Source organism: Acinetobacter sp. PFS20 (genome assembly GCF_052261015.1).
Classification (GTDB): Bacteria; Pseudomonadota; Gammaproteobacteria; order Pseudomonadales; family Moraxellaceae; genus Acinetobacter.
In genome coordinates, this window is sequence record NZ_JBPVZE010000001.1 from 173,014 (window position 1) to 230,684 (window position 57,671).

A 57,671-nucleotide genomic window follows, 5' to 3' on the forward strand; every position below is an offset into this window, starting at 1 on the left:
CCTATTCGCTTATTGGTATTATGATTTACTTCTTAATGACCAGTTTAGGTGAACTTGCAACCCATAATCCAACTTCTGGGGCTTTTTTTACATATGGTAGTCGTTATGTCGAAGAAGGCTTTGGCTTCGCTTTAGGTTGGAACTATTGGTATAACTGGGCAATCACAGTTGCATTCGAACTTGTAGCAGTTCAGTTTATTATGAAGTTCTGGTTCCCTGATATTCCAGGGTTTTACTGGAGTGCCCTGTTCCTCATCGTAATTTTTGCAATCAATGCCATGACAGTAAAAGGATTCGGCGAAAGCGAATTCTGGTTCTCAATGGTAAAAGTGATTGCGATTGTAGCGTTTATTATCATTGGCTTAGCCATGATCATTAAGATTATGCTAACTCCAGGTGTCGCAGCTTTTGGAAACTGGACCTATAAAGAAGCACCTTTTGTTGGTGGTTTACAAGCCATGATCGGTGTAGCAATGATTGCCGGATTCTCTTTCCAAGGCACTGAAATGGTAGGGGTTGCTGCTGGTGAATCTAAAGATCCAAAGAAAACGATTCCACTTGCAATCAAACAGATTTTCTGGCGAATCTTATTATTTTATATCTTATGTATCTTCATTATCGGCACGCTAATTGCCTATGATGACCCAAATTTATTGCAAGCTGCTACCACTGAAAATGTTGCACTTTCTCCATTTACATTGCTCTATGAGAGAGTTGGCTTTGCTTTTGCAGCTGGTTTAATGAATGCTGTCATTCTTACTGCTATTTTGTCTGCAGGTAACTCAGGCATGTATTCATCAACTCGTATGTTATTTAAAATGGCTCAGGAAGGTCGTGCACCAAAGTGGTTTGCAAAACTTGATGGTCGTGGCGTTCCGATGAATGCACTATATGCCACCACATTTATCGCCGCTTTTTGTTTCTTGACAACGTTTATTGGTGAAAAACAAGTCTTTAACTGGCTACTGAATATGTCAGGGATGTGTGGTTTTATTGTCTGGCTGGGCATTGCGATTTCACACTATCGTTTCCGTAAAGGCTATATTGCTCAAGGGTATAAATTAGAAGATTTAGCTTACCGTGCCAAATTTTTCCCATTTGCCCCTTGGTTTGCCTTTATTCTCTGTTCAATCATCATCTTAGGGCAGAACTATCAAGCCATTTTAGGTGGAAAAATTGACTGGTTAGGCCTACTTTCAACTTATATTAGTTTGCCATTATTCTTAATTATTTGGTTAGGCTATAAGTGGAAAAATAAAACTAAACTGATCGCTTATGATCAAATGAATGTGAAGCCAGAGCAAGACTAAGAATCGGTAATTAAAAGTAAATCAAAGATCAAAAGCTTGATCTTTGATTAAAAAAGCGTAAAATGCCGTTCAGATTTTCAACGGCGCTTTTAAATAAGGAGGACATCATGCCAATACTACAAGGTAAAACAGATTAAATAATTTGGCACGATGTCAGCTCACGGACAAGTGTACAAATTCACTTCACTTGTCCGAATGCTCAAATTTAAGACCTAGCATTCGCTAGGTTTTTTTATGCCTGCTCGGACAAAAATAAGAGAAAAATTATGGGCATACAAAAAATATTAAATGAGGAAGCACTTTACGGTGTTCCCGTTAAAATTTTCACTCAAGATATAGATAGTGAAAGTATCGAACAACTCAAGAAAATGGCTCAACTGCAATTTATATACTCACATATTGCTGTTATGCCAGATGTTCACGTAGGAAAAGGCGCGACTGTAGGCAGTGTTATTCCAACCAAACATGCCATTATTCCAGCTGCTGTAGGAGTTGACATTGGCTGTGGAATGAATGCAATTCGCTTGAGTTTAAAGGCTTCACAATTACCTGATAACTTAAGTCGTTTGCGTGATGCGATCGAACGTAAAGTACCAGTTGGCTTTGCTTTGCATAAACAAGTTAAAGCAAAAGCTTCTAGCATTATTCCACTTGAAAAACGCTTAGAACCCATTATCAAAAAGCATCCTGGACTTGTTCGAATGCTTCGACAGTTTGATGCAACATGGCAAAAGCAACTTGGTACTTTAGGCGGTGGCAATCACTTTATAGAATTATGTATTGATGAAAATCAAGACGTATGGGTGATGCTACATTCAGGTAGCAGAGGGCTGGGTAATGTCATTGGTACTTATTTTATTGAGTTAGCCAAGAAAGAAGCTCAGCATCGCTTTGGCCACGTACCTGATAAAGACTTAAGCTATTTTGCCGAAGGATCAACCAGTTTTGATGATTATGTAGAAGCTGTAGAGTGGGCTCAAGAATATGCTTTTGAAAATCGCAAAGAAATGATGCGATTAATATTAGAAGCAATTCGCCCTCTTCTACCCTCTTTTCAAATGACAAAAGAAGCAATTAATTGTCACCATAACTATGTAAGCCGTGAAACACATTTCGGTGAAAGTTTATTGATCACCCGAAAAGGTGCAATTCGAGCAGGCTTAGATGAATTAGGCATTATTCCAGGTTCAATGGGAGCACGCTCTTATATCGTCAGAGGTAAAGCAAACCCTGAGTCATTTTGTTCTTGTTCTCACGGTGCAGGTCGTAAAATGAGTCGAAGCAAGGCAAAAACTCTTTTTAACCAGCAAGATCTTATTGAACAAACCCAAGGTATTGAATGCCGCAAAGACAGTGGTGTTGTTGATGAAATCCCAAGTGCTTATAAAGATATTGATGAAGTCATGGCAAATCAGGCTGACCTCATTGAAGTTGTTCACACACTTAAACAAGTTTTATGTATTAAAGGTTAAAACATGAAAATTAAAGAAATGCCAAAAATCAAAGTCCGTAATCAAGTGGCTCTTTCCCCTTTACTTCACAAAGGTGGAATTCATGAAACAGAGAAACCTCGTGCTCAACATCGTAGAGATAGACAAGATGCTAAACAGCAATTGAGAAAAGGTGAATGGTAAATAATTTAAACCAAGATCGAAAGTAATTATTTATTAAGGAGACATAGAAATGACTAAATATTTTAAAAATCGCAATAAAAAAAGCGACTCTAACGAGTCGCTTTTTTACTGTTCAAGAACTCAAATTATTGAGCTGCTGCAGGAGCTGCCGCTTCTTGACCAGGTTGAACAACTACAGTACGGCTACCAGTGATTGTCGCGAATACACGACGGTTCATAGCACGACCTTCTTTAGTTTTGTTGTCAGCAATCGGTTGATCCCAAGCGAAACCTTGAGTAGACAAACGAGATGCATCAACGTTGTATTCGTTTACAAGAGCTGATTTAACAGAGTTAGCACGAGCTAAAGATAAACGTTCGTTTAACTTACGTGGACCAGTGTTATCTGTGTGACCTTCGATACGTGCAGTAGCGTTAGGGTATTCAGTTAACTTCTCAGCAACTTTAGCGATTTCTGGCTTGTATTGGTCTTTGATGTTTGATTTGTTAGTATCAAAGAAAACACGAAGTTCCATGTTAAGGTCTTCAGTTAACTCTTGTGGTTGTGGAGCAACTGGAGTTGGTTCAACTGGAGCAACTTCTACTACAGGAGCAGCAGGCTTCAAGTGACCACCAAGAACTACGTTTAAACCAGCAAGAGCTGTATAGTTCCAGAATTTTTCGTCAAAGTTATAAGTACCACGAGCTTCTGTACGAAGAGATAAAGCATCGTTTAAGCGCCAGAAAGCACCAAAACCAGCATTACCTAAAGTACCTTCTTCATCGTTATGATAAGAAAGGTCAGGAATTTCGTATTTGTAGTGACCAGCACCTAACAATACGTATGGCTTGATTTTGCTGTCATAGTTTTTAGTGATTAAATCAGAAGTAACATAGAAGTTACCATTGATTTGTTTTTGTTTGTATTCAGCGCCAGCAGCAAGACCGTCTACATCACCTTTAACTTGGTTATATTCAGCTTCGAAACCTAACCATGGAGTTAACTCAATACCAAGAGCTGCACCAACGAATAAATCGTCTTGTAGTTCAGGTCCGTTAGTTAATTCACCTTTGTCACCGCCATTGTTGTGTTGGCTGTCTTGGAAAGTGTAACCAAGCAATAATGGTGTAACAGTTACGCCAGCATTAGCAGCAGCTAATGGAGCAGCAACAAGCATAGCAAGTGCAATACGACTCAATTTCATGGATATCCTCCAGAGATAACAATTGTTGTTCAAGCTCAGCCTAAATTTATTGGCCCCTGAGATATTTTCACCCCAGTATTATTTTTAAGCTATTCACATTTGAATCATACAAACACTTGATAGACTTTCCAAGTGCTTGATAATTTTAATCAAGTAAATTATTGACAAAATTACTTACAATTTCCGTTGTAATTCGGTAATTTTTTACTCAACTAGCAAATATGAACAACTTCTTTGTTTCGCTTAGGGTGATTTTACCAGTATTCTAGCGTCCTGATAACCTTTATTTAATTTTGTGTTTCCTCATTATAAAAAGTCATATAAATCATTGATAGAACGCATAAAATCAAAATATTTCTTTATATATTAAGGAATTTTAATGTTTAAATCTCCCGGTTTCACATTGATGGAACTCATTATAACGCTCGCAATTCTTATGATTATGTTCACCCTAGCCCTTCCTTTATACCACCAATTTATGGCTTCAATGGAATTGAAAAACACGCCTCAACTACTCACAATTCATATACAAAAAGCCAAATACGACGCAATTCTACGACATAATAGTGTCGTACTTTGCCCAAGTGTTGATTTGTCTATATGTAATAGTAATTGGGATACAAGGCTCATAAGCTTTGTAGACACAAATCATAACCTACAAAGAGAAAGCGATGAAGAAATATTAACCAATATTGAACTTAATCATCGTTATGGCTCTTTGAAATTTCAAAAATTCGGCAAAAAATTAAATAGTATCGTATTTCAGGGAGATACCGGACTTCCGCGTGAGTCTAACGGCAGTTTTACTTATTGTTCTTATAATCAGCTTAAAAATTTTAAATTAGTTCTTAGCAAAATGGGGCATGTACGCTTAGAAGAACTTCAAAATTGTTAGAACTCTACAGTCTAATACAGAATCCAAGCCCTCCCCCATTTTGCAATATACTGCTTAAGTTTTAATGTTTTCTTAATTTGAGATAAAGAACAATCGGAGATTACAACAATGACTGATATCGTAATTGTTAATGGTGCTCGTACTGCTATGGGTGGTTTTCAAGGATCACTATCAGGACTTACAGCGCCTGAATTAGGTGCTGTAACGATTAAAGAAGCAATCGCACGAGCAGGTTTACAACCTACTGATGTCGAAGAAGTCATTATGGGTTGTGTTCTTCCTGCTGGTTTAAAACAAGGTCCTGCTCGTCAAGCAATGCGCAAAGCTGGCTTACCTGATTCTACAGGTGCTGTGACGATTAATAAGCTTTGTGGCTCTGGTATGAAAGCCGTGATGCAAGCAACCGACATGATTAAAGCAGGCAGTGCTGAAATTGTTGTTGCCGGCGGCATGGAATCTATGACAAATGCACCTTATGTATTACCAAAAGCACGTGCTGGCTATCGTATGGGCCATGGTGAAATTAAGGATCATATGTTTCTTGACGGACTTGAAGATGCTGAAACTGGTCGTCTAATGGGTTCTTTTGCTCAAGATATGGCAAATACTCGTGGCTATACGCGCGAACAAATGGATGACTTTGCGATTCGCTCTTTGAAACGTGCTCAAACAGCAATTACCGAAGGGTATTTCAAAGATGAAATTGTTTCGGTTACCGTACCTAGTCGCAAAGGTGATGTCGTTGTTGATCAAGATGAACAACCTCTAAATGCAAAAATCGACAAAATTCCTTCGCTTAAACCAGCTTTTGCAAAAGACGGTACAATTACCGCAGCAAACGCAAGCTCTATTTCGGATGGTGCATCTGCCTTAGTATTAACTTCAAGTGAAGTTGCAGCACAGCGCGGTTTACAACCACTTGCGAAAATTATCGCGACAGCGTCAAACTCTCAGCATCCTTCAGAATTTACGATCGCTCCTGTCGGTGCTATCGAAAAAGTTCTTAAAAAAGCGGGATGGAATGCTCAAGACGTTGATCTTTGGGAAATTAACGAAGCTTTTGCTATGGTTACTATGTGTCCAATTGATGATTTCAAACTTGATGCTGAAAAAGTCAATATCAATGGTGGTGCTTGTGCCCTAGGTCATCCAGTAGGTTCTACAGGTTCTCGTATTATTCTTACGTTGATTCATGCACTGAAACGTACTGGCGGTAAAAAAGGTATTGCAGCACTTTGTATTGGCGGTGGTGAAGCAACAGCCGTTGCGATTGAACTTATTTAATTAAAATTAACTATTTTAAAATCCCACTTCGGTGGGATTTTTTTATGAAAAAACTACAAAAAAAGACCCACAAAATCACTTTTAAGTTTTAACTTATTCTTTTAAACGAAAACAACAATGGACAATAACAATGCAACTCAATCACTATCTCAATTTCCAAGGTCAAGCAGAACAAGCCTTTAACTTTTATAAATCAGTATTTGGTGGTGAATTCGGTATGTTAAGCCGTTATGGTGATATGCCAGCGCCTGAAGGTGTGACGTTATCGGAAGCCGATAAAAATCTGGTTCTTCATGTTTCTCTACCGATTAATGAATACACTGTACTTATGGCCTCAGATACAAATGATCAGTTCTGTGCGCCTAACAGTGTTTTTACCCAAGGAAATAATCACTATATCTCGATCAATCTTGAAAAAGATGAGCAAGAAAAAGCAAAACAGCTTTTTGATGCCTTATCTGTTAATGGTCAAATTGAAATGCCTCTAGAAAAAACATTCTGGGGTGCACTATACGGTGCTTTTACCGACCAATTCGGTATAAAGTGGATGGTTAACTGCCAGCTTGATACTTAATATTTTTAATTTTTAGCCCTTATAGAGATGCCTATTATTTCTATAAGGGTTTTAAACATCGATATTGGAATATTGCGCAATAATCGTTAAACCAACCGTAATAAAACCAATTCCCACCCATCCTGCCACATCAATATTCTGACCAAGAAAAATCTTTGCCAAAAAAGCTGTTGCTAATACACCTATTCCAGACCAAAGCACATATAAGATTCCAGCTTGCATATATTTCAATGCAATAGCAGCACATGCAAAAGAAATAATATATAAAACCAGAGCAATACCCTGAGCTGTTTTATTAACTAAGCCATTCCCCTTAGCAGAATAAAATGTTGAAAGAACATCTGTTGCTATTGCAAACAGTAACCACCAAGCACCGGGATTTATTTTTGAAATTAAACCTAACATTATTGTTCTTCAGTTGAGTCATATAAAAATTATTTATAAAAAAAGCTGAACCAGAGTTCAGCCTTTATATTTTAAAGCTATTTAAGCACCAGTTTGATAACTCGCTTCTGGCACACCAGTTGAAGCTTGATACGGATTGGTAAAGTCTTGCAAACCTGCCGCAGCTTCTTGTACGTCTTTACCTTCTTTTACGACAAAGCTATCAAAACCAGAACGCTTTAAGTAGTTTAAAACATCCTTAAACACATCACCTGTTGCACGTAACTCACCTTGGAAACCTTGACGACGCAATAGTGCCGCGAATGAATAACCACGACCATCACCGAAACCTGCAAATTCAATGAAAATTGCATCAAGTTCATTTAATGGGAAAGTATGATTTTCAGGCGAGTCATTTACCGTCACATACAAAGCTTTTTTGCCTTGAATGTTTGCCAATTGATCGAGTTGAGCTGTTGTTACAACAACATCACCTTGAGGAACTACACCATCTTCAGCAATGATTTGATAAGTATTATCTGCAATCGTGCCATCTTTATAAAGCACTGGTAGAGCTGTATTAAGCATATGCACGCTCCTTAAATGGTTGAATTCCTACACGGCGATATGTATCAACAAAACGCTCACCTTCCGTACGCAAATCAAGATAAGTATTTAATACTTCCTCAATTACATCAGGCACAGCATCTGCTGCAAATGATGGCCCTAAGATGTCACCGATTGATGCATCATGGTCAGAATTACCACCTAGTGTAATTTGGTAGAATTCAGCGCCTTTTTTATCTACACCTAAAATACCGATGTTACCTACATGGTGGTGACCACAAGCATTCATACAACCAGAAATATTGAGATCTAAATGACCAAGATCATAAACTTTGTCTAAGTCATCGAAACGGCGTGTAATTGCTTCAGCAATTGGAATTGATTTCGCATTTGCAAGTGAACAGAAATCTCCGCCCGGGCAACTAATGATATCGGTAATAAAACCAATATGTGCACGCGCCATATTTTGTTGTTCAAGCGCTTGCCATACATCAAACAAATCTTTTTGAGGTACGTCAGCCAAAGCAATGTTTTGTTCGTGAGTGGTACGAAGTTCACCGAAAGTGTATTTATCAGCAAGATCTGCAATAAAATTCATTTCTTCAGTGGTCATATCACCTGGTGCGATACCTGCACGTTTTAGAGAAATCGTAACAATTCGATAGCCCTTTACTTTATGTGCATGCGTGTTGATGTTGAACCACTGTTTGAATTTTGGATACTCAGCAAATAAAGTTGTAAAGTCTTCATCGGCTAAATCTTGATAATCAAACGGGGTGAATTCTTCATCCAGTTTTTTCAAGATTTCTGGCTGAATTTTCAATGCTTCACGTGTATGTTCGAATTCAGCTTCCACTTTCTGGGCAAACACTTCAGGAGTTAATGCTTTAACTAGAATTTTGATACGCGCTTTATATTTGTTATCACGACGTCCATGCAAGTTATAAACACGTAAAACCGCTTCTAAGTAAGCAATTAAATCTTCACGTGGTAAAAACTCACGAATGACGCTACCAATAATTGGAGTACGGCCTAAACCACCACCAGCCATAATTTTATAGCCGATTTCGCCCGCTTCATTACGCACGATGTAAACACCAATATCGTGGAATGCAGTTGCCGCACGATCTTTTTCTTCAAGTGCAGAAACAGCAATTTTGAACTTACGTGGCAAGAATGCAAATTCTGGGTGGAATGTACTCCACTGACGAATCAACTCACATGTTGGACGTGGGTCTGCAATTTCACCAGCAACTACACCTGCATATTGGTCAGTTGTTGTGTTACGAATACAGTTACCACTGGTTTGAATGGCATGCATTTGTACAGTTGCAAGTTCTGCCAAAATATCTGGCACATCTTCAAGCGCAGGCCAGTTCAACTGAATGTTTTGACGTGTAGATACATGTGCATAACCACGGTCATAAGCAGTTGAAACTTCGGCAATTTTACGTAATTGCTTAGAATTCATTAAGCCATACGGCACAGCAATACGCAGCATAGGCGCATAGCGTTGCACATATAAACCATTTTGCAAACGTAACGGACGATATTCATCTTCAGAAAGTTTGCCAGCTAAATAGCGTTCAGTCTGATCACGGAACTGAGCAACTCGTTCATTAACCAGCTGCTGGTCGAAATCGGTATATAAATACATGGCGTATGGCTAGTAGATTCATTATTAAGGCGGATAGCATAGCGAGCTTTCATTCATCAATAAAATGCTTTTTTTGCATATTTAATAACGGTTTTATTGATAAGCTTTAATATAAATCGACATAAAAAAGCCCGGATAAATCCAGGCCCTTTCTATAAAAGCTTTTTATTTGTTATCTGGTAAGGCATAGGCCACTAAATAGTCGCCCATTTTTGTACCAAATGAACCATGACCACCAGCCATGATCACAACATATTGCTTACCATTGATTTCATAAGTCATTGGTGTTGCTTGTCCACCTGCTGGCAAACGCGCTTCCCAAAGTTTCTTACCATTAGTAACGTTAAACGCACGTAAGTAGTTATCTTGAGTTGCACCAACAAACATGACATTACCGGCAGTAGAAATTGAACCACCTAAACCAGGCACACCAATTTTCACAGCTGGTAACTGGAACAAGTTCGGTAAGCTGTCACGAATTGTACCAATACGTTTTTTCCATACCACTTCATGGGTTTTCAAATCAACGCCAGCTACATAGCCCCAAGCTGGTTGTTTACAAGGTAAACCAAGCGGAGATAAGAATGCGCTAATTTCAACACCATAAGGTACGCCGTACATCGGTTGTACGCCCTGCTCAGTTCCCGCACCTTTTGCAGTTTGTGCACGGTTTGGATCAGCAGGAATTAAACGACTGACGAATGGCAAACCAATCGGGTTCATCACAGCAACTTGACGGTCAGGGTTAACTGACATGCCGCCCCATTCAAACACACCTAAGTTACCAGGGAAAACTAAAGTACCGTTTTCAGATGGTGGAGTATAAATACCATCGTAATTTAGACGCTTGAAAGATACACGACACATGAGCTGATCAAGCATAGTGGCACCCCACATGTCTTTATCAGTCAATTTATCTTGTGGAGCTAGGTTCAAGTCAGAGAATGGCTGAGTTTTTGAATAATGCTCGCCTTTAGTTTGTGGTCCACGTTTAACTGTTTGTGGAACTGGTTTTTCAGTTACAGGAACAATTGGTTGACCATTACGACGATCAAGAACAAAGGCATTACCTGTTTTCGTCAATACATAGATTGCAGGAACAGTTTGGCCAGCTTTGTTTTTGATATCAGCTAAAGATGGTTGTGATGGTACGTCCATATCCCATAAGTCATGATGGGTTGTCTGGAAGTTCCACACTAATTTACCAGTTGAAGCATTAATCGCTAACATCGAGTTCGCATAACGCTCTTTCAACTCGGTACGGTCGCCACCCCAGATGTCTGGAGTACCTACACCTGTTGGAACATAAACGATATCAAGTTTGGCATCGTATGCTAAAGGAGCCCACGCATTTGGTGAGTTATGAACGAAATTCGTACCTTCGCCCGGCATTGCATTTGGATCTGCTGCACCAGTATCAAATACCCAAAGGAGTTTACCAGTGTTAACGTCGTATCCACGAATTACACCAGATGGCTCTTTATTTGAGTAGTTATCGGTTACAGAGCCAGCAATAACAACTGTTGAACCAGTCACGATACCAGGAGATGTTGGGTTGTAACCACCTGGATAAGCATATGGCATAAACTCTTGCAAGTTCACTTCACCATTTTTACCAAAGTCAGTACATGCTTTACCAGTGTCAGCATTCACCGCAACTAAACGACCGTCATTCACAGGAACAAAGACTTTACGCGGACATTGTGTAGAGTCAGATTTCTTGCTTTGAAGACTCGTTGCAAACTCAGTTGTGTTGTTTGCATCGTAATACATCACACCACGGCAAGTTAAATGCTGGAACGATTTATCCGTTTTAAGCTTCGGATCAAAACGCCATTTTTCTTTACCTGTCGCAGGATCAATTGAAATTAATTGCTGGTGAGCAGTACAGATAAACATGTTATTACCGATTTTAATCGGTGTAACCTGATTGGTCGTTTCGCCAGAATCATTACCTGTTTTAAGATCACCAGTACGTAAAGTCCAAGCAACTTTCAAATCTTTTACGTTTTGATCATTAATCTGCTTTAACGGAGAATAACGTACACCTGCCTGAGTACGACCATACGCTGGCCAGTCACTCTCGGCTACACCCGGAACTGCTTGAGCAGTTTCTGGTTGAGGTGTCTTGATTTCACCATTAATTTCTTGCGGATCGTTGAAAATCGAATAGACCATCAACAAAATTGCAATTGCTAGAGTTGAAGATAAGGCAACTTTACTTGATCCAAGGTTGCTGATTCCACGAGTTACGGCTGGAACCAATAACCATAAACCAAGAATACCTAAAATATCTAAACGAGGTGCAAGCGCCCAGAAGTCTGTTCCAACTTCCCAGACACCCCAAATAATGGTACCCAGCATTAAAGCAGCGTACACCCACAATGCTGTAGATGCGCGCTTATAGAGTTGCCATGCAACAATCAGGAGTAATACACCAGTAATAATATAGTAAATTGAACCGCCTAATGTAGCGAGCCAAATACCTCCAATTAACAGGAATAACGCTAATAACCCAATAATAATTACGGTAAAAGTCGTTAACCCTGATCTTGAAGTAGGTTGAGTCATAAACCACCTCTTATCAATCATCATTTTTATCGGAAAGATAGGCCAAGCTTTGAATCAAAAATCGGCCTATCGATACATCTAAAACAAAACTCAGGCATAAAGAAAAAACGGAAGGTCAGGATCATTCAATCAATGATTTAGCCCTCGACAATCCGTTTTCAGAGTAATTACGCTTAGAATGCAGTTGAGAATTTAATACCGCCTACCCAAGTGTTATCACCATTTTTTAATGCACCAACATGACGAACATATTGCACATTTGGACGGATAGTTAGCCAGTTTGTCGCATGAATACCGTAGTAAAGCTCGGTATTGTATTCAGTGTCGTATTCTTTATTTTGAACATCGTTCCAATCATCGTTGATATGGATACGCGCAACACCTAATGCCAATTCATCTTGAGGACGTTGATTGAGCAAACCTTTATAGACTAAGCCTACATTTTGCATATTATCAATTTTGTTGGTATCAGAGTCGTGGAACGTCAGGTTCACAAATCCAGTCAAACCACGGTCTGTTTGATCAGCAGGCTGGAATAATTTTTGTTTTGCAGTTACCCATACACCTTGTTTATGAGAGTTTTTGGTTTCATCTGCAATTTCTTTGGCATCAGCAGTGCTGTAGTAATACCCTAAACGGTATTCACCAGCCATACTTTGAGCGCCTAATTTAGGTGACCAAACTACTTCAGCAGGAATAATTGCCCCATGTGAACCATCAGTACTTAGGTTAAAACCTTTGCCTCGGTCCAAATTTTCTGGGTTATATTCATATACACCAACTTGGGTATATAAATCAGGTTGCAAGTTATATTTAACACGCATTGCCCATTGGCTGACTGGCCAGTTATACCACTGATCACCAACCCAGTTACCAACCTGCGAACCACAAAGCGCCAAGTTCTGGAAATCACAGTCAAAACTATTAAAGTCTTCACCTTCACCAAAACGACCGACTTTCACATCTAACTTCTGATCAAGAAATTTTTTCTTGATCCACAAATCGGTTAAACGCCAAGTTTGCTCACGCCCCCACACTTCTTGTACCGAGCTTAAGTGCCCCGCTAAAGCTGATGAATGTTCAGAAAGTGATTGCCCATCACGATAAGTTAATGTGATTTGAGCTTCAGTATCTTGCCACCCTAAAATTTTGTTTAAATCAAAATGAGTTCCTAAAGCAAGTTGCCCCGTATAAGCACTACCATGCGTTGATGTATTTTTTGAATCTAAAATACCGGCGTATTCGCCGGTATATCCAAAAGAAAAATCATAACCTTGTGCTTGTAACGCGGTGCGTTGACCGTTCCAATCACCCAACATCCACGGACTATTTGGGTCGAATGCAGCAGCAGCTTGTGCGTGCTGTATGAAAAGAGTAATTGATAAAACGGATAAACAGGAAGCCATCAAGGATTTATGTGTTTTCATGTTTACATACCTTTTATGTCTTTGTTTATAAAGGGTACGCTAATTTTATGTAAAGAAATTATTCAAAATGTTAATCAATTGATTAATCTAATAATAATCTTAATACACAGTGTCTAAGAAATAACCTCAGCTCTTTACCATTGTCCTTCACCAAGTTTTTGACCTATAAAGGAATATCTCATTTTTGATCTTGAAAACTTAATTGGGCAAGCCAACTGTGGTTCTGTATCTGCTGTATTATTCTGCAAAGGAACATCCACAATCCATCCACGTTGTTGTGCTAAGGGCGAGTTTAATGACTCAGTGAGACTTAAAACAGGTTCTACACACACATCAAGGTTTGCAAAAATTTCATGCCACTCTTTAAATGTTTTGCTTTTAATTTTTTCTTGAATCGCTTGTTTAACTTCCTTTCTATCTTCAACATCCAAAGAAGCGCCTTTTTGTAATAATAAAGGCAAATCAAGAGCTACGGACAAACCAGACATAAACTGTGGCTCAAGACTACCTATTGAAAGATAACGACCATCTTGAGTCATATAATAGTCATAGAAAATACCACCATTGAGCATTCCATGCTCTGGAGCCTGTTCGACTTGTGCAGCAAGTGTGGCCGATGCAGCCATACTATTTAAACTAGCAACACAATCGGTCATAGAAATATCAATATATTGCCCCATACCACTACGCCCGCGTTCAACCACCGCCGCTAAAATAGCAATCACTGCATGAAGTGAACCACCTGCAATATCTGCAACTTGAATACCGAGTGGCGGCGGACCACTGTCTTGTCGGCCGCTATACCCAGCAATACCCGCTAAAGCTAAATAGTTAATGTCATGCCCTGCTCTATCTTTATAGCTTCCTGTTTGTCCATAACCTGTAATTGAGCAATAAATTAAGCGCGGATTAATTTCGGCAAGTGTTGAATAATCTAATCCTAGACGGCGCATAACATCAGGTCGAAACTGCTCTATGACAATATCAAACTCGGAAATTTTGGCTTTAATTAATTCGATACTTGCCGGATCTTTTAAATCAAGAACAATTGACTGTTTATTTCGGTTTAAATAACTATGTGCCGTTGCTTGCCCATTTGCATAGGGTGGCATGATCCGAATTAAATCTGGACGCGATGGAGATTCGATATGGATGACTTCTGCTCCCATATCGGCTAAGTACATTGTGGCAAAAGGTCCGGGTAAGAGTGTCGAGAAATCGAGAACTTTAAGTCCATTTAATGCTGTAGTCATCGTTTTTTTAACCACTATTATTCATATTTTCTTTTATATTAGTTAAGCAAATATTCTAAAACAATGTCATGTTCAGCCATTTACCTTGATCATTTCGGCAATTTAACATGTAAAAAGTGCTTTTACTCTGTTGTAAATCGCCAATTTATTTTTTTAGACGGTCATTTAGGTCAATTTAAAGTGAACATCAAAGAGACTGAAGGATTCAATATGAGTCGCGATACGATTAGCATCCACTTCGTGAATGCGGCTTTGACAGGCGTAAAGCGCCTTGGCATGGATGTTGAAATGCTCCTTTCACATGTGGGCATTGAAGCGGAATTATTACGTCAACCTAAAGCTCGAATCTCACCAGAACAATACACTCGTTTTATAAAAATGTTGTGGATGGTCACACAGGATGAACACGTTGGATTTGACGTACAACCACGTCGTCTGGGCACTTTTGCCATTATGTGTCAGTTGATTATTCACGCAAAAACATTGGGCCAAGCCCTTGAACTGTCATCTCAATTTTACAAATTATTTGGCGATGAATGGTCTGTCAGCCTAGAGCGTGATAAGCATGAAGCACGTCTAGTTCCACTCATTCCAAAAACTTTAGATCCAGATCATTTCATTACCGAAAGCATGCTTATGATTTGGCACGGTCTAGCATCATGGCTCATTGAACGCCGTTTGCCATTAGAGCGTGTTCATTTTAGCTACCCACGTCCTGCACATGCAGATGAATATGATGCATTATTTTTTGCACCAGTCATGCAGTTTGATGCACCACGCACTGAAATAACCTTTGCGGCTGATTATCTTGATTTGCCAATCCGCCAAGATGAAAAAACGCTAGAAGAATTCTTAAAAGCAGCGCCTGCTCAGCTTTTAGTAAAATTCAAAAATACTAACTCGCTAACTTCTCGTATTCGTGAAGTGCTCAAAAGCCAGATTGGTGAGGAAATGCCAACGCTTAATGACGTTGCATCAATGTTGTATTTATCTCCTCAAACCTTACGTCGCCGCTTGGCTGCCGAAGGTAAAAGCTATCAAGGTGTAAAAGACGCCTTACGTCGAGATGCTGCAATTCACTTATTACTCAACCCTGAATTAACACTTGAAGACGTTGCTCAACAAGTTGGTTTTAGTGAAACCAGTACGTTCCACCGCGCATTTAAAAAATGGACGGGTGTAACCCCTGGCCTATATCGCCAGCTACACGGTTATCACTAATTCTTCAATCTATTTAAGTTTCACATTTAGCCCAAGTTCAACTTGGGCTTTTTTGTATTTCTATTGGCAAAAATCATCACCTGACTGGTGCGCTTATCGTCATTGCACTCGCTATTAAAACCAGTACACTCAAAACACAAATAAATTTTAAGCAATAAAAAAGGAACTGCTATGAGCGAGGCTTATATTATTGATGCCATTCGCACCCCACGCGGAAAAGGAAAAAAAGACGGCTCTCTTTATGAAGTAAAACCAATTACCTTACTCACCACTTTATTAAATGAATTACAGCAGCGCCATCAACTCGATACATCTAAAGTCGACGACATTGTTTTAGGCTGCGTAACTCCTATTGGTGATCAAGGTGGTGACATTGCCAAAACTGCAGCCATTGCAGCTGGTTGGAATGATGACGTTGCTGGGGTTCAAATCAATCGTTTTTGTGCTTCAGGTTTGGAAGCCGTCAACATGGCAGCCATGAAAGTTCGTTCTGGTTGGGAAGATTTAGTGGTTGCTGGTGGCGTTGAATCAATGTCACGCATTCCAATGGGTTCCGATGGAGGACCATGGGCGTTAGATCCTGAAACAAACCTTAAATCATCATTTGTTCCACAAGGTATTGGGGCAGACCTGATTGCAACCTTAGATGGCTATAGCCGTGAAGATGTTGATAATTTCGCTGTAAAGTCACAACAAAAAGCTGCGGCAGCTCAATCAAATGGTTATTTTAATCACTCAATCGTACCAGTAAAAGATCACGCAGGCGTGGTGATTTTAGATAAAGATGAGTTTATTAAAGGCAATACCACACTCGAAGGTCTAACGAAGCTCAACCCAAGTTTTGAAATGATGGGGCAAATGGGCTTTGATGCAATCGCTTTGCAAAAATATCCAGAAGCACAGAAAATTAATCATGTTCATCACGCAGGTAACTCATCAGGTATTGTTGATGGAGCAGCTGTAGTTTTATTGGCTTCTGAAAAAGCGGTAAAAGAACAAAACTTAAAACCACGCGCTAAAGTTTTGGCGACTGCACTGGTTGGTACTGACCCAACCATCATGCTGACAGGTCCTGCTCCTGCTGCACGTAAAGCTTTGGAAAAAGCTGGACTCACAATTGATGATATTGACCTGTTTGAAGTGAATGAAGCATTCGCAGCAGTTGTTATGCGTTTTATTAATGAGCTCAACGTCCCTGCTGAAAAAGTCAACGTAAATGGCGGTGCGATTGCTTTAGGCCATCCTTTAGGCGCAACAGGTGCCATGATTTTAGGCACACTACTTGATGAGCTTGAACGACAAGATAAAAAGCGCGGTTTAGCGACGCTCTGTGTTGGTGGTGGGATGGGTATTGCCACCATTATTGAACGCGTATAAAAATTAGGGATATAAAAGATGAGTGCAATTCAATACGAAAAAAATGCCGACAATATTGTCATTTTAACGCTTGATTCAACAGGTCAATCTGCGAACACCATGAATGCTGAGTTTCGTGACTCACTCGATGAGGCGACTCAGAAACTTAAAGCGGAAACAGAACTTTCAGGTGTTATTTTCCGTTCAGCGAAAAAGACTTTCTTTGCAGGCGGTGATTTAGATGAGCTAATTCAAGTTCAGCCTGAACATGCGACTGAGTTTTTCAATATGGTTGAAAAGCTAAAAGGTCATTTACGTACAATTGAAACGCTAGGAATTCCAGTTGTTGCAGCATTAAATGGCACTGCACTTGGCGGCGGTTGGGAAATCGCATTAAGTTGCCATCACCGTATTGCAATCAATGACCCGAAAAGTAAATTTGGCCTACCAGAAGTTACTTTAGGTTTGTTACCGGGTGGCGGCGGTATTGTACGCATGGTACGTATGCTTGGGCTTCAAAATGCATTCCCATTTTTAATGGAAGGTAAACAGTTCGGTGTTGATAAAGCAAAGTCTTTAGGCTTAATCCACGATACTGCTGAAAATGAACAAGAGCTTTTAGATAAAGCAATTGCTTGGATAAAGGCCAATCCAAAGTCTCAGCAGCCTTTTGATGTGAAGGGTTATAAAATTCCGGGCGGTGATCCAAAAACTCCAGCAGTTGCACAAGTTCTTGCAATTGCACCAGCCATGTTAAGAGACAAAACCAAAGGTTGCTACCCTGCTCCTGAAGCGATTATGGCTGCCGCAGTTGAAGGCGCTCAAGTCGATGTAGATACTGCACTGCGTATTGAATCTCGCTACTTTACCCAGCTTACAACAGGCCAAATTTCCAAAAATATGATCGGTACTTTCTGGCATGGTCTAAATGCGATTAAGTCTGGTGCTAGCCGCCCTGCCGACGTTGCAAAATGGCAAGCAACCAAAGTTGGTGTATTAGGTGCAGGCATGATGGGTGCGGGCATTGCTTATTCAACAGCCATTAAAGGCATTCCAGTTGTACTCAAAGACGTATCTATTGAAAATGCTGAGAAAGGCAAAGCTTACTCACAGAAGCTTCTTGATAAACGTGTTTCACAAGGCCGCATGACGGCAGAAAAACGTGATCAGGTTTTATCGCTCATTACTGCTACAGCTTCAGCAGCAGATCTACAAGGCTGTGATTTAATTATTGAAGCAGTATTTGAAAACCAAGAGCTCAAAGCTAAAGTCACTCAAGAAGCCGAACAATATTTAGCGCCTAATGGCGTGATGGCTTCCAACACCTCAACCCTACCAATTACGGGTTTAGCTCAAGCAAGTAAGGATGATAAAGTGTTTATCGGTCTACACTTCTTTAGCCCTGTCGACAAAATGCAGTTGGTCGAGATTATTAAAGGCAAAAATACCTCAAGTGAAACTCTTGCTAAAGCCTATGACTTTGTACAACAAATTGGAAAAACACCAATTGTCGTTAATGACAGCCGCGGTTTCTTTACCAGCCGAGTATTTGGTACTTTTATCCAAGAAGGTATGCGTTTGCTTGCAGAAGGCGTCCACCCAGCACGTATTGAAATGGCTGCTCTTAAAGCTGGCATGCCAGTTGGACCACTCGCTATTCAAGATGAAGTGTCTTTAACATTAACCGAACATGTTGCTGGTGAGGCACGTAAAGCTCTGCAAGCCGAAGGCAAAGATTTACCTAAAACCTCTGTAGACGAAGTCGTTCACACCATGATTCATGAGCTAAACCGTAAAGGTAAGGCGGCTGGCGCTGGTTTCTATGAATATCCAGAAAATGGTAAAAAACACCTTTGGGAAGGTTTAAACCGCTGGGAAAAAGATCATGATATTTCTGAACAAGATATGATTGATCGCATTCTATTTGTACAGGCCTTAGATACTTTACGTTGTTATGAAGAGGGCGTATTGGAGTCTGTGATTGATGCCAATGTCGGTTCTATCTTTGGGATTGGTTATGCACCTTGGACAGGAGGAGCAATTCAATTCCTAAATCAGTATGGTACTGATAAAGCACAAAAACGCGCAGAAGAATTAGCTGCCAAATATGGTGAACGTTTTACACCGCCAGCTTTACTAAAAACCAAAGCAGAGCAGAAACAAAATATTCAATAACTTAGACTTACTGAATATTTAAAAACTGCATAAACCTTACCCATATAAATATATTTTATTTATATGGGTTTTTCTTTATAACCTTTAAGATTTCAGCCCTAGGCCTAAATATGCTATAAATAGACTTCATTTTTGTGCTTCTACAGCACATTCGAGAAATCCTTATGTCCGATAAAAATTCTTCCGAGTCAGCAGTTCTAGGCTGGAAATTTGTTCTGATCGTTGGTGTTTTAAGTGCGATTTTCCTTGGCTTTTTCTATTTAGCAATGAGTAATGAACCTGACTATATGCCAGGAGCACAGCGCAAAGCACAACAAGAGCAAATGCAGCAAAAAGCTGAACACTCTACAGAGCAACATGCTCAACATGACGATATGCCTGAAATGGATATGCAAGAACATAAGCACTCAACTCAGTAATTAGATATTTTTCAAATGACAGATTTTTCCCGCAACGCACTGGTTGTAGAGGGTGGAGGCATGCGTGGTGCCTTTACCAGTGGTGTACTTGACTCATTTTTACAACAACAGTTCAATCCTTTTGACTTATACGTTGGTGTATCGTCTGGTTCGACTAATGTGGCTAACTACTTGGCAGGCCAGCAAGGTCGCACTCTAACGTTTTATGTTGATCACTCACTTCGTCCTGAATTCATCGATTACAAACGCTTTTTTAAAGGCGGTGATTTACTTGATTTAAAATGGATGTGGGAAATTGGTGAGCAAGAGCACCCACTTGATCAACAGAGCCTTTTTGCCAAAAACCCCGATTTTTATATGGTGTTGACGCATGCGAAAACAGGTCATGCGGAATATCTCCGTGCAGGTAAAGATAATTTACTAAACGCACTGCGTGCTTCTAGTTCAATTCCAGTGTTAACGCGTCATCCCGTCGATATTATGGGTGAACCTTATTTTGATGGTGGCGTTGCAGATGCCCTACCCGTTCGCTGGACGGCTCAGCAAAGTGACGTAAAGAAATTATTGGTTTTACGCACACGCCCGAAAAATTACTTTAAGGCGAGTAGTCGAGGTGATCAATTCCTCGCGAAATATGCGTTTAAACATCATTATGGTTTTGCAAACAGCTTACGTAGCCGTTGTGCTCGCTATAACGCTTCGGTCGATTTTGTTCGTAGTGAAAATCCAGAACAGCAAATTTTAGAAGTTTGCCCACCACCTCTTAAAAATATGGCTGGCCGTTTAACTACTAACCCGAAAAAGCTTCGCTATAGTTATGAAGTCGGCTTAGAAACAGGGCTACAGGCAATTGAAAGCTGGAATACAATGAAATAAATCCAACTTGAGATTTCTAAAAAGAAGTCTCAAGTTAATTCTAAAATCATATCAATATGTGGAATACCACAATCTTGGTAAACCTCACCTTGCACATGAAAACCTAAAGCTTCGTAAAAAGCTGTCACATAAGTTTGCGCAGAAAGCTTTAAATAAGGCAGTTTATGACGACGTGCATAGTCAATAATATGCTGCATTAAAATTTTACCAATACCCTGCTTTCGATAAGGCACTAAAACAGCAACACGCCCTACGCTATGCTGTGGCAACAGACGTGCTGTAGCGATAGGCTGTTCTTTGTCATAAACAATAAAATGTAGAACTGTGGCATCCAAATCATCCCATTCATCTTCAGGCGCAATTCCCTGTTCTTGAATAAAGACTTGTTCACGGATATATTTCGCATCTTTCTCGAGCTGTTCCCAACCACCCTCTACAATTTTATACATCCGCTCACCGTCCTAGCACTTGCAGCCAATATTTGCGATCGGCAACTGATCTTGTAATAACAATTCCAAAGTCTGTTTTTTAACACCGTACATTTCTTTTAATGCTTGGATCTGAGCCATAATCTTGGCATCAGGTTCAGAAACATTTTTGCGTTTCGTCGCCAAAATCATTTTATTTTTGCTGGTATGTTCAAGCGATACAAACTCAAAAACTTTAGTTTCATAGCCATATGCTTTTAAAAGTAATGCACGTAACGTATCGGTCAGCATTTCAGCTTGTTGTCCAGCATGAATACCAAACTGTAGCATTGGTTGTAAAACTTCTGGGCTATGTAATTGTGGACGTAACTCTTTGTGACAACACGGCGCGCACATAATCATTGAAGCGTTTAAACGAATTCCAGTATGAATGGCAAAGTCTGTTGCAATATCACACGCGTGTAAGGCAATCATGACATCGAGTTTTTCTGGCTGATAACTACGGACGTCACCTTCAAAAAAGTCTAAGTGGTTAAAATGCACTTTGTCTGCAACATTCTGGCAAAACTCAACCAGATTCGGGCGCAATTCAACTCCAGTGATCAATGGTGTTTTTTGCTGCTCTTGCAAATAATCATATAACGCAAAAGTTAAATAACCTTTGCCAGAACCAAAATCTACAATTCGTAGTTCTTGCTGAGAGGCATCAATTTGCTCATAAGCACTCGCAAAAATTTCAATAAATTTATTAATTTGTTTCCATTTACGCGCCATGCTTGGAATGATTTGGCCTTTTTCATCAGTAATACCAAGCTCTTTTAAAAATGCATTGCCCTGCTGTACATAGCGCTGCTTTTCACGATCATGAGTCTGAACCGTTTGCGTCGCATTTACTGTCTGCTTTTTCCCTATATTTAAGAGGGCTTTTTTCTTATTTTTTTTAAGTTGAACTTCTTGAGTAGACGAAAATAAGTTTGCTTGTTTACACTGAATGATCAATTGCTCAATTTGCTGCAAGCCTTGTTCAAATGAATAATTTTTAGTCACATCTTGGGTAGTATGGTGATATAAAGCTGAAAGCTGTTTTTGACCATGTAGTTCTACAACGCGGAAAGTAATTTTTTCCAGCTGAGCCAACTCTCCTTTATATTGGCTTAAGATCAATCGCTCAAAAGCTTGTTGGTCAAGCATTTGCTTGATTTCATGAAAGAATTGCTGTTCTTGCTCAAACGAGAAAACCGACACGGATATACCTAAAAATGAAGAATCATATAAAATAGAAGTTTAAAGGGTCTAGGATTAAAAATAAAATAACTTTACGACTGTTTTGTATTTCTATACATTCGTATTTTTAATCAAAAAAATTAAACTTATGAGTAAATCTGTGTTGGAAACTTACGATCCAAAAGAAGAACTATTTAATGCCTACAGCCATGGGGCTGGTATTATTATGGCAGTTATAGCTTCTATCTTTTTAATTATAAAGGGATCTTATCTTTCAACTGCTCAGTGGGTAGGTTTGTGGGTATACTCATTTAGTCTCATTTTGGTTTTCACTAGTTCTACACTCTATCACTTTGCTCAAACACAAAATCTACGCTACTGGTATAAGAAGCTTGACCATACAGCTATTTATTATTTAATTGCTGGAACGTATACACCCTTCTTAAGCATCGCAATTCCTACTACAAAAGCTCACTATTTGTTGGTTGCACTTTGGAGCATCGCTGCAATTGGTACACTTTTCAAGTTAGTTTTTATACATCGTTTTCAAAAAATTTCTTTGCTAGCGTATATTTTAATGGGATGGCTTGCTGTGTTTGTAATGGATGACATGCGCACGTATTTAAGTAAAGATGCATTGATTTTCTTGATCATTGGCGGCTTAGCTTATACGGTTGGAGCATTGTTTTACGCGTTAAAAAAGGTAAGATATACCCATGCGATCTGGCACATTTTTGTGCTTTTAGGTGCAGGAGCACATTTTCTTGCGATCTATTGGTACATAGTTTAGTTCATTTTTCACTCTTATTCAGTGATCCTGAAAGAGTCATGGATGATGTTCTTTCACGCTATTCTTTTAGAAAAAATACGTCTTTAAAAGGAATAGTAAATTAAAAATAAATTTTAGCTGATATAAGGTCTTATATGGAGTCAACTTCTGCGACTGCTGCTCCAGCAGTAGCCACTAATTCAAAAACACGGGTTTTGTTTGCAAGCTTAGTCGGTACAACCATTGAGTTCTTCGACTTCTATATCTATGCAACTGCTGCCGTTATTATTTTTCCTCACTTGTTTTTCCCTGCTAGTAGTGGCAGTGCCGCAGTCTTACAATCTTTAGCAACCTTCGCAATTGCCTTCATTGCCCGCCCCATCGGTGCAGCAATATTTGGTCATTTAGGAGACCGTATTGGTCGGAAAGCCACATTGGTTGCAGCTTTACTAACCATGGGTATTTCAACCGTATGTATTGGTTTACTTCCTACCTATGCACATATCGGAATCTTCGCACCCTTACTATTGGCTGTATGCCGTTTAGGACAAGGCTTGGGTTTAGGTGGTGAATGGAGCGGTGCAGTATTACTCGCGACTGAAAATGCCCCAGAAGGTAAAAGAGCATGGTATGGCATGTTCCCACAGCTTGGTGCTCCAATTGGTTTTATTTTGGCAACCGGTTCATTTTTATTATTGAGTGCAACTATTCCTGAGCAAGCATTTATGCAATGGGGTTGGCGTATTCCATTTATTGCAAGTGCTGTATTAGTGATTGTGGGTTTATATATCCGTTTAAAACTTCATGAAACTCCAGCATTCCAAAAAGTTTTAGATAAGCAAAAAGAAGTTAATATTCCATTTAAAGAAGTTATCACTAAACATACGGGTAAGCTTATTCTTGGTACGATTGCAGCAATCTGTACGTTTGTCGTGTTCTATCTTACCACCGTATTTGCCTTAAACTGGGGAACTACAAAGCTTGGTTATGCACGTGGTGAGTTCTTAGAGCTGCAACTCTTTGCTACCCTTTGCTTTGCTGCATTCATTCCTTTATCAGCTATTTTTGCAGAAAAATTTGGTCGTAAAACAACCTCCATTGGTGTCTGTATTGCTGCTGCGATTTTCGGCTTGTTCTTCTCTAGCATGTTAGAGTCTGGAAATACCTTAATCGTCTTCCTTTTCTTATGTACTGGCTTGGCGATTATGGGATTGACCTATGGTCCGATTGGTACAGTTCTTTCTGAACTTTTCCCAACTTCAGTTCGTTACACAGGTTCAGCATTAACGTTTAACTTAGCAGGCATTTTTGGTGCATCATTTGCGCCACTTATTGCAACTAAGCTTGCTGAAACTTATGGTTTATATGCAGTTGGTTATTATCTTACTGCGGCATCACTTTTATCACTCATCGCATTCTTACTCATTCGTGAAACGAAAAATGATGATGTGAATAATCAGATTTAAAATTAGAAATTCTTATATAAAAAAGCCGGTTCAAAATGGAACCGGCTTTTTTATAAATATATGATCTTAATTTATTGATGCTGGATTCGAAGGCGCAATGCTATTTGATACAGCAGGAGCTGTTACATTACTCGCCGCAACAGCAGCTGGTCCAGCAACAGCAGCTTCACCAATGAGTGCAACTTTTGCTTTTTCTTGGCTCTTCACAGATAAAGCAGGGTTAGTTGCTACAATACGATTAATGTTTGCTGAGTTTGCCGGAGCAATCGCCGTCGTTTGTAAAATAATTGGGCGATTACCTGTGTTACCCAACGTATAGCGAATGCCTGTACGCGGGCTAATCACTGTAGTATTTTCTTGCTTCACTACAGCTTGAGCCGAAGTTGGGCCTTTTGCTGCAAGTACTTTATCAACCGTTGTCGTTTGAGGGGCTGAAGCTGCTTCTGCTGCGAAAACAAAACTAGGCACAGCAAGAACAGTTAAAAATAAAGGTTGTAATACTTTTTTCATTGTCTTTCCAACATACACTCTGGATGAGAAGTAAATAGCATTTAATGCTTAAAACTGCAAACATTATTCACAGGCTTACTACAAACATAAAAAAAGCAGAACAATAGTTCTGCTTTTTTTCGTTAAGGCAGATTAGATCTTACCGTGACATTGCTTATATTTTAGTCCAGACCCACATGGGCACGGTGCATTGCGGCTTTCTGGAACAGGGAAAGCTTGCTGATCAGCAGACTCTGTAGTTTCTTGAGAAAGAGTAACTTCTCCAGTTAAACCATCTACATCGTCATGTTCAAAAGAGAGCTTCATCGATTCAGCTTGCTGCTGCTGTTGAGCTTCCATTTCTGCAAGTTCTTCTGGTGTTGGGATATGTACACGAGACAAATCAGTCACAACATCAGTTTTAATAATGCTCAACATATTTACAAACAGGTTGAAAGCTTCTTTCTTGTATTCCTGTTCAGGGTTTTTTTGCGCATAGCCACGTAAATGGATACCTTGACGCAAATAATCCATTGCAGCTAAGTGATCTTTCCAATGGCGGTCAAGAGAGTTTAAAACGAAGTGACGTTCAAGCATTGCTGCTGATTCATCACCCATTTGAGCGCGGCGCTGACGATAACGCTCGATCACTTCATCACTGATTCGCTCAACTAAACCTTCTTCATCCAGACGGCGATCTTGATCTAACCATTCTTGAATTGGTAGCTCAATACCTAAATCAATACGTAAAGCGTTTTCTAAACCTTCAACATCCCACTGGTCATGAATTGACTCTGGTGGAATAAAGTTCGCAATCACGCCTTTCATCACTTCGTGATGCATTTCTTCAACGTATTCTTTTAAGGTGTTTTCAGCTAACACTTCATCACGTTGTGAATAAATGATCTTACGTTGTTCATTATTCACATCGTCATATTTCAATAAGTTTTTACGAATATCAAAGTTACGCGCTTCAACTTTACGCTGAGCGTTCTCAATTGAACGACTCACCATTTTATGCTCAATCGCTTCATTTTCTTGTAGACCCATCGCGCGCATCATTCCGACTACACGGTCACCTGCGAAAATACGCATAAGGTCATCTTCAAGAGACAAATAGAAACGAGAAACACCAGGGTCACCCTGACGACCCGCACGACCACGTAACTGGTTATCAATACGACGTGATTCATGACGTTCAGAACCAATGATGTGCAAACCACCTGATTGCAATACATCTTCGTGGTCTTGTTCCCATTGTGCTTTCAGACGTGCTTCATCTTCAGCAGTAGGGTTTTCAAATTTGGCAAGTTTCGCTTTCCAGTTACCACCCAAGATAATGTCAGTACCACGACCAGCCATGTTAGTTGCAATCGTTACCGCATTCGGACTACCCGCTTGAGCAATAATGTCAGCTTCACGCTCATGTTGTTTTGCATTCAGCACTTCGTGATGAATACCCGCTTGCATTAACTTAGAAGATAAAATTTCACTGGCTTCAATGGTCGCTGTACCAATAAGAATCGGTGCAACACCCTGCTCACGAATATTGGTAATTTCTTGAATAATCGCATCATATTTACCGTTACGATTTAAATAAATTAAATCGTTTTGGTCATTACGAACCATTGGACGGTGAGTTGGAATAATCACAACATCAAGGCCATAAATTTCTTTCATTTCCGCAGCTTCAGTATCAGCAGTACCTGTCATACCTGAAAGCTTTTTATATAGACGGAAATAGTTCTGGAATGTTGTGGTCGCTAAAGTCTGGTTTTCAGGCTGAATTTCCAAACCTTCTTTCGCTTCAACTGCTTGATGCAAACCTTCTGACCAACGACGACCCGGCATTGTACGACCAGTATGTTCGTCAACAATCACGACTTCACCATCATGAATAATATAGTGAACATCACGTTGGAATAAGAAATGTGCACGAATAGCAGCAGACACATGATGAACAAGGCTCAGATTCGTTGCTGAATATAGGCTTTCACCTTCAGCCAACAATCCCATTTGAATAAGTTCTTGCTCAACAGTTTCATAACCAACTTCGGTCATTTCAACTGAACGCTGCTTTTCATCAATCCAGAAATGCCCACCATCTGCAACTTTTTCTTCTTTTTGCGGATGTAATTTAGGGGGAATCGAATTAATTGCAGCATACAGATGCGAAGAGTCTTCACTTTGACCAGAAATAATTAATGGTGTACGTGCTTCATCAATCAAGATTGAGTCAACTTCATCGATAATGGCATAGTGCAGACCCCGTTGTTTCTTTTCTGCTAAAGAAAACACCATGTTGTCACGTAAGTAGTCAAAACCGAATTCGTTATTGGTACCATAGGTAATATCAGCAAGATAAGCTTCCGCTTTTTCAGACGGACCTTGCATTGAATAGATCGTACCAATAGATAAACCTAAAAACTCAAATAATGGGCGGTTCAACTCAGCATCACGCTGTGCCAAATAATCGTTCACTGTAATAACATGAACGCCTTCGCCACTTAATGCGTTTAAATAACACGCCAAAGTACCCATAAGGGTTTTACCTTCACCGGTACGCATTTCGGCAATTTTGCCTTCATGTAAGGTAATACCACCAATAAGCTGAACGTCATAGTGACGCATGCCCATAACACGCTTGGCCGCTTCACGACAAACTGCAAATGCTTCTGGAAGTAATTTATCTAAACTTTCGCCATTATTATAACGTTGTTTGAATTCTGGAGTTTTTGCAGATAAGTCTGCATCGCTTAAAGCTGATATCGTCGGCTCGAGCGCATTGATTTGCTCAACAATTTTGCGCATTCGCTTGAGTTCGCGCTCATTTTTTGTACCGAAGATACCTCCGATCAGACTTGCCAACATGGATAAACTCTCTAAATCTTGCTTGGTCAAATGAATAAACTTTTTCTCAGTCGTTTATTATGGTGCCAGAAATTTGAAGTACAAGGGGTTTGCACAAAACCCCTAAAAAAAATCTGATAGTTAGATGAATGGTATTTCACTCATCTAGTCCCCCTTCATGTATTTGGCACTTAAAATGCACCATTAACGCTCATCTATTAAGCATAACTTCTGAGAAATCTAATTTAACAAATTTACCTTAAAGTTACATTGATTAAGCACTTAAAATAATGAGTTTTAGTCATATATATTTACACTTATACAAAAATTTCATAATAAAATACAAAAACAATAATTTTAATCATAAAGTAAATGCTGCATATTCATTCAATCGAATAACAAATTATGAGCAATTGAGGAAATATCATGACACTACGATTAGGAGACACTGCCCCCGATTTTCAACAAGAATCGAGCGAAGGCACAATTAATTTTTATGATTTTTTAGGGGATAGTTGGGGAATCTTATTTTCACATCCAGCCGACTATACGCCAGTATGTACAACAGAGTTAGGTTACACAGCAAAATTAAAAGATGAATTTACAAAGCGTAATGTTAAAGCCATTGCTTTGTCAGTAGACGATGTAGAATCTCATAAGGGCTGGATCAACGATATTAATGAAACACAAAACACAACGGTAAATTTTCCAATCATTGCGGATAAAAATCGTAAAGTCTCTGAGCTTTATGATTTCATCCATCCTAATGCCAGTGAAACACTCACAGTGCGTTCTTTAGTGATTATTGATCCAAACAAAAAAGTTCGCTTAATTATTACCTACCCTGCTTCAACAGGTCGAAATTTTAATGAAGTTTTACGTGTGGTTGACTCATTACAATTAACAGATAAACATAAAGTCGCTACGCCTGCGAATTGGCAGCAAGGTGAAGATGTCGTTATTGTCCCATCACTTAAAGATGAAGAGGAAATTAAGCAACGCTTCCCTAAAGGCTATAAGACTGTTAAACCTTATTTACGCCTCACACCACAGCCTGAGCAAGATTAAAGCCTTTTAAAAGGCTTTAATCGAAGCGCAAGACAAGCGAAGCGCGCGTAGGCAGGCATCTGAAAGACTCCCTACAAGACAAACGAAGTGCGTAGGCAAACATCTGAAAAGTTCTCTACAAGACAAGCGAAGCGCATAGGCACACATCTTAAAAATTCCCTACAAGACAAACGAAGTGCGTAGGCAAGAATCAGAAGGTTTCAAAACAAGCCAACCGCGTAGTAAATCTTAAGCAAAATAAGTAAATATTCCACTCTTAAAAAGTCATCCAACGCGATGGCTTTTTATTTATGTATTGAATACACATGGTTTTTACTGCTCAGATCAGTTATAACTCGAAGCGTTTCGGTATAAAAAATAAAAATCATGATCTATAAAATTCATCATTTAAAGTGTGGCAGCATGTGCCCAGTTTGTGCCCCACTCTTTGGACAAAAGGGCTTTCGAGCTGAAGTCGTCTGTCATTGCCTTCTGGTTGAAACTGATAGAGGCTTAGTACTTATTGATACAGGCTTTGGCTTGCAAGATTACTTACATATGAAACAACGTCTAGGCTCATTAGTTAAACGTTTAGGCAAAATTGAGCCTAACCTTGAGTTTAGTGCCATTCAGCAAATCCAAAAGCTGGGGTTTAATCCGAAGGATGTGCAACACATCTTTGTCACTCATCTTGATTTTGATCATGCAGGTGGAATTTCAGATTTTCCACATGCCACTGTGCATGTTTTAGCAGCAGAATATAACGCAGCCCAACTTCCAAATTTTAAGGGCAAACTTCGTTATAGAACCAATCAATATAAAGATCATCGCTACTGGAACTTTGTTGAATACCAGCAAGGTGAAGCATGGTTCAACCTCGAAAAAGTAAAAGGCTTTCCTCTGTTCCAAGATGAAATTTTAATGGTGCCTCTATTGGGGCATTCAGCTGGCCATTGTGGTATTGCCATAAAGCAACAAAATCAATGGCTATTATTTTGTGGAGATGCTTACTACTCACATCTAGAGTTAAACCCTAAAAATAAATTAAGATCACTCAATGTGCTGGAAAAAACATTTGCAGAAGATAATGAGCAACGCCTTGTTAATCTAAAACGCTTACAGCATTTAGCTCAACATGAGCCAACGATTGAAATAATTTGTGCTCATGATCCTTATGAGCTTAATCGGTATCAAACATGAAAAAATTATCGCTCATCACCCTTCTCATCTGTATAAATTTACAAGGATGTATGCAGCATGAAAGTATCGCCCATGAGCATCGACCACAAGATTGGGGAACCTTAGTTTCTCAGACTCATAACTTTTATCAAATTAGTAAGAATGTTTATCGTAGTGAACAACCTGATACTGCAATGATTTCTGAATTAAAGAATCATCAAATTGGAACGATTATTAATTTACGGGCCAAAGATGCAGATAGTTTAGTTTTTAAAAATGAAAATTTTAACCTTGTGCATATTCCTATCAACACATGGGCAATTAACCGACAAGATCTATTAGAGATTATGCAGCAAATCAAAATTGCCAAGCAGAATGATCAGCGCGTTTTATTGCACTGCTACCATGGTTCAGACCGTACAGGCGCCAGCGTTGCAATGTATCGCATCATTTTTGAAAATTGGGCAATTGATGATGCGGTTAAGGAAATGAAACAAGGTGGTTACGGTTATCATATTATTTGGAAGAACATTGACCGTTTATTCACCCCTGAAAATGTAAAATGGATTCAACAAGAATTATCGAATCCATCTTAACTACATCTTGAGTAAACCTTAGATCAGATTAACGCTGATCTAATGGCACCCAATCAATGACCCAAGCCGATTTCATATTTAAACTTGAATCAGAAGTAATTTTCTTACGGGCCGCATCTGCTGTATCACGGTCTTTCGCAGGTCCGACCATAATACGGATTCCCTTGCTAGTTTGACTCGTAGTTACCTTGTAGCCTTTAGCTCGTAATTTAGAAACAACTGCATCTGCATTTGCTTGGTTAGCAGCCAATGCAACTTGCACCATCCACTTTTTATCACCATTTTCCAGCAATTCACGCGCTTTTTCAGCCTCAGCTTTTTTATCAGCTTCTGCTTTACGTTTAGCTTCTGATGTTTTCTTATCAGCTTCTACTTGACGCTTTGCTTCAGCTGCTTTCTTATCGGCTTCTGCTTGGCGTTTTGCTTCAGCTGCTTTCTTATCAGCTTCTGCCTGACGTTTTGCTTCAGCTGCTTTCTTATCAGCTTCTGCCTGACGTTTTGCATCAGTTGCTTTCTTATCAGCTTCTGCCTGACGTTTTGCTTCAGCTGCTTTCTTATCAGCTTCTGCTTGGCGTTTTGCTTCAGCTGCTTTTTTGTCTGCATCTATTTTTGAAGTATCAGTTGTTTTATTTGCCACATTAGTTTGCTGGTTTTTAGCTTTCGCCTCACCCACTAACTCTGGTGGAATATTATCTGAACTTTCTTGAGCAGCTGTACGACGCGCATTAATCGCAGCGTACTCTGCTGCGGCTTTACGAGCAGCATCAGCTTCAGCTTGCTGTTGCATTGCTAAAAACTCAGCTGCACGTGCTTCTTGCTCAGCAACCGCTTTTTCACGCGAACGGCGCTGTTCTTCTAACAAACGTTTTTCTGTTTCAACATCAACCGCCAAAGGCTGTAGTTGTACCATTTGTTCTTCGGTTGCTTGCTTTGGCTTAGTTTGAGTTTTTGGTGATGTGGATGCCGGTGGTTGAACTTCAACCTGTTTTATTTCCTCATTTCCTTTTAGAAGTAATGCTGCCAATAAAACACCACCTCCCAGTAAAACAACACCACCCATCCAGCGTTGTTTGTTATTCATTGACATTCTTCCAAATACTCCCAAATCGCTTCTAAAGTATGAAACGAACCACAGGCCAAAATCAGCTGATTGTTATTTGTTTGCTCAAGCGCTGATTTAAAAGCCTCTTTGATATTGCCATATTGTTGTACTGTCTGGCCTTGCAAGGCATCATTGAGTTGCTGAATCGGTGCAGCACGCGGCACATTCAACTCAGCAATTTTCCAATGTAAAACAGTAGGTTTCAATAAATCGACTACTGATTTTATATCTTTATCTGCCAGCATTGAAAATACTGCGACAACTTCTGTGTACTGTTTATTGTATTCTAAGAAATTTCGCAATTGCTTTAACAAAAATTCAACACCATGTGGATTGTGTCCGGCATCAAAAATTACCGTTTTCCCCTGCACTTGACGCTGCTCAAAACGTCCTGCTAAACGTGCAGATTGAATACCTTTTTCTAGTGCTGACTGAGAAATTTCAAGTCCGCTATTTAAAATAGCTGCAACCGCTCCCGCAATATTTTCAATAGCTAAATGACCTAAGGGAAGCTTTAAAGTAGTTCCTTCTGAGGCAAAGTACCAGTATTGCCCATCATCGGCGAGTTTATAAAAATAATCATGATTAACGGTATATAAGTCTGCTTGGGTACTTTCTGCTTTATCTTGGATTGCTCGAGGTAGAATTTGTTCACCGGCAAAGACAACTGGAATTTGTGGACGAATAATGCCTGCTTTTTCAAAAGCAATTTTTTCGATGGTATCGCCCAACCAGTCAGTATGATCTAGGCCAATATTAGTAATAACTGCAACGTCGGGATCAATTACATTGACAACATCTAAGCGTCCACCCAAACCAACTTCGAGCACCCATACATCACATTGCTGTTGTTTAAAAATGACAAAAGCAGCCAAAGTGGTTGCTTCAAAAAAAGATAAGCTTAAATCACAATCGCGACGAGCCTGATCGACTTGAACAAAAGCATCAATCAGACTTTGATCATCGACTTCAACTCCACCTAATTTGACTCGCTCATTAAAGCGATAGATATGCGGTGACTGATATAATCCAACTTTATAACCCTGTGCGTTTAATATCGCAGCCAGTGTGGTCGTAGTTGAGCCTTTACCATTCGTTCCGGCCACTGTAAAAACTTTAGCAGTAGGCTGAGTTACACCCAGCTTTTCTGCAACAGGAATTACACGTTCCAGACCAAGATCTATCCCTGTAACGTGAACATGGCTCCAATAATTGAGCCATGTATCTAAAGAGTCTATTGAAAGTGGAGCTTGTTGGTTCAAGGTAAGTTCATCAATTTCGATACAAGTCGAGATACAGTATCACGTAAAGCATGACGATGAACAATCTGATCGATTACACCATGATCAAGCAAATATTCAGCACGTTGGAACGGCTCTTCTAGAGTTTCACGTACAGTCTGCTCAATTACACGTTTACCAGCAAAGCCAATCATCGCTTTAGGTTCAGCAATATGAATATCACCCAACATTGCTAAAGAAGCTGTTACACCACCATATACAGGATGTGTTAACACCACGATATAAGGTAAACCTGCATCTTTTAACTTTTGAATCGCCGCTGAAGTACGTGCCATTTGCATAAGAGACAGCATACCTTCTTGCATACGTGCACCACCAGAAGCTGCGAAACAGATCAATGGTTGACGTTTTTCAATAGCAAGTTCAGCAGCCTGAACAAAACGGTCGCCTACAACTGTACCCATAGAGCCGCCCATAAAGTCGAACTCAAAAGCACATGCAATCATATCTACGCCATTTAAATTACCTTGCATGGCAATTAAGGCTTCCGTTTCACCAGTTTTGGTTTGCGCTTCACGCATACGATCTGGATATGGCTTGGTATCGACAAACTTTAACGGATCTTTCGCGCTAAATTCTTGCCCTAATTCTGCTACTACATTGTCGAAGAACCAGTTCAAACGATCACGAGCTTTCATACGTAAGTGTTCATCACACTGCGGACAAACATACGCATTGAAAGAGATTGCTGTACGTGTCACTAGAGCATGACATTCAGGGCATTCAATCGTTGGCTCAGTAAATGTTGCTTTGAGAATTTGTTGCTCATTTGCGACTTCAATACCTGGAACCGGACGTTTTGTCCATGGTGTCGAAGGGCTAAGAACTTTCCCTGATTTCACTTCTTGATTCATACTAACTCATCGAGCGCTGCTCGAAGCTCCTTGACTTTACTCACCGTCTGTTCAACAGCGTCATCCGCTGCCAACGTTGCAAAATTTTTAACGAAAGCACTACCTACAATCACCGCATCAGCAACGCTACCCATTGCTTTTGCTGAAGCAGCATCACTAATACCAAAACCAACACCTACTGGAATATCAGTGGCATTTTTGATTTTTTGAATACGGGCAGCAGCTTCTGCCGTATCAAGTGTTGCGGCTCCTGTTACACCCTTAAGTGAAACATAGTAGATAAATCCACTTGCCTGATTTGCCACATGTTGAATGCGTTGGTCTGTAGAAGTTGGTGCGAGCAAGAAGATTTGATCCATGTCATGTTGCTTCAACACAGCACCAAACTCTTTTGACTCTTCTGGCGGTAAATCCACCAGTAATAAGCCATCTACACCACATTGTTTCGCATGAGAAACAAACTTCTCGTAACCAATCACTTCAACCGGATTTAGATAACCCATTAAAACAACAGGTGTTTCCTGATCCTGCTCACGGAACTCTTTTACCATGTTGAGTGCATCCAACGTATTGGTCCCTGCTGCAAGCGCACGTTCAGCTGCAAGCGCAATTACCGGACCATCGGCCATTGGATCTGAAAATGGTAAACCAAGCTCAATGACATCTACTCCTGCCGCAACCATTTTATGCAGTAACGGAACTGTTACTTGCGGTTGTGGATCACCCGCCATGACATAAGATACAAGCGCTTTACGTTGTTGGGACTTAAGCTTTTCAAAACGGGTGGCAAGACGTGACATAGGGTTGTGCTTTCCTTGAATTATTTAAAATTGAGGAGTTGTTTGTAGAAATACAAGAACATCGCATTTTAACGCTATTTTTTGTCCATTGAACAGATCTAACGTTATGGCGATATTCGATTGTATGATTCATACAACCCATGGCGTACATTTATCAATATTTTGAAACTTTTCTCAATGATCAAAGCTTCCTATTTTCGAGCCATTATTAGATCATCATCTGAATAGAAAATCGCCACAAAAAGGCTATTTTATTGCATTTTTATTTGTTAGCTGTAATTGTCTTTTTCTTGCTAATAGGGTTTGTCCTGTCAAATTTTTATGGGCACGTGCAAGTGCTGACTGGTCCGAATATCCCAATTGTTCAGCAATTAAAGTGAGGCTGGCATTTTGATTAAGTAATATCTCACAGCGCTTCATACGCTCTGCATCTAAAATTAATTTAAATGAAGTGTTTAATGACTGTAGTTGGCGCTGCAAGCTTCGTACTGAAATATTCAACTCGGTGGCAATATCTTCTATTTTAGGGGCCTGCTGCCTTTGCTTAAAATATTCATGGACGATCCAATGTATTTGCTGAGCTAAATCTGTATGTATTTTACGCTGAGCTAATGCTTCTTCTGCCTGTTTCACTAAAAGTTGCATTAAGGTTGGGTCTGCATGCTGAGGACGAATACTTAGTCCCTCACTTGCAAAAGTTAATGCGTAGTAAGGTTTTTCAAATGATAATTTGCATTGAAAGAAACGCTGATAGTGCACTAACGGACCACGCGCACGGTGCACGAACTCAACTTGTTGCAAGAGAAAATCATGTAGTGGGGCTATCTGTTTAGCAAGCTGTACCATAGCTGCCAAGGTCAGCTCACAAAGTATGATATTGCTGTCATCAACCAGCGGCCAATACAAACGAATTTTTGAAGCATCTTGCTCAATTTGCATAGGCACTACTTGCTCACCGTCAATTACCAGACGATGAAACTTCATAATATATTCAAGAACCTCTGCAAAACTGCCACTTCGGGATGCCATATAACCCAACACTCCAAAATTGGCAGGTGTAATGCAAGTGGCCATTTCCAAAGCTAAATTGGAAACTTGTAGCTGAGATTCGGTTAGCTCTAAAAGCTCAAGAAAAAAATTTAAAGATGATTGAGCATCAATAGACGAAGCTAAAATATTTTGAACTTGTCGGGCCTGAACATCCGTCAGATTTAATGCCTGCCAGTCCATTTCTCTTTCTTTTAAGTAAGTATTCCAAAGGTAAAAATACCCATTTGAAATCGTAAAATCTTGCATGGCTCATCCTTTTTTTACTGCCATTTTGTCGCAAACTGTATAAAAATTGGCAATAACTGTCAAAACAAAGCCGACCAGCCGCGACATACTAGTAAACAAGTTAGATGCGAGAAATAAAATATGAACGCACATGTTTCTTATCAAGTCGAGCCAGTGGTTCGTAAAGATCTAGATTTTCATTTAAACGAAGCGCCTCGCTTTTGGTTTAATAATGATCCTTTTTTGACTCGTATGTTTGATGCGCTCAGCTTAACCTTTCCGGATGGAGAGCGTTACTTTATCGAATGTGTTCGTATGTTCCGAGACAAAATTGATGATCCAGAACTACAAAACCGTGTTGCAGACTTTATTAAACAAGAAGCTCAACACGGTATTGCTCATGACAAAATGAATCAGCTCATGAAAGAACAAGGTATGCCTGTTGACCAATTCACAGCTACACTAAAAAGAATTTTTCGTTTTGAACTCACCAAACGCTCACCGCAATACAATATTGCAATGACAGCAGCAGCTGAACATTTAACTGCATTAATGGCAGAAACGTTTTATAGCAATAAAAAAACTTTGGAAAATGCTCACCCCTATGTCCGAGCGTTGTTTGCTTGGCATGCCATTGAAGAAATGGAGCATCGTGATGTTGCTTTTGATGTCATGAAACAAGTAGGTGAAGTTCCTGAGTCGACTCGTCGTTTTGTATTGGTTCTTACGACAGTACTCATGTTTGGTTTTACGCTCTATCGCACCAACATCATGTTGAAATGTGATGGCTTCAGTTCTAGAGAACGACTCTTGATGAGCCTTAAAGGCTTACCTTGGTTCTTTGGTAAAAATGGCACATTAACTGCCATGAAAAGCCAATATTTAGATTGGTTTAAAAAAGATTTCCATCCAAGTCAGCATCCAGTCATTCGTCAATACCCAGTCTGGATTGAAACACTTGAAAAGACCAATGATCCTATTGCAGCTGGTGAAGCATTTTGGCAAGCAGGTTTATAACCTGCTTGTTACCATTTTGCATAATGTTGTTCTAGTAAACCGTATTGCTCATTGCAATTGATTATATCGGTTGCCTCATGCTCAATCGTGCCGCTAATTTTAGCTTGCCACTGATTGAACTGGCTGCCGATCATTCTTAAATTAATATTTTCGTATCGGCACCAACCAATATGGACCTGTAGATTAAGTTTTTGATCTAGAGAGCTAATTTTCCAAAGCTCATCATTTACTTTTTCAAATAAAACATCAGTCAATGGAAATAAAACTCCGTTAATCCATAAACAATTTTCATTACCAAAGCTTTCATTCACACCTGAAGCCAAATTTAAACCAATACGCCGCCCTTGCTCATCCCAGAAATTACATGAAAGCCAGAACCAAGCTGTTTCAGGTCGCAAAAAACCACAAGTATCATCTAGAGATGCAAATGTCTTTTCATCAAATTGTACGATTTGGTTTTGTTTATTAATAAACATCCCTTCTACAGCAAGTGTGGTCTGCTTTTGGGTATAGGTCCAACCGTTAATTCCTGTCGGTGTACATAAACTTAATATATCGGTCCCAGCACAAAAAATCCGAGCACTAAGTTGGATCTCACCATATTTAGTCACTCGAATGTATCGCACGCCATTGGCATGCTGAATATCAAACTGATAAGGAGATTTAGAAAAATAACTTTGATTAAACAACGGCTGTTCATCAAGATAGGTTTTATGCCCCAAAGGCTGAATCGCATTCCACTCAATGACCTGCTGAGTTTCATGATCATAAATATAGAAAAAACCGTGCCCAACCCAGCCAATATCTGCAATGGCCAGACCAATACTATAGTGTTTATGTTGAATGCCGCAGAATTTGAATTTTTTATATTTTAGTTGCTTACGCCAGCCCTTTAAGACCTTACCATAAGGGGTTTTATAAATATAATGTTGTACGTGAATGGTTGACGGTACAGATTCAAAACGCCCGTAGCGAGGCTGTCCATTTTCTTGAATTAAATCCATTTACCCACTTCCATATGAATATTAGATTTCAAATGACCTATACCACGGTCAAATACGTATTTTCCCAAATTGTTGCAGCAAAATCGCCTTTTATTAAATGAATATAGCGCCCTGCTACACAATCTATCGCTAAGCAGTCATCAATATCAATGACTCGATCTGTGTGTGCTTTTTGCCACTGTTGATCTATAAATTGTTTACCTAATTGTTTTGCAGCGACAGCATTTGGTGCAACTACAAACTCATAACGGTGAAGTTCACCAAATTCACGAGCATTATATCCACCCAGATTAATTAAATATAATTTTAAATCATCTGGTTTGGGTGCTGCATCTGTAAAATGAATTTGATAATTTTGCCCTTGAGAGCTAACTCCTGAGAGCTTGGCCCAAGCATCGATATGCAACCCTTGAGCCTCACCAAACCAAGCCTGTTTAAGTTGAGGATAAACTTCTTCCAAAGTATCCCCTACCGCCATGACTACATCATGGACTTCTGTATTAGCACGGGCATGGCGCCCGCCCAACATCACCATAAACAAGCTTGGCATTATAGTTCTCTTACATCTCGACCATTTCTACGCCATCAATGCGTGCAACTGTCATTAAATCTTTATCACCACGGCCTGAAACAGTCGCAATAATAATCTGATCTTTAGACATCGTTGGTGCAAGCTTAGAGACGTACGCCATCGCATGTGAGCTTTCAAGCGCAGGAATAATCCCTTCGATTTTGGTTAAATCACGGAAACCTTGCAGAGCTTCTGTATCATTAATCGGCACGTATTCTACGCGCTTCATATCTTTCAAGAAGCTATGTTCAGGGCCAACACCCGGATAATCAAGGCCCGCCGAGATACTATGTGTCTCAATGATCTGGCCTTGTTCATCACTCATTAAGTAAGTACGGTTACCGTGTAATACACCCACATGACCTGCATTTAATGGTGCAGAGTGTTTACCAGTTTCAATACCAAAACCAGCTGCTTCAACACCATACATTTTCACGTTGGCATCGTTTAAGAATGGATAGAACAAGCCCATTGCATTTGAACCGCCACCCACGCATGCAACCAATGCATCTGGTAAGCGACCTGCTTGTTCCAAAATCTGTTTACGTGCTTCACGGCCAATAATCGACTGGAAGTCACGAACGAGTTGAGGGTAAGGGTGCGGGCCTGCAACCGTACCAATGACATAGTAAGTCGTATCAACATTGGTTACCCAGTCACGCATCGCTTCGTTCATGGCATCTTTCAGCGTTTTAGAGCCACTTTGTACAGGAACAACTGTAGCACCCAACAAACGCATACGATAAACGTTCATGGCTTGACGCTTAACGTCTTCGGCACCCATATAAACAACACATTCAAGACCCAAACGTGCTGCAATTGTTGCAGTTGCTACACCATGCTGCCCTGCACCAGTCTCAGCAATAATACGTTTTTTACCCGAAAGCTTTGCCAATAACGCCTGACCAATCGTGTTATTTACCTTGTGTGAGCCTGTATGGTTTAAGTCTTCACGTTTAAGATAAATTTGCGCACCACCTAACTCTTTTGACCATCGCTCAGCATAATAAAGTGGACTAGGACGACCTACATAGTAGGCTAGATCGCGGTCGAATTCTGCCAGAAACTGTTCATCATTTTTCATGCGAGAATAGAGATTTTCTAAATCTTCTAATGCCGCCATGAGTGTTTCTGACACAAAACGTCCGCCATGGATACCGAAATGCCCTGCAGCATCTGGGTACTGTGTATAGTCAATCACATTGTTTTGCTGATCCACGTTGGACTCCTTGCATAAATCGTTCAATGAGTTGTTGGTCTTTTATACCTTTTGCGGACTCTACGCCTCCGCTCACATCTACTGCAAAAGCACCGGTAGTATGAATAGCGTCAATGACATTGTCAGGGGTTAAACCACCTGCCAAGATTAAAGGAATATCAAGTTTTGGAAATTTAGACCAGTCAAACTGATGTCCTGTGCCCCCTTTAAGCTCAGGATGCCACGCATCGAGCAATACAGCACTGGCACCAACCATCTGATATTTTTGAATTTCAGCAATTACATCCAGATCAGGTTTAACCTGAATCGCTTTATACCAGCGACGTTTACAATGGCGAGCTATTTCCTGACATTGTTCTGGAGTTTCATCGCCATGTAGTTGTAATACATCTAGGGGAACACAATCAAGTACATCCTGAATTTCAGTAGCACTTGCATTAACAAACAAACCAACCATTTGTACATAAGGTGGAATTACTTTTGCTAATTCTTCTGCCTGTTCAACTGTCACGTTTCTTGGACTCGGCGGGAAAAAAACAAAACCTATCGCATCTGCTCCAGCAGTAATAACTGCCTGAACATCTTCAATGCGAGTAATTCCACAGATTTTTGCTCGTGTACGTTTTTGGTTTGATTGGCTCATGAGCTGTTTAAACTACAACCATTTCTTAAAATAAGCGCCATTGTAATGCAATTTTTGCCCCTTGCGTAAAAGTTCTCTGGGAATTGGGCTAAATGACATTGTATGAAATAAATCGTCACTTTATACTGCGTAAAATTGGAAGCAAGTGTAAGCAATTAATGCTTTAGGGAAGCTGGTGAAAGTCCGGCACTGCCCCCGCAACGGTAACAATGTAAAGCATATTTTTTTAAGTCGAGAGCGACTTACACCACTGCAGTCATGTGGGAAGGTGAATATGTCCATAACATGAATATGGCGCTGAAGTCCGGAGACCTACTTGTTTCATCTATCTACCCGATCATTCACGTGGGGTGAATGTATGGAGCATGTTATGTCTAAGTCTTTTCAACCTACTCGTCTGGTAGGGGCTATCGCTATTGCGATGGGGTTTTCACCTGTTATTTTTGCTGAAGATGCAACGAACGCAACTCAACTTGATCCAATTGTAGTCACTGCTTCAAAAAGTGCTGAAAAAGCGAGTGAGGTTCCGGCGCGTATTTCAGTGATTTCTAAAGAAGAAATTGAAAAAAATCCTATTTCAAATTTATCTAATATCTTACAAAAAGATGCATCTATTTATATCAAACAAAATGGCGGTCTTGGGCAAGGTACTAATCTTTTGATTCGTGGTACAAATCCAAATCATGTACTGTTATTAAAAGATGGAGCACGTCTAAATACTCCAAATACCCTTTCCCCAATCTATCCTGAACTTTTAGATACAACTAATCTTGACCGCATTGAAATCTTAAAAGGTCCTGCATCAGTTCAATATGGTACTGATGCGATTGGTGGTGTAATCCAAATGATTACATCTACACCTGAAAGAAATTCTGCATTCCTTACAGGTATTTATGGTGAAGATAATACGTATAAGGCCATTATTGGAACAGATTTAGTCAGCAATGAAGGGTTCTTTGCTCAAATTCGTGGGCAAAGTATGGAAAGTGATGGAACGCATATTTTCAACACTCAACCAGACAATTTAAAAGCTGCTTATGATCAAAAAGGTTATAGCGCAAAAATAGGTTATGACAACAAGAACAACCTAAATGCAAATGTTGAAATTTCTCAAAACAAGGGTGCTAATAATTATTCAGACAATGGTGGCATAAGCAATACAGCTAAACGTGAGTTTGACAATCAATTAGTCAGCACTAGAGTCGAATATAAACCTACATCTAATATCACTATCAATACAAGATATTCTAATTTTAAAGATACACAAGATTATCGTGAATCATCACCTTATCATGCCGACACTAAACGCAATGAAGGTGATTTAAATGTTAAGTGGCAATTTACACAGGCACAAAATATCTTGGTTGGCGCAAGCATTGATAATACAGAGTATCAAGATGCCTCGATTTTAAATGGAAAGCAAAATATTGATTCTACTGGCTATTACCTACAACACCAATATAAAACTGATAAAATCAGCACGCAATTAGGCGTACGCCTCGAAGATAATGAAAAATTTGGAACACATAATGTAGGACAAGGGGCTATTCGTTATTTTGTATTACCATCAACCAGTATCTATGCAAATATCGGAACAGCATTTAGAGCCCCTTCACTTACTGAATTGTATTATCACAGTGAAGCTGATTATGGTTCTTTTGGAATTTATCATACTTATGGCAATACTAATCTAAAACCAGAAGAAAGTACTTCATACGAAATTGGCTTAGATCATCAGTTTACTCCTGCATTAACAGCATATTTATCGGCATATAAAACAGACGTCAAAAATTTAATTGCATCAAATTCAAATTTTGATGTTGCAACCAATACAACGACAAGTACTTATGAAAATCTAAACAAAGCACAATTTTCTGGTGGTGAGGTTGGTTTTAAATGGAAACAAGATGATCTATTTTTATCAACTGAATATGCCTATGTAAAAACCGAAAATAAAGAAACAGGCTTAGAGATTGCTTATCGTCCTAAGCAAACACTCACCTTAACTACAGGTTTAGAAAATACTGTTTACGGTGTTAGTGCTTCACTTATTGCCCGCTCTAACTCTAATGCTCAAAATAGTGCTAATCCACAAAAAGTTCCAGGTTATGCTACTGTCGATTTAAATGCTTACTGGAATATCAATCCAAACGTTAAAGTATTTACCAATATCGAAAATGTGGGTGATTCTGAATATAAAACGGTTTACAACTCACGCAATTGGTATGTGAATGGTGGCCGCCAAGCTTCTGTTGGGGTCACTTTCCGTTATTAATATCTCCCTTTAATTATAAAAATATTTTCTTAACTCCAGTTTCGGGGTAATGTTCTGACCGACATTATCCCCTTTTTTATGTTCAGGATATCCAGCATGGGACACCGTTTAAGCAAAATCTATACACGCACAGGCGACTCAGGCACAACAGGTTTAGGTGATGGCTCTCGTGTTGCTAAAGATGATTTACGAATTGCAGCACTTGGTGATGTCGATGAACTCAATGCCATTATTGGGGTACTTCGTGCTCAAATCACAGCGAGTCAAGTGACCAACAAAGCGGATTGGGATAAAAGTCTCAGCCTTGTTCAGCATTGGCTTTTTGATTTAGGTGGAGAAGTTTGCATTCCAAACTACAATTTACTTGAGCCTGTTTGTATTGATTTTCTTGAAAAAGAAATTGACCGTATGAATGAAGACTTACCGATGCTTAAAGAGTTTATTCTCCCATCAGGCTCTTTAACTTGCAGTTATGCCCATCAAGCCCGTGCCGTTTGTCGCCGCGCAGAAAGATCTCTACTGTCGGTACAAACACGTGATCAAAATATTCAAACCACGGCGCTCCAACTTTTAAACCGCTTGTCTGACTGGTTGTTTGTTGCATCTCGTGCTTTACAGCGTGCCGAGGGCGGCCAAGAAGTACTTTGGCAAAAAAATATTAATGAGATTATTTAAAAATAGATTAGATTAACCATGGTCTCTGCTCTTTTTAAAGAGACCATAGTCAAAATATTTCATAGAAGAAAATTATGCGCATTATTGGTCATCGTGGTGCACGCCGAGAAGCTCCTGAAAATACACTAGGTGGGTTTCAGCACATAAAAAATTTAGGTATTCGTGGTGTCGAATTTGATATTCGTCAACTTCAGGATCAAGAGCTGGTCGTGATTCATGATGAGAATTTTTTACGTACAGCTGGAGTCGACCAAATTGTTGAGCAATCTAATTTGGCTCAAGCATTATCATTTGATCATCGTCAAAACTGGCCTGACTGGCCAAATTCAGAGCCAACACCAACACTCCCAGGCGTTTTAAACCTGCTTGATAACTTCGATCATATTGAAGTGGAAGTGAAAGCTGTAAGAGACATGGTTTTAGCAGAAAAAATTGTTCAAAAGCTTGAGACTGAATTACAAGGTTTTGAGAAAGTCGTCACCATCACAAGTTTTGATCTTCAGATTCTAACTGCCTTACGCGATATAAACTCTCAATTCAAACGTGGATTGTTAGTCGAACTTCCAGTTGGAGCAACAGCAATTGAACTCGCACATCAATATGGTTGTTGTCATATTGGCTGGCACGATCAACTCGCAACAGATGAAATGATTCAGCTTTCACAACAGGCCAACTTAAATATTAGTGTCTGGACAGTGAATGATGTCGAAAGAGCAAAAAGGCTACGTGATTTAGATGTACAAGGGCTAATTACAGATATTCCAACCACGATGTTACAAGCTCTATAAATATAAAAAAGGTGGTAAAACCACCTTTTATTTCTTTTGCGCCTGAATAAGGCGTTGTCCACTCTGATCAAGCAGATATAGCGTATTACCTACGAGCTGAAAGCGTTGAATACGTTGCAAAGCATCCACCAGTTCCGCTTCTTGAGCCAAAGCTCCATCACAGCTTAAATGGCCTGCATTTACCTGCATATCAAGTTTTTGCTGGCCAAAATCAAATGTATAACGGCCAAAAACGGCATTACAGCCAGTATGTCCCGATACTGTTTTGACTGCTGAGTTCAGTGAAAGAGTTGGCCATTGGTTAAAGAATTTTGCCTTATGACCACTGATATGAGTGATCTGCCAATCAATATCTTGAATGCCATCCGGACTCACTTTCTTTTTTACAACAGGCGATTGAACATGATGAACTGTTTTTTTTGTTTGGACTTTTTTTGTACTTTGATCGGGTGCACTTTGACATGCGGCTAATACAAGACTGATTGTGACCAAGATACACTTCAATGATAATTTCCTTGCAATATCAATGCTGTTCTTTTTTTTCAATCGTTGTACGTTCATTAAACAACTTCTCCTACTTGAAAAACTCTGTGACATAGTTTAATTCTGTTACCGTTCTTTCAATACATCTGTACAATAATGCTAGTGATTCTCACTAAGCACGTGCTAATATGAAGGATAGAATAGCAATATATCTTGATGATTGGTTTTGCTATGTCGTTTTGTCTTTGTACCTTGTCTGACAAGGATTCTAGGAGCGCTGCCGGATATGACTTCCGCCCCACTCAAAGCCCCAATTAACTGGACCGCTAGCATTACCTTAATTGGTTTACCAATTCTTGCCGCAATCATAATCCCGATTTACGCGTATTATTATGATTTTAGTGTAAGCGCATGGGTAAGCTTATTTTTTCTTTTAGCTCTAAGTAGTATGGGGATTACTGCTGGTTATCACCGCCTGTGGGCTCACCGAGCTTACGAAGCGTCGTTACCGCTTAAAATTCTTTTAATGATCGGTGGAACTTTTGCCGTGCAAAATAGTATTTTGTTCTGGGCATCTGGTCACCGTACTCACCACAGACATGTTGATCATGTCGATGAAGATCCATATTCAATTGAGCGTGGTTTTTGGTATGCCCATATGGGTTGGATGATCCGCGATCATTCGCCATCTGAGCCAGACTTTAAAAATGCACCTGACTTGCTCAATGATAAATTGGTTATGTTCCAGCATAAATACTATGGTTTACTCGTAGTTGCAGTTCATGTTGGAATTTTAGGTTTAATTGGTTGGGCAACTGGCGATTTATGGGGTGTAGTCCTCATAGGTGGTCTCTTACGCTTAATCATTAGCCATCAAGTGACTTTCTTTATTAACTCACTTTGTCATATGTTCGGTAAACGTCCTTATACAGACGAAAACTCGGCACGTGATAATTTCTGGTTAGCTATCGCCACTTGGGGCGAGGGTTACCACAACTATCACCATATCTTCCAATACGATTATCGTAATGGTGTGAAATGGTGGCAATATGACCCAACAAAATGGTTGATTTGGTCTTGTTCTAAACTTGGTTTAGCTAAAAATTTACGTCGTATTCCAAGCTTTAATATTAAAAAAGCAGAACTGGCGATGAAGTTTAAATATGCCGAGCAAGATCTTGCTATCTATGGTCATGATGTAAATGCTGACATTAGTCAAATGAAACAACGTATTGCACAAGAATACGAAGCATTTACCCATACTTTAAATGATTGGGCAAAACTTAAAGAACAAGAGTTACAAGCGAAAAAAGCAGCAATGGCTGAAAAGATTCATAGAATGGATCACAAGCTTAAAGTTGATTTTCAGTTGCTTGAACACCGTTTAAGTCATCACCGTGAATGCTTAGAAACACTCATGCGTAGTGTTAAAAAGAATACCAACGTGGTGTCAGACTAAAATAAATCCTGATCAAAAATAGCTCTTTCGGGAGCTATTTTTATGCCTGCTTTTTAACTATGGTATAGTGAAATCCGCTTTCTCTATTTTGCCAAGCCCATGCAATTTAATCCGCTCTACCCTTCACTTCCTTCTAAATTATTTCATGTTCAGCAACCATCTCCTTTACATGGTGCAAAAGCAGGTCATTTTAACAGTGCTTTGGCTGATGAACTTCAATGGTCAGAAGACGATAAAAATGCATGGGTTGAAATCTGTAGCGGACAGCGTACTTTCACTGAATTCCCTTCTCTGGCGATGGTCTACGCTGGCCACCAATTTGGACAATGGGCAGGACAACTCGGTGATGGTCGTGGCTTACTGATTGCGCAAATACTCAATACAAAGGGTCAAACCATTGACCTACATCTCAAAGGTGCAGGCCCTACCCCTTATTCAAGAATGGGAGATGGACGTGCAGTGCTGCGTTCCGTTGTCCGGGAATATTTAGCTGGGCATGCTTTAAATGCTTTAGGCGTCGCTTCTAGTCACGCGGTAGGTTTTACGACCTCTACTCAAGGGGTACAGCGCGAAAAACTAGAGTTAGGCGCAATGCTGCTCAGAACATCTGAATGTCATATCCGTTTAGGGCATTTCGAATGGATTAATCAATACGCTCCAGAGTTGCTGCCAGAATTTACTCAAAAATGTATTGAATGGCATTATCCTGAGTGTCTAGAAACTGAGAATCCTATTTTATCCTTTGCCAAAAAGGTAATTGAACGGACTGCAATCATGATTGCGAAATGGCAATTGGTTGGCTTTGCTCATGGCGTGATGAATACCGATAACTTAAATATTACTGGTTCAACACTCGATTTTGGTCCATATGGTTTTATGGAACGCTTCCGCCCGAACTGGATCAATAACCACTCAGATTATCAAGGCCGTTATACTTATCAAAATCAGCCAAGCATAGGCCATTGGAATTTATGGACGTGGTTAAACAACTTGATTCCACTTGCTGAACCTGAACAAAAGGATCAGTTCAAAGAAGAGTTAGCGCGTTGCTTAGAACAATTTGAACCGACTTTTATTGAACATTACACAACTGGTTTATGTCAAAAAATGGGGTTACCTCATTTTCATAAAGACAGTCTTGATTGTAGTTTTGCGTTTTTAAGAATCTTACAAACTGAACAACTCGATTACACTCAGAGCTTTATCCGACTTCAAAATAAAGAATATAAGACTCTACGAGATGATTGCCTTGATATTCGACAGTTTGATGAGTTTCTTAGCCAATATCAAAGCATTCGTGAACATCAAGATACTGCTGAACTTGATGCAAGCATGCAAAAAGCAAATCCGATTTATATTTTACGTAATCACATGGCTCAACGTGCTATTGAAGCAGCAGAACGAGATGATTTTAGCGAAGTAGACCGTTTGTTTAAGCTGCTTAATCAGCCATACACAAGACAACCAGAGCTCGAACAGCCACAAGATTTAGGACCGTTACCAAGTGACGTACCAGACGTAGCTGTTAGCTGTTCTTCTTAATACTTTAAAAACTAAAACTCTCTTAAACCACTTTAGTAATGGCTTAAGAGAGTTTTTTAAGCATCAAAGAATAATATATGAAAATTAGACCTATCATTATTTGTACACTTCTTATAGTTCCACTCGGCATCGCTTTTTATAAATATGAAAAATATTTACCAACTTTTACGCCAAGCCATCAAGCGCTTTCAAATAAAGAAATTTTAGAGCTAATCAAGACAAAGCCCATCACCTCAATTGAAGTATTTAAAAGTCAACGCATACTTCTGCTCAAGAGTAATCAGGACGTGATTCGTCGTTATCCCATTCGTCTTGGCTTTAATCCCAAAGGACATAAACACTTTGAAAATGATGGAAAAACACCTGAGGGGGTCTATTCTATAGATTGGCGCAATTCACAAAGTGCTTTCTATAAATCATTGCATATTTCCTATCCCGATACGAAAGATATTGCTTATGCCAAGCAATATAATCAACCAACAGGTGGAGATATCATGATTCATGGATCAGTTCCAAAATCCTTTTTATCTATGCCTTTTAGCTCGACTTATATGCCACATAAGGATTGGACATTGGGATGTATTGCGGTTAGAAATGCAGATATAGATGAAATTTGGCAATTGGTACCAAATCATACGAAGATTATTATTTATCCATAAAATCTTTAAAACTATCCACATTTTCTGTGGATAACATTGTGGTTATCCACAGAATAACTTTTGCTAGTGTTTTACTCTTCAGGATATTCGAAGCGGTAACCTACACCATAAACAGCTTGAATCCATTCATGACGGTTACCAGTTTCAGCCGCTTCACTAATTTTTCGGCGCAAGTTTTTGATATGGCTGTCAATTACACGGTCGGCAACGTCAAAACTATCTGGATTAATATGATCCAATAATTGTGCACGTGAATATACTTGCCCTACATGCTCTAAAAATAGCTCAAGTAAGCGAAATTCGGTTGGCGTTAAGCTCAATGATTTTTGTTGATACCAAATCCTTTGCTGAGCTTTATCAATTCTGAAAGAATCATTTTGTTCAGGTTCTGCTTTACGCTCTAAACGGCGCAGAACAGCTTGTACGCGAGCTACCAACTCTTTTGGACTAAATGGTTTACATACGTAATCATCAGCGCCCATATTCAGACCTAATACACGGTCAATTTCCTCAGTACGAGCCGTCACCATAATAATCGGCAAATCTGATTGTTCACGAACTTTACGGCAAATGGTCAAACCATCCATTCGTGGAACCATTAAGTCCAGAACCATTAAATTCGGTTTACGTTGTTGGAAACTCGCATAGGCATCTTGACCATCATGAAACATACTTACTTCAAAACCGGCAGCTTCAAGATAATCACGCACTAAATGCGCTAATTCGACTTCATCTTCAACCAACATCACATGTTTCATGAGATATTTTTCCTTTTATATTTAACTCTGCTTTTTAAAAGTGAGCACACAACGTAAACCACCTAGCGGTGAATGTTCAAAACTGAGTGTACCACCAAGCGCCTGCGCAATTTTACAAGACAAAGCCAAGCCTAGCCCTGTTCCACCTGTACTACGCGTACGCGAATCATCTACGCGATAGAAACGTTCACCTAAACGAGATAACTGCTCATCGTTTAAACCAAATGGGCTGTCATCGACATACAAAGTCCACTCCTGCGGAGTTTGAGCTGTATGAATATGAATTTTGCCACCTGTTTCTGTGTAACGAATACTATTACTAATTAAATTAACAATAATCTGTTTAAAGCGATCACGGTCTAATAATAGCGGAGAACTTGTTCCTTCAACCTGAATTTCGAGACCAGCCTGCTCAAGTTTAGGTTTAAAGTTTTCTACTTCCTGCAATACCACTTCCCATGGATTTACAGAGCTCAAATAGCACTTGAGTTGTTGTGCATCTGCCTGTGCCAAGTCTGCAAGGTCTTGGGTCAATTTTTTCAAGCTTGAAACCTGACGCATCATTGCATCTAAATGTTCAGGGGTTGCTTTTCGAATCCCGTCTTGCATCGCTTCAATTTGTGCCTGTAATACAGCCAGCGGCGTTTTTAGCTCATGAGAAGTATCTGCCACCCACTGACGTCGTGACTCTTCATGCTGATGTAAAATTTCTGCTAAATGGTTCAATTGAGTTGATAAATCACCTAACTCATCATTTCGTTTAATAACAACCTGATGTTGATAGTTTCCTTTCGTTAATTCATTGGTTGCATTTAATAAACGCTGAATCGGCTTTTTAAAATAAGTCGCCATCAATAGCGCAGCAACTAAACTTGAAAGTAAGGTTAAAGCATAAATTAAGAGTAAATAGCGCTTTTGGTTACTAAAGAAATTAATACTCAAAGCATCTTCTTTATCTAAAACAGGTTTTAAACCTAAATATCCTACAACTTGATTGTTTAAGATAATCGGGCGAAATGACATCTGATCTGAAGAAGGCGGCTCACCTACAACAAACTGGTGACGTGCATCATACAAAGATAAACGGGAACTCAAACCCAAACGGTCAGGCAAAGCAATAAAACGCTTCTTACCATTTTGAGTTTCAATATCTTTTAAGCTCCCTTTCTTTGATTTATTTTTATCATCACTTGAGCGAAATTGGTTTGCACTTAAGGGAAATCTTAACCCTTCAAAGGGTTGATATTGAGAAGGTAAATTTTGCTCAAGCGTTCTTAATTCTTCATCACTAAAAATAGTATTTTTATTTGTCGGTGCAACTTGCGGTGAAATATTAATAAGGGCATGTTCATCGAAAGAATGCTGTTGTATCGCAATATCGTATTGGCGACGAAGCCACCACTGCGAGAGACGATCGTAGTCATCAGGAGCCGCGGTTCCTTCGATTTGTAAAATCTGTGCCTGAATCGCATTCCCCCAATCATGGTACACCGTATAGACATCACCCAGATTGGTTATAAGGCGGTCGAGCTTCTGCATTTCAACGTCGGCCACGTATTTGGCAAAGTTCTTTTGCATTGTCCAGTGCAAAACGCTCAAGCTTGCAGTCGCAATAAGCAATGTGGTGAGCAAGACTGTCAAAAACAACCGTAATGCAATGGGAACACGTAGAACGTTCAAAAGCACTCTCTCATTTTTACGCTATATTTGGCATTGTAACCAACAACGAAAAGAAAAACTCTCCATTGTTTCTACATCTTTATTATCTAATCTTTAAGCCATCTTAAAACACAACATAACGGGCTTTAAATATGAAAATGACGGCAAAAATTGCATTATTCAGTGCGGCAATTGTAACAATGGGTAGTTTAGCGGCGTGTCAATCGACGACTCAACCACCAAAGCCAGAGCGTGGCATGATGCAAGATGGCCCACGTGAAGGCCACCACCGTATGAAACATCGTGAGTTCACACCAGAGCAAAAAGCAGCATGGGAACAGCACCGTGCCGAACGTCAAGCTCGCTTTGAACAAATCCAAAAAGCTTGTGATGGTAAGGCCAACGGACAAGCAGTAAATGTTCAAGTTGGAGATAAGACACTTGAAGGTACTTGTAACCTTCGTTTTGAACCAAAGCGCCCTCAACCACCAGTTAACGCCCCTGCTCCTGCATCAGCTCAAGCAAAATAATTCTAAAAATCATAAAACAAAAGGCGCCTATAGGCGCCTTTTGTTTATACATAACTGTTTACGATTTTGACTATTTGTATCATATAAACATAACCAAAAGTGTTTACACTCAAAGCACTTAGCTAGTTTAAGTATTTTTTTCTTGACTTTGCAGTCACAAAGTAAAGGTCCTGAGGTGCTTGTGCAGTTATGCAAGTTGTTGCACGATGTAATAGTCCAAGGTGCCTTATGGCACATTCTCATAGATTAAGATTATAACTCTGGTTTCACCAGTATTGAGGAACCCGATATGCCACAATACAAAGCGCCCTTACGTGATATGCAATTCGTTTTGCATGAATTATTAAATGCTGAAGAACACTATGCAAAATTACCTGATTTCCAAGGTAACGTAAGCCGTGAATTGGTTGATCAATATTTAGAAGCTGCGGCAGACTTTTGTGAAAATGAACTTTCTCCTTTAAACCAGGTTGGCGACCGTGAAGGTTGTACTTGGAATGATGGCGTAGTTACCACTCCAACAGGCTTTAAAGAAGCTTATCAAAAATATATTGAACTTGGCTTTCCGTCTTTATCAGCAGAAGAACAATACGGTGGTCAGGCTTTACCTAACTCTTTAGGTATTGCAATTTCTGAAATGGTTGGTACAGCAAACTGGTCTTGGGGTATGTACCCTGGCTTGTCTCACGGAGCTGTACGTACATTAGAACATCATGGTTCTGATGAACAAAAAAATACTTATTTACCAAACCTTGTTTCAGGTGTTTGGACAGGTACGATGTGCTTAACTGAATCTCATGCAGGTTCTGACTTAGGTATTATCCGTTCTAAAGCAGAACCAAATGCTGACGGTAGCTATGCAATTTCTGGCGAGAAAATCTTTATCTCTGCTGGTGAACATGACATGGCTGAGAACATCATTCATATCGTTCTTGCTCGTTTACCAGGTGCACCAAAAGGTACCAAAGGTATCTCATTATTCATCGTTCCTAAATTCCATGTAAATGCAGATGGTACTGTGGGCGAGCGTAATGCGGTTCGTTGTGGTTCTATCGAGCACAAAATGGGTATTCATGGTAACGCGACTTGTGTCATTAACTTTGATCAAGCTAAAGGTTACTTGATCGGACCTGAAAACCGTGGTTTGAACTGTATGTTCACCTTCATGAACACAGCACGTATTGGTACTGCTGTTCAAGGTTTAGCAGCATCTGAATCATCTTTCCAAGGTGCGTTAACTTATGCAAAAGAACGTTTAGCAATGCGTTCGCTTTCTGGTCCTAAAGCTCCAGAAAAAGATGCAGACCCAATTATCGTTCACCCTGCTGTTCGTAACATGCTTTTAACTCAAAAAGCATTTGCTGAAGGCGGTCGTGCACTTGTTTACTTACTTGCTCAATATGCTGACATCGTTGAAAAAGGCGAAACAGAAGAAGAGCGTAAGTTTGCTGACAACATCTTGTCTTTATTGACTCCAATTGCAAAAGCATTCTTAACTGAAACAGGTTCTGAGTCTGCTAAGCACGGTGTTCAAGTCTTCGGTGGTCATGGCTTTATTTCTGAGCATGGCATGGAACAAATCGTACGTGATACACGTATTTCATGTTTGTATGAAGGTACAACTGAAATTCAAGCACTTGATTTGTTAGGCCGTAAAGTATTGCAGACTCAAGGCGCAATGCTAAAAGACTTTACCAAAATTGTTCACAAATTTGTTGAAGCAAATAAAGACAACGCTGCCATGAAAGAATTTGTTGAGCCGCTTGCAGCTCTTAACAAAGAATGGGGCGATCTCACTATGCAAATTGGTATGCGCGCAATGCAAAATCCAGATGAAGTAGGCGCTGCTGCTGTAGATTACCTCTACTTCTCAGGTTATATCACTTTAGCGTATCTATGGGCTCGTATGGCACTTGTTGCACAAGAGAAATTAGCAGAAGGTACGACCGATGTTGATTTCTATAACGCAAAAGTTACAACTGCTCGCTTCTACTTCAAGAAAATCTTGCCACGCGTACGTTCTCATGTAGACGTGATTGCAGGTGGTCTAGATCCATTGATGTCATTAGACGCTGAACATTTCGCTTTCTAACCATAGTTAGTTGCGATATGCAATGTTAAAAAACAAAAAAGGACTGCTCAGTTTTGACGGTCCTTTTTTTATAAAATCAATGATAAATTTATACTTTAAATTCCATATCCATTTCGTTTTACAGGATATCTAGCACAGGCCAATGTGCACAAAAAAGGTGAACGATTATGCCAATTTACAATGCTCCTTTAGCTGATATGAAATTCATCTTAAATGATGTATTTAAAGCAGAACAATTTTGGCAGTCTAATGAGAAACTCGCTCATGTAGATGCTGCAACAGCTGAAGCAATTTTAGAAGAAATGGCTAAATTTGCTCAGAACGTGACTCATCCATTAAACCGTACCGGTGATGAAGAAGGCGCTCGCTATGAAAACGGCGAGGTGTTCACACCAGCTGGTTTTAAAGATGCATTCCGTCAATATGCAGAAGGTGGTTGGATTGGCTTAGGTGCCGATGAAGAATGGGGCGGTCAAGGCATGCCAAAAATGCTCACCGTTCTTTCTGATGAAATGTTATTTGCAACTAACCCATCATTCATGCTCTACCCGCTTCTTTCTGTAGGTGCAGGCATGGCTTTAAACAGCTATGCATCTCAAGAACAAAAAGAAACTTACTTACCAAAGATTTATTCAGGTGAATGGTCGGGCACGATGTGCTTAACCGAGCCACATGCAGGTACTGACTTAGGTATTATTAAAACCAAAGCAGAACCTAATGAAGATGGTACTTATAACATCACAGGTACTAAAATCTTTATCACTGGCGGTGACAACGATTTAGCAGAAAACATTATTCATTTAGTACTTGCTAAAACGCCAGATGCTCCTGCTGGTTCACGCGGTATTTCTTTGTTCATCGTGCCAAAGTATTTGGTAAATGAGGATGGTTCATTAGGTGAACGTAACCTCGTTGGCCCAGGTTCTATTGAACATAAAATGGGGATTAAAGCGTCTGCAACTTGTGTAATGAACTTTGATGCAGCAAAAGGTTACCTTGTTGGTAAAGAGAACGAAGGTCTTGCTGCCATGTTTGTCATGATGAACTACGAACGTTTATCTATGGGTATCCAAGGTTTAGGCGCATCTGAATTTGCTTATCAAAATGCAGCGCAATATGCGACTGACCGCTTACAAGGTCGTAGTGCAGCTGGTGTTCAATCACCAAATAAACCTGCTGATAGCATTTTAGTCCATGGTGATGTTCGTCGTATGTTGTTAAACGTACGTGCAAACAATGAAGCATCACGTGCTTTTGCAGTCTATGTTGGTCAACAGCTCGATATCACTAAATTCTCAACTGATGCTGAAGCTGTGAAAAAAGCCAATAATCGCGTTGCGCTTTTAACACCAATTGCTAAAGCTTACCTCACAGATACAGCATTCCAAGCAACTTTAGATGCTCAGATGGTGTTCGGTGGTCACGGTTATATCCGTGAATGGGGTATGGAACAATGTATCCGTGATCTTCGTATTGCTCAAATCTACGAAGGAACGAACGGCGTTCAGTCTCAAGATTTAATTGGTCGTAAAACTATTAAATGTGGCGGTGCGTTCATTGCTGAATACATCACTGAAATTCGCGACTTTGCAAATGACTTAGACACCGATTTGAACTTCATTAAAGATGCAACTTTAGATGCTGCAACTGAAATCGAAGCAATCACTCAGTTTATTATTGAACAAGCTGCTGAAAACGTAGACTTCCCGAATGCTGCTGCTGTTGATTATCTACATGCAGTTGGTTTACTCAGCTTCGCTTATATGTTTGCAAAAATTGCAGCGGCAGCAAAAGATAAGTCTGGTGACTTCTATCAAAACAAACTTGCTTTAGCTCAATACTTTGCTGATCGTATCTTGCCGGATATTGATGCACGTATTGCTAAAATTAAAGCTGGTTCTGACTTAATTATGGGCTTCAGTGAAGACTACTTTACGAATCAAGCTTAATTAAATTCTTTATGAAAAAGCGTCTGAATATTCAGGCGTTTTTTATTTTGTATTTACTATTTCCATTGGCATGAAATTTGTTTAATTTCTAAACATTAAGAAACAAACAAAAGATCTTACTATGCCTGATCCTAAAAAATACGAACGAATACTTGACCGTTTTGGTCATTACGCCGTAGAAGCCTTCCACTATTTAGCCCTGTTTATTATTGGATGTATGGTGGCTTGGTCCGCAGCCAATACTGTTTTTGAAATTTTAACCGTCAAAAAGTATGCTTCGATTGATGATATTTTATTATTATTTATATACTTAGAACTTGGAGCAATGGTTGGAATTTACTTTAAAACCAATCATATGCCTGTACGCTTTCTTATTTATGTTGCGATTACAGCCTTAACCCGTCTACTCATTTCCGATATCCAACATGACCATAAAGCGGATATGGACCAAGTCATTATTACCGGCTCGATTCTTATTTTAGCTCTGTCTATCTTGGTTGTTCGTTTTGCATCTTGGAATTATCCGTCAGTGATGAAAGAGAAACATGCAAAAACACCAACGCCTTTAAAGCCCCCTCAGCCTCAAGATGATGAATTAGCATAAAAAAATGGCCTCAATATTGAGGCCATTTATATATTCTATATTTCAAAATTAACGGACACGATAAATTTGATGTTTTGAATCTACGAGTAAATATTGGTTCGGTGTTTTAACCCAACGGTATCCACGTGGTGGCTCATACAAACGATGCGATCTCCAGTCTGAAACATAATAGCGACTATTGCGGTATTCTGCTGGAACACGATCACCACGCTTAAATGCTACATATCGACCATAGTGCTTACCGCGATCAGCATTTGACCACTGTGGAGCGCGATGATCATTTCGGTAGTCATGACGGCGGTCATCACGATGCTCATATCGATCATAGTTTTTACCATGATTATTGTCCCAACGATGACTTGTATCGGCCATCGCAGTAGCTGACATACCCAACATTAATGTTGAAAGTACAAGAACGATTGGCTTTTTCATGACCTATTTCCTTTTATCTTGATCTGAAGCTAGATTAAAAGAGAGTCAAGGAGAAACCATGAATAAAACCGCTTTGATTGATATTGTTTGTAATGACTATAAAGAAAATATGAAGAATCTGTATCTGTGCTACCATTACCATTTTTCAAACTAGGTCAATTGCTGTGTCTGAAATCAGTTTTGAACGTCTTCATCAATTTTTTTGCAAAGTTCCAACCGTACAAGAAGCCCGTATCATGGCTCATGGAGCAGATGGTGAACATGCTTGGTGGTTTAAGTTCAGTATTGATGTAGAACATCCGCTAGCATGGCAAACAGTTCAAGAATTAGGACATGTTTTAAACTATCTTTCGACGAATGAACGTCTACCGACTTTATTCTTCCCTGTTTCTCCACCGCCTTACATGAACGGTGAAGCGAAAGACTTCTTATCGTGGATTATTCAGTGTAATCATCCTGAGTTTAACCCAGATGTGGTCTGTGACTGGCTTGAGGCACGTTTACCAAATCCTGTAGAAGATGAAGCGCAGTGGAAAATTAAGACTGATTTGAGTGAATTGGAAAAGTTAGATGATAAGACTTTGGATCAGTTGATTCCTCCAGCACCTTAAATTGGACTTATTGCACAGCCTTTACTTACAGTGATGTTCTAATGTCTTGTGTATAGGCTAATGCCTCACTTTTGAGAGGTCAAAAGTGACAAAAACCTTTGTTTCACTGATGTTGCTTCCCTGCAACACAGTGAAACGGCGACATCCATGTCGCTAATCACCTTGCCAATTTTGTACAAAATCACGGCAGGCAATAAATAAGCTCCAAGTTTAGAACCAATTAGGACTCCGTCGTGAACACATAGCCTCAACGTTTATATAAAAAAAGAATTAGAAAGTCGACAAACCTGACCATTCCATAAAACGATAAATCCAATACTTCACTTTAGACTCATCTGCATACTTCGCGTAATCCACGCTCATCTGTTTATCTTGTAGATTTGACCAAGAGGTATTGAAGTAATCTTGCGCATCTTTAAAGACTTGATCTTGAACTTTGCCAATGACCAACATATCCGTTTCAAGGTTGTAATTTTTTAAATTACGGGCTGTAAAATTAGCCGACCCTACAATCAACTCAGCTTGCTGAGCGTT

The 57,671-nt window shown here is 39.6% G+C and carries 53 protein-coding genes and 1 riboswitch (2 of these 54 only partly in view); of the genes, 28 read left to right on the forward strand and 25 right to left on the reverse strand.

The window, feature by feature from the left end; genetic code table 11:
* The 3 genes from ACS125_RS00780 to ACS125_RS00790 form a co-directional block, all read left to right on the forward strand.
* Nucleotides 1–1,310, forward strand: the 3' portion of a protein-coding gene (locus tag ACS125_RS00780) for an amino acid permease (protein WP_004789223.1). 151 nt of this gene lie to the left of the window's left edge; only the last 1,310 of its 1,461 coding nucleotides appear in the window; the start codon falls outside the window, past its left edge; the stop codon is at nt 1,308–1,310.
* 266 nt (nt 1,311–1,576) lie between these two features.
* A complete protein-coding gene (locus tag ACS125_RS00785) occupies nt 1,577–2,782 on the forward strand; it encodes an RtcB family protein (RefSeq protein ID WP_004789221.1) in 1,206 nt (401 codons plus the stop codon).
* Nucleotides 2,783–2,785: 3 nt separating this feature from the next.
* Nucleotides 2,786–2,944, forward strand: a complete 159-nt coding sequence (locus tag ACS125_RS00790; protein WP_174758661.1) for a hypothetical protein — start codon at nt 2,786–2,788, stop codon at nt 2,942–2,944.
* A gap of 125 nt (nt 2,945–3,069) precedes the next feature.
* Here the strand turns inward: ACS125_RS00790 and omp38 are convergent, their stop codons facing one another.
* On the reverse strand, nt 3,070–4,128 hold the full coding sequence (gene omp38, locus ACS125_RS00795) for an outer membrane protein Omp38 (RefSeq protein WP_049838091.1): 1,059 nt from the start codon (nt 4,126–4,128) through the stop codon (nt 3,070–3,072).
* 379 nt (nt 4,129–4,507) lie between these two features.
* Between omp38 and ACS125_RS00800 the strand changes: the two genes are divergently transcribed.
* From ACS125_RS00800 to ACS125_RS00810, 3 genes are all read left to right on the forward strand, one after another.
* Nucleotides 4,508–5,023 (forward strand): GspH/FimT family pseudopilin, encoded by a 516-nt coding sequence (locus ACS125_RS00800; RefSeq protein ID WP_174738690.1) that lies wholly within the window; start codon nt 4,508–4,510, stop codon nt 5,021–5,023.
* 108 nt (nt 5,024–5,131) lie between these two features.
* A complete protein-coding gene (locus ACS125_RS00805; RefSeq protein WP_005036248.1) occupies nt 5,132–6,307 on the forward strand; it encodes a thiolase family protein in 1,176 nt (391 codons plus the stop codon).
* Nucleotides 6,308–6,437: 130 nt separating this feature from the next.
* Nucleotides 6,438–6,881, forward strand: coding sequence for a VOC family protein (locus tag ACS125_RS00810; protein WP_005072758.1), 444 nt, complete (start codon nt 6,438–6,440; stop codon nt 6,879–6,881).
* Between the two features lie 51 nt (nt 6,882–6,932).
* On the opposite strand, the gene ACS125_RS00815 is transcribed toward ACS125_RS00810, so the two are convergent.
* The 6 genes from ACS125_RS00815 to ACS125_RS00840 form a co-directional block, all read right to left on the reverse strand.
* Complete coding sequence (locus ACS125_RS00815; protein WP_174738688.1) at nt 6,933–7,286, reverse strand: DMT family transporter; 354 nt, start codon at nt 7,284–7,286, stop codon at nt 6,933–6,935.
* An 81-nt stretch (nt 7,287–7,367) separates the two neighbouring features.
* Nucleotides 7,368–7,853 carry a DUF934 domain-containing protein gene (locus ACS125_RS00820; protein WP_174738687.1) on the reverse strand — a complete coding sequence of 162 codons (486 nt, stop codon included), beginning with the start codon at nt 7,851–7,853 and terminating at the stop codon, nt 7,368–7,370.
* Nucleotides 7,846–9,489 carry a nitrite/sulfite reductase gene (locus tag ACS125_RS00825; RefSeq protein ID WP_443270053.1) on the reverse strand — a complete coding sequence of 548 codons (1,644 nt, stop codon included), beginning with the start codon at nt 9,487–9,489 and terminating at the stop codon, nt 7,846–7,848. Before ACS125_RS00825 ends, ACS125_RS00820 begins: the two co-directional genes overlap by 8 nt.
* A 165-nt stretch (nt 9,490–9,654) precedes the next feature.
* Nucleotides 9,655–12,060, reverse strand: coding sequence for a glucose/quinate/shikimate family membrane-bound PQQ-dependent dehydrogenase (locus ACS125_RS00830; RefSeq protein ID WP_107881251.1), 2,406 nt, complete (start codon nt 12,058–12,060; stop codon nt 9,655–9,657).
* Nucleotides 12,061–12,233: 173 nt separating this feature from the next.
* Nucleotides 12,234–13,466 (reverse strand): carbohydrate porin, encoded by a 1,233-nt coding sequence (locus tag ACS125_RS00835; RefSeq protein WP_443273902.1) that lies wholly within the window; start codon nt 13,464–13,466, stop codon nt 12,234–12,236.
* A gap of 155 nt (nt 13,467–13,621) precedes the next feature.
* Nucleotides 13,622–14,740, reverse strand: a complete 1,119-nt coding sequence (locus ACS125_RS00840) for a CaiB/BaiF CoA transferase family protein (protein WP_443270056.1) — start codon at nt 14,738–14,740, stop codon at nt 13,622–13,624.
* Between the two features lie 210 nt (nt 14,741–14,950).
* On the opposite strand from ACS125_RS00840, the gene ACS125_RS00845 reads away from it, so the two are divergent.
* From ACS125_RS00845 to ACS125_RS00865, 5 genes are all read left to right on the forward strand, one after another.
* On the forward strand, nt 14,951–15,961 hold the full coding sequence (locus tag ACS125_RS00845; protein ID WP_004789200.1) for an AraC family transcriptional regulator: 1,011 nt from the start codon (nt 14,951–14,953) through the stop codon (nt 15,959–15,961).
* 171 nt (nt 15,962–16,132) lie between these two features.
* Nucleotides 16,133–17,338 (forward strand): acetyl-CoA C-acetyltransferase, encoded by a 1,206-nt coding sequence (locus tag ACS125_RS00850; protein WP_443270058.1) that lies wholly within the window; start codon nt 16,133–16,135, stop codon nt 17,336–17,338.
* Nucleotides 17,339–17,356: 18 nt separating this feature from the next.
* Nucleotides 17,357–19,492, forward strand: coding sequence for a 3-hydroxyacyl-CoA dehydrogenase NAD-binding domain-containing protein (locus ACS125_RS00855; protein ID WP_443270060.1), 2,136 nt, complete (start codon nt 17,357–17,359; stop codon nt 19,490–19,492).
* A gap of 164 nt (nt 19,493–19,656) precedes the next feature.
* Nucleotides 19,657–19,911, forward strand: a complete 255-nt coding sequence (locus ACS125_RS00860; protein WP_004789195.1) for a hypothetical protein — start codon at nt 19,657–19,659, stop codon at nt 19,909–19,911.
* A gap of 15 nt (nt 19,912–19,926) precedes the next feature.
* Nucleotides 19,927–20,787, forward strand: coding sequence for a patatin-like phospholipase family protein (locus ACS125_RS00865; RefSeq protein ID WP_174741406.1), 861 nt, complete (start codon nt 19,927–19,929; stop codon nt 20,785–20,787).
* 29 nt (nt 20,788–20,816) lie between these two features.
* On the opposite strand, the gene ACS125_RS00870 is transcribed toward ACS125_RS00865, so the two are convergent.
* On the reverse strand, nt 20,817–21,236 hold the full coding sequence (locus ACS125_RS00870; protein WP_174741408.1) for a GNAT family N-acetyltransferase: 420 nt from the start codon (nt 21,234–21,236) through the stop codon (nt 20,817–20,819).
* Between the two features lie 12 nt (nt 21,237–21,248).
* Nucleotides 21,249–22,460, reverse strand: coding sequence for a class I SAM-dependent methyltransferase (locus tag ACS125_RS00875; protein ID WP_443270063.1), 1,212 nt, complete (start codon nt 22,458–22,460; stop codon nt 21,249–21,251).
* 127 nt (nt 22,461–22,587) lie between these two features.
* Between ACS125_RS00875 and trhA the strand changes: the two genes are divergently transcribed.
* Together trhA and ACS125_RS00885 are read left to right on the forward strand one after the other, a co-directional pair.
* The gene (gene trhA, locus ACS125_RS00880) at nt 22,588–23,229 is read left to right on the forward strand and encodes a PAQR family membrane homeostasis protein TrhA (protein WP_151964317.1); all 642 of its coding nucleotides are present in this window, start codon (nt 22,588–22,590) and stop codon (nt 23,227–23,229) included.
* Nucleotides 23,230–23,363: 134 nt separating this feature from the next.
* A complete protein-coding gene (locus ACS125_RS00885; protein WP_004789185.1) occupies nt 23,364–24,674 on the forward strand; it encodes an MFS transporter in 1,311 nt (436 codons plus the stop codon).
* A gap of 66 nt (nt 24,675–24,740) precedes the next feature.
* On the opposite strand, the gene ACS125_RS00890 is transcribed toward ACS125_RS00885, so the two are convergent.
* A complete protein-coding gene (locus ACS125_RS00890; RefSeq protein WP_004789183.1) occupies nt 24,741–25,184 on the reverse strand; it encodes a hypothetical protein in 444 nt (147 codons plus the stop codon).
* Nucleotides 25,185–25,316: 132 nt separating this feature from the next.
* Nucleotides 25,317–28,034, reverse strand: a complete 2,718-nt coding sequence (gene secA, locus ACS125_RS00895; RefSeq protein WP_443270066.1) for a preprotein translocase subunit SecA — start codon at nt 28,032–28,034, stop codon at nt 25,317–25,319.
* Nucleotides 28,035–28,439: 405 nt separating this feature from the next.
* Between secA and ACS125_RS00900 the strand changes: the two genes are divergently transcribed.
* The 3 genes from ACS125_RS00900 to ACS125_RS00910 all read left to right on the forward strand — a co-directional run bounded on the left by ACS125_RS00900 (nt 28,440) and on the right by ACS125_RS00910 (nt 30,835).
* Nucleotides 28,440–29,081 (forward strand): peroxiredoxin, encoded by a 642-nt coding sequence (locus ACS125_RS00900; protein ID WP_443270068.1) that lies wholly within the window; start codon nt 28,440–28,442, stop codon nt 29,079–29,081.
* Nucleotides 29,082–29,447: 366 nt separating this feature from the next.
* Nucleotides 29,448–30,260: an MBL fold metallo-hydrolase gene (locus tag ACS125_RS00905; RefSeq protein ID WP_212749647.1), complete on the forward strand. Its 813-nt coding sequence runs from the start codon at nt 29,448–29,450 to the stop codon at nt 30,258–30,260.
* Nucleotides 30,257–30,835: a dual specificity protein phosphatase family protein gene (locus tag ACS125_RS00910; RefSeq protein WP_238612545.1), complete on the forward strand. Its 579-nt coding sequence runs from the start codon at nt 30,257–30,259 to the stop codon at nt 30,833–30,835. Before ACS125_RS00905 ends, ACS125_RS00910 begins: the two co-directional genes overlap by 4 nt.
* A gap of 28 nt (nt 30,836–30,863) precedes the next feature.
* On the opposite strand, the gene ACS125_RS00915 is transcribed toward ACS125_RS00910, so the two are convergent.
* From ACS125_RS00915 to ACS125_RS00935, 5 genes are all read right to left on the reverse strand, one after another.
* Nucleotides 30,864–31,922, reverse strand: coding sequence for an SPOR domain-containing protein (locus ACS125_RS00915; protein WP_443270071.1), 1,059 nt, complete (start codon nt 31,920–31,922; stop codon nt 30,864–30,866).
* On the reverse strand, nt 31,913–33,199 hold the full coding sequence (gene folC / locus ACS125_RS00920) for a bifunctional tetrahydrofolate synthase/dihydrofolate synthase (protein WP_174727499.1): 1,287 nt from the start codon (nt 33,197–33,199) through the stop codon (nt 31,913–31,915). The genes ACS125_RS00915 and folC overlap by 10 nt, the downstream gene beginning before the upstream one ends.
* Nucleotides 33,196–34,092: an acetyl-CoA carboxylase, carboxyltransferase subunit beta gene (gene accD / locus ACS125_RS00925; protein WP_005309656.1), complete on the reverse strand. Its 897-nt coding sequence runs from the start codon at nt 34,090–34,092 to the stop codon at nt 33,196–33,198. The genes folC and accD overlap by 4 nt, the downstream gene beginning before the upstream one ends.
* Nucleotides 34,089–34,892: a tryptophan synthase subunit alpha gene (gene trpA, locus ACS125_RS00930; protein ID WP_443270074.1), complete on the reverse strand. Its 804-nt coding sequence runs from the start codon at nt 34,890–34,892 to the stop codon at nt 34,089–34,091. Before trpA ends, accD begins: the two co-directional genes overlap by 4 nt.
* Nucleotides 34,893–35,138: 246 nt before the next feature.
* Entirely contained in the window at nt 35,139–36,188 is a 1,050-nt protein-coding gene (locus ACS125_RS00935; protein WP_174739549.1) for an AraC family transcriptional regulator, read from the reverse strand.
* 120 nt (nt 36,189–36,308) lie between these two features.
* Here ACS125_RS00935 and ACS125_RS00940 point away from each other — a divergent pair, with 120 nt between their 5' ends.
* Nucleotides 36,309–37,184, forward strand: coding sequence for a metal-dependent hydrolase (locus ACS125_RS00940; RefSeq protein ID WP_151964311.1), 876 nt, complete (start codon nt 36,309–36,311; stop codon nt 37,182–37,184).
* Between the two features lie 8 nt (nt 37,185–37,192).
* Here the strand turns inward: ACS125_RS00940 and ACS125_RS00945 are convergent, their stop codons facing one another.
* The 4 genes from ACS125_RS00945 to ACS125_RS00960 are packed head-to-tail and all read right to left on the reverse strand — an operon-like array spanning nt 37,193 to nt 40,621.
* The gene (locus ACS125_RS00945; protein ID WP_060466014.1) at nt 37,193–38,188 is read right to left on the reverse strand and encodes a DUF2804 domain-containing protein; all 996 of its coding nucleotides are present in this window, start codon (nt 38,186–38,188) and stop codon (nt 37,193–37,195) included.
* A gap of 37 nt (nt 38,189–38,225) precedes the next feature.
* The gene (locus ACS125_RS00950; protein WP_443270077.1) at nt 38,226–38,738 is read right to left on the reverse strand and encodes a DUF1543 domain-containing protein; all 513 of its coding nucleotides are present in this window, start codon (nt 38,736–38,738) and stop codon (nt 38,226–38,228) included.
* A 10-nt stretch (nt 38,739–38,748) separates the two neighbouring features.
* Entirely contained in the window at nt 38,749–39,978 is a 1,230-nt protein-coding gene (gene trpB, locus ACS125_RS00955; RefSeq protein WP_002116129.1) for a tryptophan synthase subunit beta, read from the reverse strand.
* On the reverse strand, nt 39,953–40,621 hold the full coding sequence (locus ACS125_RS00960) for a phosphoribosylanthranilate isomerase (protein WP_443270079.1): 669 nt from the start codon (nt 40,619–40,621) through the stop codon (nt 39,953–39,955). The genes trpB and ACS125_RS00960 overlap by 26 nt, the downstream gene beginning before the upstream one ends.
* A 126-nt stretch (nt 40,622–40,747) precedes the next feature.
* Nucleotides 40,748–40,955: riboswitch (cobalamin riboswitch) on the forward strand.
* Between the two features lie 24 nt (nt 40,956–40,979).
* On the opposite strand from ACS125_RS00960, the gene ACS125_RS00965 reads away from it, so the two are divergent.
* From ACS125_RS00965 to ACS125_RS00975, 3 genes are all read left to right on the forward strand, one after another.
* Nucleotides 40,980–42,896, forward strand: coding sequence for a TonB-dependent receptor plug domain-containing protein (locus ACS125_RS00965; protein ID WP_443270081.1), 1,917 nt, complete (start codon nt 40,980–40,982; stop codon nt 42,894–42,896).
* A gap of 96 nt (nt 42,897–42,992) precedes the next feature.
* Nucleotides 42,993–43,571, forward strand: a complete 579-nt coding sequence (locus ACS125_RS00970) for a cob(I)yrinic acid a,c-diamide adenosyltransferase (RefSeq protein WP_078219694.1) — start codon at nt 42,993–42,995, stop codon at nt 43,569–43,571.
* A gap of 74 nt (nt 43,572–43,645) precedes the next feature.
* Nucleotides 43,646–44,359 carry a glycerophosphodiester phosphodiesterase gene (locus ACS125_RS00975; RefSeq protein WP_443270084.1) on the forward strand — a complete coding sequence of 238 codons (714 nt, stop codon included), beginning with the start codon at nt 43,646–43,648 and terminating at the stop codon, nt 44,357–44,359.
* Nucleotides 44,360–44,386: 27 nt separating this feature from the next.
* Here the strand turns inward: ACS125_RS00975 and ACS125_RS00980 are convergent, their stop codons facing one another.
* Entirely contained in the window at nt 44,387–44,920 is a 534-nt protein-coding gene (locus ACS125_RS00980) for an META domain-containing protein (protein WP_443270086.1), read from the reverse strand.
* 208 nt (nt 44,921–45,128) lie between these two features.
* On the opposite strand from ACS125_RS00980, the gene ACS125_RS00985 reads away from it, so the two are divergent.
* From ACS125_RS00985 to ACS125_RS00995, 3 genes are all read left to right on the forward strand, one after another.
* The gene (locus ACS125_RS00985; protein WP_004789144.1) at nt 45,129–46,301 is read left to right on the forward strand and encodes an acyl-CoA desaturase; all 1,173 of its coding nucleotides are present in this window, start codon (nt 45,129–45,131) and stop codon (nt 46,299–46,301) included.
* A 99-nt stretch (nt 46,302–46,400) separates the two neighbouring features.
* Nucleotides 46,401–47,843 (forward strand): protein adenylyltransferase SelO, encoded by a 1,443-nt coding sequence (locus ACS125_RS00990; protein ID WP_443270088.1) that lies wholly within the window; start codon nt 46,401–46,403, stop codon nt 47,841–47,843.
* A 77-nt stretch (nt 47,844–47,920) separates the two neighbouring features.
* The gene (locus tag ACS125_RS00995; protein ID WP_312823543.1) at nt 47,921–48,502 is read left to right on the forward strand and encodes a L,D-transpeptidase family protein; all 582 of its coding nucleotides are present in this window, start codon (nt 47,921–47,923) and stop codon (nt 48,500–48,502) included.
* A gap of 71 nt (nt 48,503–48,573) precedes the next feature.
* Here the strand turns inward: ACS125_RS00995 and ACS125_RS01000 are convergent, their stop codons facing one another.
* Entirely contained in the window at nt 48,574–49,260 is a 687-nt protein-coding gene (locus tag ACS125_RS01000; RefSeq protein WP_003655179.1) for a response regulator, read from the reverse strand.
* Between the two features lie 21 nt (nt 49,261–49,281).
* Nucleotides 49,282–50,940: a sensor histidine kinase efflux regulator BaeS gene (gene baeS / locus ACS125_RS01005; RefSeq protein ID WP_443270091.1), complete on the reverse strand. Its 1,659-nt coding sequence runs from the start codon at nt 50,938–50,940 to the stop codon at nt 49,282–49,284.
* Between the two features lie 131 nt (nt 50,941–51,071).
* Here baeS and ACS125_RS01010 point away from each other — a divergent pair, with 131 nt between their 5' ends.
* The 4 genes from ACS125_RS01010 (at nt 51,072) to ACS125_RS01025 (ending at nt 56,094) form a co-directional block, all read left to right on the forward strand.
* Complete coding sequence (locus ACS125_RS01010; RefSeq protein ID WP_005309618.1) at nt 51,072–51,449, forward strand: hypothetical protein; 378 nt, start codon at nt 51,072–51,074, stop codon at nt 51,447–51,449.
* A gap of 289 nt (nt 51,450–51,738) precedes the next feature.
* Nucleotides 51,739–53,541: an acyl-CoA dehydrogenase C-terminal domain-containing protein gene (locus tag ACS125_RS01015; protein WP_004789135.1), complete on the forward strand. Its 1,803-nt coding sequence runs from the start codon at nt 51,739–51,741 to the stop codon at nt 53,539–53,541.
* A gap of 167 nt (nt 53,542–53,708) precedes the next feature.
* Nucleotides 53,709–55,490: an acyl-CoA dehydrogenase C-terminal domain-containing protein gene (locus ACS125_RS01020; protein ID WP_004789132.1), complete on the forward strand. Its 1,782-nt coding sequence runs from the start codon at nt 53,709–53,711 to the stop codon at nt 55,488–55,490.
* Nucleotides 55,491–55,611: 121 nt separating this feature from the next.
* Complete coding sequence (locus ACS125_RS01025; RefSeq protein WP_004789131.1) at nt 55,612–56,094, forward strand: phosphate-starvation-inducible protein PsiE; 483 nt, start codon at nt 55,612–55,614, stop codon at nt 56,092–56,094.
* Between the two features lie 48 nt (nt 56,095–56,142).
* Here the strand turns inward: ACS125_RS01025 and ACS125_RS01030 are convergent, their stop codons facing one another.
* The gene (locus ACS125_RS01030) at nt 56,143–56,526 is read right to left on the reverse strand and encodes an RcnB family protein (RefSeq protein WP_004789127.1); all 384 of its coding nucleotides are present in this window, start codon (nt 56,524–56,526) and stop codon (nt 56,143–56,145) included.
* Nucleotides 56,527–56,690: 164 nt separating this feature from the next.
* Here ACS125_RS01030 and ACS125_RS01035 point away from each other — a divergent pair, with 164 nt between their 5' ends.
* The gene (locus ACS125_RS01035; RefSeq protein ID WP_174740753.1) at nt 56,691–57,137 is read left to right on the forward strand and encodes a hypothetical protein; all 447 of its coding nucleotides are present in this window, start codon (nt 56,691–56,693) and stop codon (nt 57,135–57,137) included.
* Nucleotides 57,138–57,407: 270 nt separating this feature from the next.
* On the opposite strand, the gene ACS125_RS01040 is transcribed toward ACS125_RS01035, so the two are convergent.
* Nucleotides 57,408–57,671: the end of a phospholipase D family protein gene (locus ACS125_RS01040; RefSeq protein WP_443270094.1), read on the reverse strand. The gene runs 1,200 nt beyond the window's last position; only the last 264 of its 1,464 coding nucleotides appear in the window; the start codon falls outside the window, past its right edge; it ends in the stop codon at nt 57,408–57,410.

Coding starts and splice junctions, on each gene's coding strand:
- ACS125_RS00785 (WP_004789221.1), top strand. CDS start 1,577: ATGGGCATACAAAAAATATTAAATGAGGAAGCACTTTACGGTGTTCCC.
- ACS125_RS00790 (WP_174758661.1), top strand. CDS start 2,786: ATGAAAATTAAAGAAATGCCAAAAATCAAAGTCCGTAATCAAGTGGCT.
- omp38 (WP_049838091.1), bottom strand. CDS start 4,128: ATGAAATTGAGTCGTATTGCACTTGCTATGCTTGTTGCTGCTCCATTA.
- ACS125_RS00800 (WP_174738690.1), top strand. CDS start 4,508: ATGTTTAAATCTCCCGGTTTCACATTGATGGAACTCATTATAACGCTC.
- ACS125_RS00805 (WP_005036248.1), top strand. CDS start 5,132: ATGACTGATATCGTAATTGTTAATGGTGCTCGTACTGCTATGGGTGGT.
- ACS125_RS00810 (WP_005072758.1), top strand. CDS start 6,438: ATGCAACTCAATCACTATCTCAATTTCCAAGGTCAAGCAGAACAAGCC.
- ACS125_RS00815 (WP_174738688.1), bottom strand. CDS start 7,286: ATGTTAGGTTTAATTTCAAAAATAAATCCCGGTGCTTGGTGGTTACTG.
- ACS125_RS00820 (WP_174738687.1), bottom strand. CDS start 7,853: ATGCTTAATACAGCTCTACCAGTGCTTTATAAAGATGGCACGATTGCA.
- ACS125_RS00825 (WP_443270053.1), bottom strand. CDS start 9,489: ATGTATTTATATACCGATTTCGACCAGCAGCTGGTTAATGAACGAGTT.
- ACS125_RS00830 (WP_107881251.1), bottom strand. CDS start 12,060: ATGACTCAACCTACTTCAAGATCAGGGTTAACGACTTTTACCGTAATT.
- ACS125_RS00835 (WP_443273902.1), bottom strand. CDS start 13,466: ATGGCTTCCTGTTTATCCGTTTTATCAATTACTCTTTTCATACAGCAC.
- ACS125_RS00840 (WP_443270056.1), bottom strand. CDS start 14,740: ATGACTACAGCATTAAATGGACTTAAAGTTCTCGATTTCTCGACACTC.
- ACS125_RS00845 (WP_004789200.1), top strand. CDS start 14,951: ATGAGTCGCGATACGATTAGCATCCACTTCGTGAATGCGGCTTTGACA.
- ACS125_RS00850 (WP_443270058.1), top strand. CDS start 16,133: ATGAGCGAGGCTTATATTATTGATGCCATTCGCACCCCACGCGGAAAA.
- ACS125_RS00855 (WP_443270060.1), top strand. CDS start 17,357: ATGAGTGCAATTCAATACGAAAAAAATGCCGACAATATTGTCATTTTA.
- ACS125_RS00860 (WP_004789195.1), top strand. CDS start 19,657: ATGTCCGATAAAAATTCTTCCGAGTCAGCAGTTCTAGGCTGGAAATTT.
- ACS125_RS00865 (WP_174741406.1), top strand. CDS start 19,927: ATGACAGATTTTTCCCGCAACGCACTGGTTGTAGAGGGTGGAGGCATG.
- ACS125_RS00870 (WP_174741408.1), bottom strand. CDS start 21,236: ATGTATAAAATTGTAGAGGGTGGTTGGGAACAGCTCGAGAAAGATGCG.
- trhA (WP_151964317.1), top strand. CDS start 22,588: ATGAGTAAATCTGTGTTGGAAACTTACGATCCAAAAGAAGAACTATTT.
- ACS125_RS00885 (WP_004789185.1), top strand. CDS start 23,364: ATGGAGTCAACTTCTGCGACTGCTGCTCCAGCAGTAGCCACTAATTCA.
- ACS125_RS00890 (WP_004789183.1), bottom strand. CDS start 25,184: ATGAAAAAAGTATTACAACCTTTATTTTTAACTGTTCTTGCTGTGCCT.
- secA (WP_443270066.1), bottom strand. CDS start 28,034: ATGTTGGCAAGTCTGATCGGAGGTATCTTCGGTACAAAAAATGAGCGC.
- ACS125_RS00900 (WP_443270068.1), top strand. CDS start 28,440: ATGACACTACGATTAGGAGACACTGCCCCCGATTTTCAACAAGAATCG.
- ACS125_RS00905 (WP_212749647.1), top strand. CDS start 29,448: ATGATCTATAAAATTCATCATTTAAAGTGTGGCAGCATGTGCCCAGTT.
- ACS125_RS00910 (WP_238612545.1), top strand. CDS start 30,257: ATGAAAAAATTATCGCTCATCACCCTTCTCATCTGTATAAATTTACAA.
- ACS125_RS00915 (WP_443270071.1), bottom strand. CDS start 31,922: ATGTCAATGAATAACAAACAACGCTGGATGGGTGGTGTTGTTTTACTG.
- accD (WP_005309656.1), bottom strand. CDS start 34,092: ATGAATCAAGAAGTGAAATCAGGGAAAGTTCTTAGCCCTTCGACACCA.
- trpA (WP_443270074.1), bottom strand. CDS start 34,892: ATGTCACGTCTTGCCACCCGTTTTGAAAAGCTTAAGTCCCAACAACGT.
- ACS125_RS00935 (WP_174739549.1), bottom strand. CDS start 36,188: ATGCAAGATTTTACGATTTCAAATGGGTATTTTTACCTTTGGAATACT.
- ACS125_RS00940 (WP_151964311.1), top strand. CDS start 36,309: ATGAACGCACATGTTTCTTATCAAGTCGAGCCAGTGGTTCGTAAAGAT.
- ACS125_RS00945 (WP_060466014.1), bottom strand. CDS start 38,188: ATGGATTTAATTCAAGAAAATGGACAGCCTCGCTACGGGCGTTTTGAA.
- ACS125_RS00950 (WP_443270077.1), bottom strand. CDS start 38,738: ATGCCAAGCTTGTTTATGGTGATGTTGGGCGGGCGCCATGCCCGTGCT.
- ACS125_RS00960 (WP_443270079.1), bottom strand. CDS start 40,621: ATGAGCCAATCAAACCAAAAACGTACACGAGCAAAAATCTGTGGAATT.
- ACS125_RS00965 (WP_443270081.1), top strand. CDS start 40,980: ATGGAGCATGTTATGTCTAAGTCTTTTCAACCTACTCGTCTGGTAGGG.
- ACS125_RS00970 (WP_078219694.1), top strand. CDS start 42,993: ATGGGACACCGTTTAAGCAAAATCTATACACGCACAGGCGACTCAGGC.
- ACS125_RS00975 (WP_443270084.1), top strand. CDS start 43,646: ATGCGCATTATTGGTCATCGTGGTGCACGCCGAGAAGCTCCTGAAAAT.
- ACS125_RS00980 (WP_443270086.1), bottom strand. CDS start 44,920: ATGAACGTACAACGATTGAAAAAAAAGAACAGCATTGATATTGCAAGG.
- ACS125_RS00985 (WP_004789144.1), top strand. CDS start 45,129: ATGACTTCCGCCCCACTCAAAGCCCCAATTAACTGGACCGCTAGCATT.
- ACS125_RS00990 (WP_443270088.1), top strand. CDS start 46,401: ATGCAATTTAATCCGCTCTACCCTTCACTTCCTTCTAAATTATTTCAT.
- ACS125_RS00995 (WP_312823543.1), top strand. CDS start 47,921: ATGAAAATTAGACCTATCATTATTTGTACACTTCTTATAGTTCCACTC.
- ACS125_RS01000 (WP_003655179.1), bottom strand. CDS start 49,260: ATGAAACATGTGATGTTGGTTGAAGATGAAGTCGAATTAGCGCATTTA.
- ACS125_RS01010 (WP_005309618.1), top strand. CDS start 51,072: ATGAAAATGACGGCAAAAATTGCATTATTCAGTGCGGCAATTGTAACA.
- ACS125_RS01015 (WP_004789135.1), top strand. CDS start 51,739: ATGCCACAATACAAAGCGCCCTTACGTGATATGCAATTCGTTTTGCAT.
- ACS125_RS01020 (WP_004789132.1), top strand. CDS start 53,709: ATGCCAATTTACAATGCTCCTTTAGCTGATATGAAATTCATCTTAAAT.
- ACS125_RS01025 (WP_004789131.1), top strand. CDS start 55,612: ATGCCTGATCCTAAAAAATACGAACGAATACTTGACCGTTTTGGTCAT.
- ACS125_RS01030 (WP_004789127.1), bottom strand. CDS start 56,526: ATGAAAAAGCCAATCGTTCTTGTACTTTCAACATTAATGTTGGGTATG.